Origin of the sequence: Paenibacillus sp. JJ-223, from assembly GCF_927798175.1 — a bacterium.
Classification (GTDB): Bacteria; Bacillota; Bacilli; order Paenibacillales; family Paenibacillaceae; genus Paenibacillus; species Paenibacillus hubeiensis.
In genome coordinates this window covers 230,686-288,356 of sequence record NZ_CAKMMP010000003.1, presented here as the reverse complement: position 1 = coordinate 288,356, position 57,671 = coordinate 230,686, and the positions used below count along the sequence as shown (strand labels likewise).

Here is a 57,671-nt window from a genome sequence, read left to right as displayed (position 1 = left end):
AGGCACCTAACTTCAACGCCTCTTTCACATAATGAAGCTCGTCAAAATTGCTCAAAATGACATACTTGCAGGTTTTTAAAGCGTCAGCGGCCCTTTGAATAAGCTGCAGCCCGTCCATGACAGGCATTTTGATATCCGTAATGATGAGATCGGGCGAAACGTCCAGCGCAAGTTCCAGCGCTTCCTTTCCATTCGCCGCTTCACCAACGACATAAAATCCGTGTTCCTCCCAATCAAGCATGGAACGAATGCCAACTCGCATCAGCAATTCGTCATCGACGATCATCAATTTATACATGAAAATCCTCCGATTTCCGTTTTCATAGAGTATACTGCACTATACAAAGTGGAGAATTTGGAGCTGGAACAATCAATCCATTATATGCATATTTCAAAATACTAATCCAGACATTGAGCCAAATCCGTTTTCTGCAATCGAGGCAATAGTTGCAATCCAATGGAAAAAAGCCGCTAATTTAGCGACTTTTGACCGTTACGCTGTGCGTGTCCCTCTATTTCTTTTCCATGACGGCGAAGTAGTTCTGCTCTTGATCTGCAAAGTTAAAGACTCTGCCTGCGGGAAGCTCCACGATTTCGCCAACGGTTACGTTTTTGTCTGCCAAGTCTTGGTACAACTGGTCGAATTGTTCCGTGTAAAACATGAGAGAAGGCGTTCCCAGATTCATCTCGGGGTTCATTTCGGCAACGAGTTCTTTATTATGAAGAACAATGCTGGTTGCCGCCCCCTTTGGAGCCACTTCAATCCATCTCATGGGGCCGCTAACTTCTTCGGAGATGACCTCGAACCCCAGTTTTTCGGTCCAAAATGCTTTGCATTCATCCTGATTGTTGACATATAACATCACTTGCCCAAGTTGAGTAATCATTTATTTAAGCTCTCCTTCCAACAATTCGCCCAAACGATTCCATGTTTCCGTGATTCCTTGCAGCATGCCCATGTCCATCACGTTCTGGAGTGCCTCTGGGGACACGTATTCAGAACGGTTCACCAGCTTGGTTTTGCCGCCCAAATCGATAAATTCCATCGTAATCAAGGAAGATGGCAGGTCGTCGTTAACATTGCCCTCGGCATCCGAGAAATAATCGTTGTAGATGATTCGCTCTGGTTCAACGATTTCCTTATAAACGGCTTTACCCCAGGACTCCATGCCGTAAAATTCACCTTGATTCGGATCAACGCACTTCATGCAGTAATGCCACACGCCGCCGGGACGGAAATCGACGGTGCAAACCGGTATTTCCCAGCCTTTCGGCCCCCACCAGCGTTTGAGATGTTCCGGCTCTTTGAACATTTGAAATACGAGTTCACGCGGCGCATCGAATACGCGTTCCAGCACCAGGATGCGTCCACTCTCTACGTTCGAAACCATTTTGTTGTCGGGCATGTTCAATACTCCTCCTTAGGAAAGGAAATTAGTCTTCTTTTTTCTTGTTTTGAATTTCGCGCAAATAGTTGTCCAAATTATCCAAACGTTCTTCCATAATATGCCGGAAGGATTGTACCCAAAAATCCATCGCTTGAAAAGGTTCCGATCGAAGCGCATAGATCCTTCGGTTTCCATCGGCACGCACTTCCACGATTCCGCTATCGCTTAACACTTTCAAATGTTTCGAAGCTTGTGGTTGGCGAATGCCCAGACGATCAGCGATTTCGCCAACTGGCAGCGGACCATTGCGCAACAATTGGACAATATTCAACCGATTCGCCTCAGCTAACGCAGTCAATGTTGCTATGTCCATTCCCGGGCTATTTCCGGACATGTTGCTCACCTCTGTTAGTATGGTTTCCCGTCGAATCATCTCCTTGATCCAGGATCATTTCAACTTCTGAGAAGAATATACTTCATCAAGTATATTCCTGTCAAGGAATATTGATACTTTACTTTTTCTGCAGCCTATTCTTGTGCTTCCACGATCTGTGAGAGGCGCATTTTCCCGCTTCATTCTCTTCTTCTCTTAAAGAGCAGCAAATCGTCAACTTTTTATGCCATATATTTACAAAGTTTGATGCATATGCTATGTTTACTTTGAAAGCGCATCCATGAGTGGGTTTATTGATCTTTCTTTATCTTATTTCATTTATGGAAAGGGAGATGAGAATGAAAAATCGGCTCAAAAAGGCAAGCGCAATGATGTTGGCCATTACCCTGTTGTTTGGATGGATGACCGTGCCTGTTCATGCAGATGATCCTCCACTCTTCACGATTGAAAGCGAAAACGCTCAGCTCACGTCCGATCTGCAAGTCGTCACTGAAATTTACGGACAACCCAAACCCGGATTTTCCGGGACGGGATTTGTCTGGATGCAAAATTCCGGCACGATCACCTTTACCGTGACTGTTCCGGAAACAGGCATGTACGCGATCTCCACTCGATACATGCAGGAATTGAGCCCTGACGGCAGGCTCCAATATTTGACCGTTAACGGCGTCACCAAAGGATCTTACATGCTGCCCTACACGACTGCATGGTCGAATTACGATTTTGGGTTTCACAAGCTGAATAAGGGAAGCAATACCATACAAGTCAAGGCAGGCTGGGGCTTCGCTTATTTTGACACTTTCACTGTGGATCATGCCGATCTTGATCCGCTGGATGTGCAGCCTGTCCTCACCGATCCTGCGGCCACGCCGGAAACCCAGCTTCTGATGAATTATTTGACAGAGGTGTACGGCAACCATATCATTTCAGGCCAACAAGAGATTTACGGGGGCGGAAATGACGGAAATACCGAGCTGGAGTTCGAATGGATCCACAATCTTTCCGGAAAGTATCCGGCCATTCGCGGCTTCGATTTCATGAACTACAATCCATTGTATGGCTGGGAAGACGGCACAACCGCTCGCATGATCGATTGGGTGAATACCCGCGGCGGGATCGCGACAGCTTCATGGCATATCAATGTCCCCCGCAAATTCGACACCTATCAACTCGGGGATTTCGTGGATTGGAAAGAAGCGACCTACAAACCGACCGAAACCAATTTTAATACGGCCAATGCGGTCATTCCCGGAACGAAAGAATATCAATATGTGATGCTGACCATTGAAGATTTGGCGGAACAGCTGCAGATTTTGCAGGACAACGACGTGCCCGTTATTTTCCGTCCCTACCATGAGGCCGAGGGCAATGGCGGATTGAACGGCGAAGGCGCGTGGTTCTGGTGGGCTTCGGCAGGCGCGGACGTATATAAACAGCTGTGGGACCTTCTCTATACCGAGCTTACGGAGACGTATGACTTGCACAACTTGATCTGGACCTACAACAGCTACGTGTACAGCACTTCTCCCGCATGGTATCCCGGCGATGACAAGGTGGATCTCGTCGGTTATGATAAATACAATACGATCTACAATCGTTATGACGGTTTGTCCGGCGTACCCAACGAAGATGCCATTACTTCGATTTTCTATCAGCTTGTTGATTTGACGGACGGCAAAAAAATGGTGGCCATGACGGAGAACGACACCGTACCGAGCGTACAGAATCTGACGGAGGAAAAGTCAGGATGGCTCTACTTCTGTCCATGGTACGGCGAGCATTTGATGAGCCCTGCCTTTAACGATCCGGCCACGCTGAAAACGCTTTATCAAAGTGACTATGTCATTACGCTGGATGAGCTGCCCGATTTAAAGGTTGACGCAGGAACGCCAAGCGCTTCCATCACTCCTGCACATGTTGAATTTGATAAATACGCGCCCCACCAGAGTGACCAAACCATTACCGTGAATGCCAACGGCAATACGTTGACCGCTCTCCGGTCAGGTACGAATGCATTGACGGCAGCGCAGGATTATACGTTAAATGGCAGCACGCTGCTGTTAAAAAAAGAGTTTTTGTCCCAATTGCCGGTTGGCCAGCATTCGATCATTTTGGATTTTAATCAAGGGCAAGATCCTGTATTAAAAGTCAGCATTATCGATTCAACGCCAAGCGCTTCGCTTTCGCTCACGAATGCGACATTTGATCAACGCGTGAACTTGCAGCAGGATATTCCCCTTACCCTGACGTTAAACGGGCATCAACTGACAAGCATCACAAACGGTAATTATACGCTTATACCGGGACAGGATTATACGGCATCCAACGCTTCCGTCGTTCTGAACAAAGGTTACCTTTCCTCATTGCCGCTGGGTCAGAATACGATCACCTTTCATTTTAGCGGAGGAAATGATGCCATTCTTACCGTGAATGTGGTAGACAGCAGTGTTCCTGCGGCCACAGGAGATTTAACGATTCAAGCCTTTAACGGCAACACAAGTGCCTCTACGAACGGGATCTCTCCCAAATTCAAACTCATTAACTCCGGGAATTCAGCGATTTCATTGAATGACGTGAAGCTGCGATACTATTACACGATTGACGGCGAAGAAGATCAGAACTTCTGGAGCGACTGGGCCAGTATCGGAAGCGCAAACGTGACGAGCAAATTCGTCAAACTGGCAGCTCCGGCGGCCGGGGCAGACCACTATCTGGAAGTTGGTTTCACAACTGCGGCCGGGACGCTGGCTCCTGGCCAGAGTGCCGAAATTCAAACCCGGTTCTCCAAAACCGATTGGTCCAATTACAATCAGGCTGACGACTACTCGTTCCAGGCATCCGGCAGTCAGTTCGCAAACCATGAGCAGGTTACCGGATATCTGAACGACCAGCTTGTATGGGGCATTGAGCCGTAGAAGGAAAATTGAAAACAAGGGGGAGTTGGGGATTTGCCCCTTCTCCCCTTTTTTGGTTTGGGGATACTGCGACGGCCTGTAAAAAGTCCATTGCATTTCTCTATCCCGCTCACTTGCGGCTGAGAACGGGAATGCCTACAAGTTCGAAGGCGCAAAATTTTTGGGTTAACCGGAATTTATGGCGGAAACAAAATCCAAACATTGGACTTAAAAATCGGAGAATATGGTGGTATTTTTCTGAAGACTTGATTTGTAGCGATATCTTAGTACAATGGTTTTATGACTACTCAAAAAATGATAAATGATGAACTCAGAGTCAAAATATTCAAGGCATTAGCCGATGAAACAAGATTGGACATCATACGAGCTCTATACACCAGCAGGAAGGAGATGAATTGTGGAGAAGTAGGAGACATTCGCGATACTACGAAATCGAATACTTCGTATCACTTGCGTGCTTTAAAGGAGGCGAAGTTGATCAAGGTACGAAAAGAAGCCCAAACGAAGTATATGAGCATCGATTTGGAGACATTTCAAACTTACTTACCCGGATTTCTGGATACATTGTAGAAAGAAATTCTTTTTTTAATCATTAGTTCAATAATATTTGAACTATAGAACTAACTATAAAGGGTGAATATAGAATGATCAAATTAACTGCTTTATTTTTCCTGATCATGTTTGTTATCGGTACGGATACGTTTTTGATTTCTCCGCTCATCCCCACTCTTCAGGACTTGTTTCATATCCCGACCGAATATTCGGGTTGGATGGTGGGGTCTTATGCTTTAGGTTATGCCATTTTTGCACTAATTGCTGGACCGCTTTCCGATGGTTGGGATCGTAAAAAAGTCATGCTTTCCGGCATGGTCTGCTTCTCGGTTTCAACGATATTATGCGGCTTTGCCACAGGTTTTTGGTCGATGTTCTTCTTCCGTTTTTTAGCCGGAGTCAGCGCAGCTTTTACGGCGCCTCAAGTCTGGGCCTCCATCCCCGCTCTGTTTCCAACGTCCAAAATCGCCAAAGTATCAGGAATCGTCATGGCAGGCTTGGCTGCATCCCAAGCGTTCGGCATCCCTATTGGAAGCCTGCTTGCCTCCACCCATTGGTCTTATCCCTTTTTTACGATCGGAGCATGTGCATTACTGGTTGCGGTATTTATCTTCTATGCTTTACCCGAAATGAAACCGAATCAAGGCCAAAAAACCAAGACTCCGATGTTCAGCAGATACGTCCCGCTATTGAATAGCCGCATGGCGAGAAGGGCTTTCCTCGCTCATTTCTTATTTCAATGTGGATTTTTTGCTGCCTTTTCTTTCATTGGAAAATGGGTGACGGATCGCTTTCACCTTTCCATTGATCAAGCAGGGTACGTGATGTTTTTTCTTGGTCTCGGGAATATCGTCGGGAGCTTCGGCGGTGCCTATGTGATCAAAACGTTAAACCGTTTCAATACGCTGGTTGTGGGCTTTCTTGTCTCTATCGCATGTTTTATGGTTTTGCCTCACTTGCCATCGGTTGCGGTTTTCGAAAGTGTTTACTTTTTCATATTCGTTAATATGGGGATCGCTTTTCCCCTAATATTGGGAATGCTGAATTCATTAAATCCGACCATCCGCGGCACGATCTCCAGCTTGGCCAATTCAATCATGTACGCTGCGACCACGCTCGGTTCTTGGATCGCAGGCCTGATTTACGCGACTTTTAACGGTTTTTCCGCCGTAGGCATGTTTGCGGCCATATGCTTTGCCGGTTCGTTGTTATCTTTCATATTCAGCGGTATTCTGACCAGTCATACGAAAACAAAGAAGGAGTTTGCATCATAAATGATAGAAGAAATTCATATGGATCGTCTGAATCTTTCAAAATTCAACATCCTGAGTATTAGTGAGAAGGAATTTGATTTTCTAATACAAGTGGTGACGAACTCTCCACCTTTGGCTTGCCCTCATTGTGGATGTATAGCCAACCTCTACAAACACGATAGCAGGGAACAGGTCTGCATGGACCTACCTATTCACGGCAAGCGTGTAGGCCTTCTTATAAAACGTCAAAGATATCGCTGTAGAGACTGCAATCGAACCTTTTGGGAACACTTAGACCACACCATAGACGAAAAGCGAAACTGCACCAAACGATTATTGTCTTTTATAGAGAAGCAAAGCCTTAAACGCACGTTTGTCAGCATATCCGAAGAGGTTGGATTGCATGAAAAAACGATACGTAACATCTTTCGTGATTACATCAATCGTCTTAAAGAAACGCATCGATATGAAACTCCTCATTGGCTTGGGATTGGCGAAATACACATCATTAAGCCAAGATGTGTTTTAACCAACATTGAGGAACGTACTTTGTTGGATGTTTTGCCCAATCGTAACAAGGAGACCGTTGTAGATTACCTCTTGCGTCTTCCAAATATAGGGGAAATCCGATACGTCACAATGAATATGTGGCAACCTTATAAGGATGCCGTGAGGGCTATATTGCCAAAAGCTCTTGTCATCGTAGATAAATTTCACGTTGTCCGTTTGGCAAACCAAGCGTTAGAAACCATACGTAAGCAGATCCTTGAAGGATTATCGCCAAAAGCACGCCGCAAGCTGATGCACGACCGTTTTATCCTCCTCAAACGCCATATAGAGCTTACAGAGACGAATAAAATTACGCTTGACCTTTGGACAAAAAATCACCCTCCTCTTGGCACTGCTTATGACTTAAAGGAATCATTTTTGGATATTTGGGATTGTGATAACAGACAGACGGCATTTCTTAAATACAACGAATGGAAAGTTAAAATACCAACTGAACTGCATTCCGCTTTTGAACCACTTACAATGGCTATGAAGTACTGGGAAGAGGAAATATTCGCCTGCTTCGAACATCGCATTTCAGATGCTTATACGGAATCTCTAAATAGCCTTATTCGAGTCATTAATCATTTAGGCAGAGGATACTCTTTTGAAGCCCTGCGAGCCAAAATACTCTTTACAGAGGAACTTAAAAAGCAGCGTATGCCTAAGAACCAGAGACGGTTTGACAGCTACGATCTACGGGAGGATAACTTCCCGATGTTTAATATGCCGCCTATTGAAGTTGTTCGAGAGCCAGAAGAAATAATCTTCCTGGGCGTCGATTTTTCCACCTTGATCGAGAAATTGGAGAAGGACCAGCTATAAGCCCTTCTCCCTTATGTCTCCTTGCAGGAACTATGAAGTGAAGCCTGAGTAATCTCCATGTTGATTACACCCCCCAATCATCGAGTTTCGCGCATCACGCCATTCTCATAAAAGCGTATCTTTTTTCTGGATCGTTCGGATGACGATATCTTGATTGTGGTTTCCGAAACCGGCCCCATACAATGTCAACCCGCCGACATTAGCGGCATCCTCCTCGACGGAAAAACGAAGCGTCCAGAATAACTCTTCGAGCTTGACGTCTCTGATCGTTATGTTGGACATCCACTCACCATCCATATACGTTCCCGCGTGATCGATTCGAATCGTTTTCAACAATCCGTACTGGTTCACGTTTCTATGCCACCATGGGGGCGTATATTTCCCGCGGGCAGCTCTGCCGAAATCGGCAGGACTGGTCCAGGTTCCAAGTCGCACTCCATTAAACGCAAACGTAATGTCGGATGGCCAATCATCCCTCAATCCCGGCGCCTCGGAAGCGATTTCCATCGAAATTTCAATGGCGTCGGCCGTCTCCGCGGGCAGCAAGTAATTAGGCGTTTTATATTCGACATATCCTCTGCCAAACCATAAAATGGCCGCGTGAACACGTTCGGGATCAAGGAAGTACCGTGGATCGTCCCATACTCCGATTTCCTTCTCATGAGTCCCGAGCCCGCAAGTCGGATGCACCTCAAAAGCCGTATAATGCCCTACCGAAATCGTCTGTTCCTTCACGATATCCCTGACTGATCTGGCTGACGGCAGTTCGATCTCGATCGATTTCTGCTTCAGGAAACACATTTTATGCGTTCCGCCGTTGAGCCGAATTCTTCGGCTGCCGACCAGTTCAGCTTGCTCCAGTTTCCGTACGTGCATTGTCACGATGGAAGGACTAAGCTCCAGCCTGTCGGCGATATCCTTCACATTCATTTCGCCATCGGAGATGAGGTCCATGATCCTCCACCGCACTTCGCTTGCCAAGGCTTCATATAACAGCATGTATTTCATTTCTCCGTTTGCTTTCATTATTCGAAACTCTCCTTGTTCTCGTTGTTGAAATCTTATTTATGTGAATCCAATGGATTTAAGTTGCAGATTCCATCACGGATTATTGTAAATTCACACGCTTTGTTGTTTAATTTTGATGATACCAATGGTTTGAATTCTTATCAACGTGAATTTAGTGAGGTGCATATTTAACATGAACTACAATAATCCTGTAATTAAAGGATTTTATCCGGACCCAAGCGTCTGCAAAGTAGGCGACACGTATTATCTCGTATGCAGTTCGTTTCAATTTTTCCCTGGCGTACCCCTGTTTGAAAGCAAGGACCTGATCAACTGGACGCAAATCGGGCATTGCCTGACTCGGACAAGCCAGGTGCAATTGGCAACGGTAAGCAGCTCCGGCGGCGTTTTTGCCCCGACGATCCGTCATAACAACGGGCGGTTCTACATGACAACGACCAATGACACGACCCGGCAAAATTTCTATGTGTGGACAGACGATATTTACGGTGAATGGTCGGACCCTGTTTACGTCGATCAAGGCGGGATTGATCCCGATTTGTATTTCGAAGACGGAAAAGCATTCTTCATGAGCAACGGCACGGATGAGCATGGCGTGGGCGGCATCATTCAGTGTGAAATCGATATCGAAACCGGCCGCAAGCTGACCCCAGGCCGCGTGATTTGGAGCGGAACGGGTGGTCGTTATTTGGAAAGCCCTCATTTGTATAAAATCAACGGAACGTATTATCTCATGGCTTCCGAAGGGGGTACGGAGTACGGTCATATGGTCACATATGCGAGAGGAGACTCCCCTTCTGGTCCGTTTGAAGCCTATCCGCACAACCCTGTGCTGACCAATCGCAATTTGGGTGGTTACGAGCTGCAGGGCGCCGGTCACGGGGACCTGGTTCAGGATGATCGCGGAAATTGGTGGATGCTGCATCTGGGCTTCCGCCAGATCGGACGCTGGCTGACTTATCACCATCTGGGACGGGAAGTGTTTCTTACTCCGGTTACTTTTGGTGAAGATGGGTGGTTTACGGCAGGACAGGATGGCACTACGCTGACCAGCTTCGAAACCGACCGGATTCCGGACGCCGTCGTGCAACAGGAGAAAACGGTATATACGTTTGAAAATACGGATTGGAACCTGGATTGGTGTTACCTTCGTCACCCCGATCCTGAACAATATGAACTTGCGTCCAACAAAGTTACGCTTAAAGGTACAGATATTACGTTGGATACGCCGCTATCCCCTACCTTCATCGGCTTACGTCAGAGAGATTTCAATGCGGTCATCACTTGCGACGTAACTTTGACGGACGGAGAAGCCGGCATTACGCTTTACATGGATGAAAATCACCATTATGACCTGGCCTTCCGCAAAGTCGGGAACGAGTACAAAGTGGCCAGACGGTTGAATGTCGGCGACATCAAATCCGTGGAGTCGGAGGAAAGTATAGGGACAAGCAATCACGCGACGCTGATTATCCGGGCAAGCGCTGAACGGTACGCCTTCCTGTTCAATTCGGACGGCAAAAATGTCGTTCTGGGGACGGCCCAAACCAGATACCTTTCTTCTGAGGTTGCCGGAGGATTTACAGGCGTACTTATCGGTCTATATGCAAACGGGAAAGGGTCGGCGGCAACGTTCACGAATTTTAAATGCGAGTATCATTGAATTCATATCGGTGATTTTCCGAGTTCCTACATCCAGCTAAGTTGTTAAGGTTAAAGCTAAAAAGAGGGCTGCCATGGCATTGGCAGTCCTCTTTTTGAAATCGACTTTATGGTGCAGCAATTGCATGAATTACGCTAACATTCTAAACCAACTGAGCGAGATCGGACCTTGCAGCAACAGATATACATCGTGCCGTCCGGAAGGCAGGATCAATTCGCACGAATAATCCCTCCATTCCTGATACCCTCCGGCAGAAATGTCACATCTGCCAACGAGCGGTCCGTCCAATGCGTCAAGTCTGACCTCAATCGTTGCCTTTTCCGGACTTGCGGCCCGCAGTTCCATTATGCTAATACCTTCCTCCCACGATGCGTCCGCAAACAACAACCAACCCGTGTTTTCTATAACCTCGGTCGAACTTCCTCCCTCCCGGCATTCGCCGATCAAAACGCCGTGACATGCATCATAGTTGACGGCCCTTGTCAAAGACATCAGGTCGCGCGGAGGAATGGTCTCGGCAACGACCGTGAGCTGTTCTTCCAGTCGCAGGTCAGCGGAAGAAGAACCGATGATCAAGGAATATCGACCGCTTTCGATGCAGAACCGCTCCCGGGTGACATCCCAAATACGCAGTGATTCCAACGGCAGGCGGAATGTGAGCTCTCTCGTTTCGCCAGGCAGCAACGAAATGCGCTGAAAATCGGCCAATTGCAGAAGCGGTCGTTTCACCCGCGAAGTACCTGCCCTCACATATAACTGCACAACTTCTTCGCCTGTTCGCGAGGTGGTATTAGTCAGACGGAAAGATATATCAACCGCCGTGTCTTGCCCAAGCTCGACTTGATTTACGGACATCCGCAGCGCTTCATAGTGAAAGGCGCTATAGGAAAGTCCATGCCCAAACGGGTACAGCGGCGTGCCTTCAAAGTATTGATAAGTCCGTCCACCCTGAATAATGTCATAATCCATGAACGGCGGCAATTGCTCAACAGAGGAATACCACGTCATGTTCAGGCGCCCGGCAGGATTGACGTCGCCGAACAGCACATCTGCAACGACCCGCCCAAGGTCCTGCCCCGTATGGGACGTGTATAGAATCGCGGGGACTTTGGTCTGCAATTCGTTCAACGCGAACGGATAACTGCCGACGACAACCACGATTGTATTCGGGTTGGCCTTCAGCACCTCCAGCACCAATTTTTCCTGCGAGGCAGGAAGCGTGATGTCAGGTCGGTCCATCGTTTCCTTGCCATTGATCAGCGGATGGTTCCCGACAAAAACAATGGCCGCGTCTGCTCCACTGGCAGCACGAACGGCTTCCTCTACGCCGACGCCTGCATACTCCAGCTCAAACGGTTCGGCGGTCGCTGCATTGGTTTTGGCCACTTCCGCCGCGCCGCCAACATTGATTTCGTTCGTTGTTTCGGCAGCGGTTCCGTCACCAACGACGAGTAATTCGGTTTGTTCGTCCACGTTAAGTGCGGTATCATTCCATGTGGAGATGGTAGCCAATGACTTGTTTGGATTCAACGGATGAATCAGGAACACTTCCTTGGTGAACCATTCCCAGATCCGGTCGGCTGAAGCGTAAACATGTTTGTCGTCCGTCGTTAAATACCGGCCATTTCGTTCCGCCCGTAAGGTATGGCTCCCCCATCCCCAATCGGTGGTTTCAAAGACATCGGCTTCTTCCTTGGTAACGCCGGAAGCCGCGAGCGTTTCCTTTCCGTCACTGACCTTCCGTACATATTTTCCGCTTCGCGTTGACTTGAGTCTGATGCGGTCCGAGCCGCCGGAGAAACGGACCTCTGCTTCGTTTCCTTCTGTGGCCAGGCGATCCTTGATCCCCTGCAGCGGGCTGACCTCGTATGGAATCGTACCGCTGTACCAATCGCTGTAAACGGCATCGGCAAGTGGACCGATGACGGCGATTTTGCTGATTTTGCTTGCTTGAAGCGGCAAGGTCTCTTTATCGTTTTTGAGCAGAACGATGGCTTTTTGCGCAGCTTCACGCGCCAGTTCGGCGTGCGAGGATTTCAAAATATGCGACTCCCCCACTGCGGCATACGGATTTCGTTCCTCAGGATCGAATTCTCCCAGCCTGAATCGCACGCGGAACGTGTTCTGCAATGCCGTGTCGAGATCGTTTTCGGTCAGCAGCCCATCCTCAAGCGCCAAACGGATCGCCTCTGTCACGACATTGGCCTCATCCGTTATACTGTCGATACCGCCTTCCCGAATCGACCGTGCCACGGCCTCTTTGACGGTGTCGACGTAATGATGATCCCTCATCGTTCCCGTTACATCAAATGCATCGCTCACCACGAAGCCGTTCATCCCCCACTCGCCCTTCACGACGTCGTTAACCAAAGGGCTAAGATTCGCAGGCACGCCGTTGATCGCGTTATACGCCGTCATCATCGACAGAGCTCCGCCTTCCTTAAACGGAATCTCGAATGCTTTCAAATAATATTCGCGCAAATTCCGCGGATCCAGGCTAACGGAGGCCTCTCCCCGATCAACCTCGTTATTGTTGCCGATAAAATGTTTCAACGTTGCGACCGATTTCAAATAAAAGGGATGGTCGCCCTGCATGCCTTTCACCAACGCCGCGGCTAATTTGCCGGCAAGCACGGGATCTTCCCCGTATGCCTCCTCGGTTCTGCCCCAACGCGGGTCCCGCTCCATGTCCACCGTCGGCGCCCATAACGTTAATCCGTTATGCTCCGGATTCCGCTGATAAAAACCTCTCGCTTCATCTCCGATCGCGCTTCCGATCCGTTGCAGCAAGTCCTTGTCCCAGGTGCACGCCAAACCGATCGGCTGGGGATAATTGGTCGACTCGCCAAGCCAGGCTATACCGTGAGCGGCTTCCGTGCCGTGCTTGTACGGCTTGATGCCAAGCCTTTCTACGCCTGCTTGATATTGCGGCATCAACTCAATTTTTTCTTGCAAAGTCAAACGCGAAACCAGATCGTTCACCCGCTCTTCGAGGGCAAGATCCGGATTCCAATACGGAAATGTTTTGTCCAAGTCTGTGTGCATGCCGTCACTCCTTCATTTCTGTCTGAATCACTGTTTCACCCGTTCAAAAAGTCCATTCCATTTCAACATGATTTGAACGGGTGTAAACCGATTTTTGGATAGGCTCGAATATTCATTATACTTCACATCCGAGCCGCTCTTCTGGATTTTAAGGTCGTGAATTAGCATGATCTGGACAGCATTTCGTTAGAACATGATGTAAGCCGACTTTTCGCCTTACAGGATGATATCTTTTACGAGCGTCATAGGGTTCGAAAACGTCAAAGCTGATCCCCATTTTGAAAATCCAGCTTGGTTTGCAGCAGTTGTTGCAGGTCGGCTGTGGCGGCCGAATTGTTCGGCTGAAAAGCATCGCCGCTCATGTAGGAAGCAATGCTTCGGCGCAGCTGCTTTGCCGTGGGCCTTGCGCCCAAATCGTTAACGATGTCGATTCCGCAGACCATAAGTTTGCCCGGGCCAACCCGGCATTCAAACAGATTGGTCAGCTTGCGGTTATGATAGAAGTTCGGAATCACCTGTACGATCAGCTCTGCGCTGCCGGGAAATTCATCGAGACACAACGACACGGAGCGATCCAGCAGCTCCTTCCAGTGATGTTCGGCATACGATTTCGTCGGGAACGAAGCAAAGACGGGATGGTGTTCATCGACATAAATGCCGCATGGATCTTCAGTGGCGAAATGCACAGGACTCCAAAAGACGGGAATAAATTTCCCTGGAAAGGTATGATGAGCCTCGGCATTTACGGTATATAATACCGATCCGCCGTCTGCAAGCCTTTGCTCGGTTTCTTCGTTCCAAACGTCCGTTATCCATATGTTCGTTTGATCACGGGCAGTTTCTTCTTCCGAATCGCTGAATACCCAGATCGGCCACTCGTTCCGTATCGTTCCACCTTTGGATTGAATGAGAACGGTTAATCTTACGCTTGTTTTCACTTTATGAAAAGCGTTTGAAGAGATCGAGCCGATCGGAATGCCCGATCCTTGCCCGATATCCGATGTATGGATTACACCGTGGTCCAACACTTCGCCCTGCTCGTTCGCGATGCTCCATGTCCATTCGGATGACCGCAAAACTTGCGGACCGAAATGGGCAATACACACTTGGGCGGAAAACGCTTCTCCGTGTGTGAAAATACGCTTCGGCATCTTCAGCAGCAGCACCGTTTCATTGCAAAATGTCCGGAATTGTTCCGGTTCAATCAACCCTTTGGACTCCCAAAACGCATTCAAAACACCGACCGTTGCCGTGCTCTGACCCGGAAAATCGTGCAGATCCAGCAGTTGAAACCCGCCTTGGCCCGGCGTTCGCAGCGCTGCTTCGATTTCTTCGCGATACAGTTGAAGGGCAAGCATCCCCGAGCCGTAGACGAACTTCTTAATGTCGCCCAGCATCCCTTTGCGCTCCAGATCGGCTCTAATCGCTTCCAGGTTAACCGGCCTGAGCACGCCCGTATATTTGTGGATTTCCTCCACGTCGGGATATACCGCATATTGGCCGATTTCGTGACTCAGCAGCGGCACGTTTCGCTGCGCAACGGCCTCTCTGAAATCGAGCATTGTAGCGTCCGACAGTGCATCCGGAAAATATTGCCCCCTCGCACCGATTCCGTCGACCGTTTGTGCGCAAAACAAATCATCCGCCGGGTCCAGCGGCCGGTCCCAGTTCGAGGTCAGCGTGTATACGCGCCGATCGTCATTTGCTTTCAACTCCGCAATGATGCGATGAAGAAGATGGAAATCCCCGTTTAGTTCATTGCCGTTGCTGAACAAACAAAACGATGGATGATTTCCATATTCATGAATAATGCGCCCGGCTTCCTTCGGCAAATAGTCGTAGTGTTCCGGGTGGGCACCAACGGGCGTATTCCACGTGTCCAACCATGCCGGCCCTTCGGCCTGCACATAGATGCCGAGCTGATCCGCTGCATCAAATGCGGCTTCGGGCGGGCACCATGAATGGAAACGGACATGGTTTAACCCATAGTCCTTCACGATTTGGAAAAGGCGCAGCCAGACCGAAAGGTCTGTTGGCGGATAGCCTGTCAGCGGAAAGATACAGCATTCCAGCGTTCCCCGCAGGAAGGCTGGGCGTCCATTTATTGCGAAATGGGTCCCCACGGCAGTAAACGAGCGCATGCCGAAACGCTGCTTTTGCTCTATTTTCGTGGATTCCGCTGGCGTTGTCACCGTCGACTCGACATTCATTTCATAGAGATGGGGACTGAATTCATCCCACGGCTGGACATGATCTTCCTGCATATCACAGAACCATTCGAAAGGAACCGAGCTATAAGGAGGAAGCGTTGACTCATACGGATCGCTGTTCGTTTGAAGCCATTCGGAACACTCCAGGGACCGTACAGACAGCCGTGATGATACTTCCGCATGGCTTGCTGTCGTATTCGTCCACATTCCCGTTACCTTGATCCTGCTGTTGTGCATATCCGGAAAGATCCGCATTTCTTGCAGATAGATCGGATGCATCGCTTGCATTTCGATGCGGCCGATCATGCCGTTCCAGATCGTTTGCGTTTCATCGGTGTAGGCGCTTGGATGCTGGCCTAACCGATGAATATCCCGGTTATCGATACAGATCATAATTCTGTTGGTCCCGCCTGGCAGGATGAACGGAGTTACATCGAAACGATGCGGAACCGAAAGACTGTCCTGCTCACCTGCAAGATGACCGTTGACCCATAGGGTGGATTGGACCATAACCCGTTCGATAAAAAGAACCATGTGCCGCCCCGTCCACGCTTCCGGAACAAGAACCTCTTTTGCATACCAGGCCTTGCCTACATAGCTATAGCGCGGCCTCAGGGAACGCACGGTTTCGCGATTCATCTCGTCGCCCCAAACCCTCTCGTCGCCGATGCCGTTCTCCGCCAATGTGCCCGGAAGCTGCACCGTCCCCTCTTCATAGGGAGTGAGGTCGCCGGACCACCCCTCCTGATGGCCGATATCATTCGGATCCAACGCATATGCCCATGCTCCTGCCAAATTCAAACACGTCATTTCCTGCTGAGCTTTTATCATTGTTCTACCTCCACACCAAGATGGCGAATGACTTGAACACACAAATCTTTATACTGGACATCCGGTGTTTATTGTAAGATAGAGCATATGGGAAAGGAATGATGATATGGCTGAAAATCCTAACAATCCTGCTATGGCAAAAAACGATGAACAATATACGCACCCACCGGGCATTCTCGTATCGGATTATTATCGCATGCCTTACGGTTACACGTGTTATCGACCAAACGGAACGAAAGACTGGCTGATAATGTATACGCTTTCTGGTAAAGGTGTGGTCAACCATGAAGACCATGGGTTTCTTGAGTGTGCGGAGGGGACGGTTACCATTATTCCGCCCGGGGTTAAACATCACTTTTATACAGAACAACATGAAGTCTGGGAGAAAATGTGGGCCCACTATACTCCCCGCATGGCTTGGTCGGACTGGTTGCCGGCAAGCCAAACAGACGGGGCGATTTACCACCTGCAGATCGACAGCACGCAGACTCGTGCATCCATTGAACATGCATTCCGCCGCATCCTCTCGTATCGCGTCGAGCCCGTAATCGCCTTACAAGAGGAGCTTATGTTAAACGCCCTGGAAGAGATCATTTTGATTTTGGCCAGCCAGCATGCCGATCGAAAGCTTCTCGATCCCAGAGTGAAAGAAGTGCTAAATATTCTTGCGCTCCATTTTGCAGAAAACCATCTGATCGAAGATTTGGCGAATCAAGTATTCCTTTCTCCTTCCCGGCTGTCCCACCTGTTTAAAGAGCAGGTCGGAGATTCCATCGTCGCAACGCTGAACAAATATCGGCTGAAGCAGGCGGAGAAGCTGCTGCGTTATACGCAGCGCCCAATTACGGAGATTGCGCTGAGCGTGGGCTTTCACTCGCCCGATTACTTTACTCGAATGTTCACTCAATATTACGGCGTCAAACCGTCGCAATATCGTAAACAGCGCGCGGCATCCCTATAAACGGAACGTCATCTTTTGAAAAATGCTCCAGCCGAAATAAAAAACCGCTGAAACGCGGTTTTCTGTCCAAATAAAGAGCTGCGGTTGGTTATGCGATATCCTTGGGGATGACTCCGTCTTTTTCCTGCCCAAAGGGAGTATTCGGTTCATCGCTGGGTCTGGCCCACCGGATCAATGATCCCGAGATCATAACTCCGATAAGCACTGCAATCATTGCATTTAATAATCCAAAATGCTCTCCAAGGAACCCCAAAGCGGGTGGCCCCACCAACGATGCGATATAACCCGAAGTTGCTACAGCGCCTACTCTTGCCGCTGCCCCTTCAGGTTCATCCCCTGCTGCAGACAGACCCACCGGAAAACCTAACGAGGCTCCAAGCCCCCAAAGAACGACACCCATCGCAGACAGAATATAATGTTGACCCCAGATCACGAGCACCAAACCGAGAATGGCTGAAATGGCACATCCCGCAAGTACCCGCACTCTCCCATACCGATCCAGGATCCAACCGCCTGCAAAGCGCCCAATGGTCATAGCTGCAACAAACAACCCATAGATAAATGAGCCTGTTAATGCACTAACGCCATATCCGTCGACCATAATGAGCGGTAACCAATCGTTCGCAGATCCCTCGGCAAATGCCATGCCCAGAACCATGACCCCGATCAACAACGTTCGTTTTTCCGTCCAAACCTTAAGCTGTTTTTTGAACGCGCCCCCTTTGTGACCGACCGTCTGTGCAGGTTCCTTGCCTGTCGCCTCCGGAAGATATCGAAAGCAGTACCATAACGTAACGGCAATCAACAAGGCAAGCACGGAAAAGTGTACGATAATCGGAAGTTGAATCGCTTCTGCACCTACTCCAATGGCTGCCCCCACTAATGTACCTACGCTAAAGAAGCCATGAAAAGCAGGCAGCAAAATCTTGTTCAATGCCTTTTCGACCGCCGAACCTTCCATATTCAGCCCTACTTCAGCCGCACCGAACCCGCACCCAAATATAAATAGGCCGACCATGACGATCGCCGTAACTTTTACGCTCGCGCCGATGCCAATAGCAACAAACCCGATGACGATCATCAAAGAACTTATCATAATGACCAAACGCGCACCTTTGCGGGCAATGACGGAGCCAGCCGTAAGCAATCCGGTGAGCGAACCGATGGCCAAAGCGAAAATAATGATTCCCATTCCTGCCGTAGACACGTTCAACGCATCCCGGACGGCGGGAGTTCGCGCTACCCAGGAAGCGAAAGATAACCCTGGCAAGGCAAACAACAGAAATAATATATTACGAATCATGCGCTGCTGATGTAATGCTGTCGTCATTTGTGTTACCCTCCTATTCTTCGAATGTGGTCATGCATACTCCGACATTCTTTCTTTTTATATTTTTATAATACTTTTAATAAGTATTAATTTATATGAGATTACTCTGGATGTCTACCTGTTTTTTCCGCAACTCATTGTTCGCAATCGGCGAGAATATGCCTGCCTCAAAGCAAAAAAGCCGCTAATTCATTGATCCATGGACTGACGGACGATTTCGGAACGATTGTAATTCCGATGCCGGCCGCGACGCTTCCGATGATCGTTTCAAACGTGCCGAACTGCATTACTTTTCGTGGAATGATGCCCTCGGCTTTTAACCAACCTTCCAGCCTTTCGCGATAACTGCATCCTTTATTGAATAACAATAGCGTATCGTTGCGGCATCTTCGATCACAAAGGAATCACTCTTTGCCACGATGATGAGTTCTATGGTCGTGTTCCCGGGAACGATCGCTTTGCTAAGCTGGAATGCGGGCATGAAATGGCTTTCGCCTGTCAATGGCATTCTGTTCATCAGTTTGGTGCCTGTAACAACGTTCATTGTCATGGCGTTTCAGGGATATTCCATCAGCATGAATGAATTTTACGGTGCCCTGCTCGTCATTTTTGCTTTGATCCAGAATAATGTATATCAGCGCAAACCTTTGAAAATAAGCAGGTCAATTGACGCATAGCGGAAAGTTCCGTTCATTTTTATGCAAGAAGATTGCACCAGGTTTTCCCTGTACAAAAAGCAAAAAAGAGCCGCAAACGCTTGCTGCTCTTTTTCCGCATCGTCGATAAGATTAATATTCTCCCTTGATCACAAAAAACGAACCGCGGATCGTTCCGGCCAATTTGGACTTTTGCCGCGCAAACTTAAATTTCCCTTCCAGCTCTTGTGGAATCTCCATGCCTTCCGAAAGCTTCAAACCGACGGCCCGCTTCTTGGGGTCATCCACCGTATACATCACATTAAGTCCAAGGCCGTCTTCATAGAACACGTAAGTAAATAAAATATTGTCTACTTGGAAGCGCGACGTCTCCAGCGGTTTGGCTGCAAACGTCAAATCACGCTCCTCCTTTAAAATGCGGTTCACGTAATCCAGCACGTCCTGACTTTCGCTTGCAGGCGCAACCGTAAATTCATGCTTGTACTTGTTCATGAAATACCTGGCTTCATTGGCGCGCAAGCCCGCAAGCGCGGCAGCCACTGGCGACGATTCCAAACCAACCGTGGACACCTCTTTAAAATCAACGATATATGACATCTGCGTCTCTCCTTAAAATGTTTTCTCTTATTTATTTTCTGACAACCGGAATCCACATTTCGCCAAAGACCAATCCGTCCCGCTGCCCCATCTCTACCGTCGTATTCGGTCCGCCGACATAGGCCACATGATCTGCTTCAGGCAGCGCTTGACCAAAGGCAATGCCGGTGAGCAGCTGGTTGAGCTCCTCCGCCGTCTTCGCTTCCCCTTTGACGACGAGGTATTCCCCTTTCGGAAACTGGATGACTCTCGTAATATCCGGCATGGATGCAGCGGTCATGACACCCGCATAATGCATCATCTTGTTGTTTACCGCTTCGTTCACAGCAAAAATATAGTCGTTGGCGGCAATGGATTTTAACGCTTCAAGCTTCCCATTGTCTTCGATCGCCGTCCAGAAATCGGACTTCTCTTTGTTTATGCCGACATAGTCCGTATAGTCGCTTTTCAGCTCCACGCCGATCCCCGATACCGTAAAACTTTCTTTTTGCTCCAACGTATAATTTGCCATTTTTTTAACCTGCCTTTGTTTGGGTTTGATCAGGGCTTTGTCTTATCCCTTGATAGGTTTATAATAACCTTAAATCATGTCAGAAAATGAAACTGTTTAGGAGGCTGCATGAAAAAAGTTGAACGGATTAATACGATGATGCGGTATATCAACAATCGTTCCCGCTTTACCATCTCGGAAATCATGCGGGAATTCGATATTTCCCGTTCGACGGCCATCCGGGACATCAAGGAAATTGAATCCATGGGCATGCCGCTTGTGGCTGAGGTTGGGCGGGACGGCGGATATTTTGTCATGAACAACTCGGTCCTGCCAGCAGCCCGCTTTACCGACAATGAGATCAAAGCGCTGTTCATCGCCTTTATGGCGACAAGAAATCAACAGCTGCCTTATCTTCAGAGCCGCCAGTCTTTGGCGGAAAAGCTGCTTGGCCTTATTTCGCAAAATCAGCAGGACGACCTTGTCCTGTTGAATCAACTGCTGCTTTTTGAAGGAACGAACCCCCATCATCCCGATCTGCTTGACCTTTCGGATCTTCCCCATCCGATGCTGGAGCAAATCATTCACATGCTGCTTTCGGATCGCTGTTTGACGGTTGCCGTCCAGGAAGGCCAGCAAATAAAAACGGTTCAGCTGTACCTTTTGCATCTTCATCGCGAAAACAGTCTTTGGCTGATGGAGGGCTTTGATTTAATGGAGGAACAGCGTCGGATTATCCCTGTCGATCACGTTGTAGAGGCCGAACCGTTTCAACCTAAAAAAAGGGTCAGCGCAAAAAAGATCATGGAAGCCTTACACGAGCAGAAACAAAAAAGCAACCTGACCCTTGAGCTCGGCCCCAAAGCCATTGCGCAGTTTCGCAAATACCATCCCTTGAAAGCTTCGCTTGCTTATACCAATCCGTTCCAGACCACGGCGCTGCTCAAAATGTATGTGCAAGTCGATCATCCCGAGGAGCTAACCGAAATCGCGAACTGGCTGTTATTTTTAGGCGAGGACATCCAATTCAAGGAAGTGCCTGAAGAGGTGTTGTACAGCCTAAAAAACAGGCTGGGGTCATTCTGCCCTTAAGCAGGGACCGGGCATGCGGCTGACCTTTGCGAAAGGCGCTTTTTCCGACCCATCAAACGCAGCTCCCTAGCCTTCATCTTCGCCAGTATCGATTCGTTTATTCAGCGGCATGTGTACGGTGAACGTCGCGCCTTTACCCGGTACACTGGAAACAGCGACCGTACCGTCATGCATGTCCACGATTTTATGCACGATCGACAGGCCCAGCCCGCTGCCGCCCAAGGCGCGGGTCCGGGATTCGTCCGCTTTGTAGAAACGCTCAAAAATCCGAAGCTGGTCCTGAAGGGCGATACCGGGTCCGCTATCCGTAATACGGACCGATACGTTTTCTTCGCTTTGCGTAAGTAAAACATCGATTTTTCCGCCCGGTGGCGTAAACTTGATTGCATTATGGAGAAGGTTGACCCACACCTGAATCATCAAATCCTCATCAGCGGTGATTTCAAGCTCTTCCAGCTCCACGTTCATATCGATTTTTTTGTCGTCCCATTGGGGCTCGCAGGCCAGAATCAGCGTAACCAATTGTCGGTCCAAACGGTACGTGGTTTGATGTGATGCGTGTTCCGAGGCGTCCAGGACGGCAAGCTTCATTAAGTTATCGCTGAGTCTGGACAGACGGACGCACTCCGTTTCAATGATCGTCAAATACTGGTCACGCTGCTCCTGGTCCATCTTTTTGTCCTTCAGTGCTCTTGCAAACCCGATGATAGAGGTCAGTGGCGATCCAATTTCATGGGACACGTTCGAAATGAACTCCTGACGCAAATCCTCCATCGCTTTGAGATTCGCCGCCATGTCATTGATGCTTTCCACCAATTGGGCATAAGGATGTGTATGTCCCTGTCTCCCGCCTCGACGGGCAAACGCCGCATCCAGATTCACGCGAAAATCCCCTCGGGAAATACTCTTCAGTGCCTGAATCAATTCATTAAAATGCTCATTATCCCTACCCTTAACCAGTGGACCGATGCAAGTAATGCCTATACCAAAGAGGATGAACCCGAGCATGGCATTGATCAGAAAAGCGATGAGCTCATGCGGTTCCCACGGAATCAGGGAATATACGCTTCTCGTAATATAGAAGGCCGCGGTCCAACAGGCAAACAGCGCCAGGGATACCAGAATGATGTTTCTGGCCATATGAAGAAATCCGGGTTCCCGCTTCATGTCCTGATCTCCAAGCGATACCCTAGCCCTCGCATCGTACGAATGACGAAAGCATGCTCTTCCTCGGGAAACCGTTCACGAAGCCGCTTGATATGCACATCAACCGTTCGTTCGTCCCCTTCGTAATCATACCCCCAAATTTTTTCGATTAACTGATCGCGTGTAAACGTTTTGCCTGGATAACTTGCCAGGGTAAACAGTAATTCAAATTCCTTACGCGGGAGAACCATATCCTGTTCGCCATTTTTGCATTCAAACGTATCTCCCCGCATGACCAGCCTGCCGAGAACGATCACTTGTGAAGTCATGATATGATATCGTTTCAGCAGCGCCTTCACCCGCGCGACGAGCACCAGCGGATCAAAAGGCTTCACCAGGTAATCATCCGTACCCAGCGAAAATCCTTTGACGATCTGCGAGGTTTCCCCCTTGGCCGTTAACATCAGGAGAGGCAGGTCCGTCTGCTGCCGCAGCTGGCGGCATAACTCCCATCCGTCCATGCCCGGCATCATGATGTCGAGAACGACCAAATCAACCTTGTGATCATCGAGCACACGCAGCGCATCCAGGCCATCCACGGCCTCGATGACGTGCAAACCTTCTTGCTGCAAAAAATGCTTAACGAGTTCCCTGATATGCGGGTCGTCGGCTACGACCAGTATGCTTGCCAATGTGAGCACCTCCATTTCCAACCTTGCCCTATGCCACAAATCCTGTCAAGAAAGAGACGCCATGCCGAGAAGACATCACCTCTCATTCCTGACATCAAACCGCTGCTCAAATGATATTCCCTTCCCAATTATGTTCTACGCATATATGCCCGTACGGTTAAAGGTGCAAAAATGGCTACAATAACCGCCGCTCCAGCAAGGGTGGTCATAAGATCTGTTCCCATCGTTCCTTGGTTCGCCAGTTCGCGAACGGCGGAGACCAGGTGGGAGATCGGATTGACGTTGACCACCCATTGCAGCCAATTCGGCATCGTCTCTACAGGTACGAAAGCGTTCGAGGCAAAGGTGAGCGGAAACAGGACGAGCATGGAAATCCCTTGTACGCTGGATGCCGTGCGCGCGATAACACCAAGAAAAGCAAAAATCCAACTGATGGCCCAAGAACAAATGATAACCAGCAAACCAGCCAAAGCAACATGGCCGAGTCCACCTGCCGGGCTATAACCCAATATATATCCAATGGCAAAGGTAAGCACCGTCGCGATCGTGTATCGGATCGTATCGGCCAGCAAAGCTCCCGCCAGCGGTGCAATACGCGCAATAGGCAGTGATTTGAATCGGTCGAATACCCCTTTGTCCATGTCCTCTCGCAATTGCACGCCGGTAACGACCGAACTCGTAATCACGGTCTGCACAAGGATCCCCGGAATGATGACCAATAAATACGCTTGAATATTTCCCGAAATCGCTCCGCCAAAAATATACGTAAACATCAATGTGAAAATGATCGGCTGCAGCGTAACATCGAACAATTGCTCCGGAGTTCGTTTCACCTTTAATATTCCGCGGTAAGCCATCGTTAACGAATTTCGGACGGTTTGCCCCAAACTGGTGTGTTTCCTCAACTTCCGACCTGTGCTTTGTTTCAATAGTGTACTGTTCATGCTTGCAACTCCTTCACTGCATTGGTTTCCGGAGATGGATGGGACTCATTGCCGCGAGCATCCTGGCCAGTAATGGCGAGAAACACTTCGTCCAGCGTAGGCTTCTGCACGCTCATCTCTGCCAAATCAATGCCTGCGGCACGAAAGGCAATCAACAGATCTGCCGCGATATTGGCATCCGCCATGGGCGCAGTAATCTTCCCCGCTTCCGCCGTGACGTTGGATTCGGTCCGAAGGATCTGCTCGACAATCTGACGTGCCTGTTCGAGCTGCGTCATCTCCTGAATGCGCAGCTGAAGAGATGCCGTGCCCACCGATGCTTTCAAATCGTCCACCGTGCCCTCGGCAACCACGTGTCCTTGATCGATCACGGCGACGCGATCGGCCAGTTGATCCGCTTCATCGAGGTATTGAGTGGTCAGCAGGACCGTCGAACCTGATTGGACCAGCTGCCGGATCGTGTTCCACATCTGTGCGCGGGTCCGCGGATCGAGCCCTGTCGTCGGTTCGTCCAGAAAGATCAGCGGCGGTTGTGCGATCAAGCTTGCTGCCAGATCCAGACGGCGGCGCATGCCTCCCGAGAAACCTTTAATCGGGCGTTTCGCCGCATCCGTCAACCCGAACTCTTCCAGCAGGTCTGCCGTCTTGCGCTTTGCTTCAGCACGTCCAAGACCGAGAAGGCGGGAAAAGATCATCAAATTTTCGTTCGCACTCAGCGATTCGTCAACAGAGGCATATTGGCCGGTCAGTCCGATCAGCTGGCGTACGGTATGTGACTCTTTTACCACATCATGTCCAAAGATTTGGGCTGATCCCATATCCGGACGCAGCAAGGTGCCCAGCATGCGGATCGTCGTTGTTTTGCCTGCCCCGTTGGGACCCAGCACGCCGTAGATCGTACCTGCCTTTACGTTCAGATTGACTCCGTCTACCGCCCGCTTATCTCCAAACGTTTTCACGAGCCCTTGCGCTTCAATAGCCCAATCTCCAGAGGCATGATGCGCTGCTCTTTCCAATGGTTTGATCAATTGTGGTTCCTCCCATATCGTTGATAGGGGAAGAATATCGTACTTTTATGAACTAAATGTGAATGGAAAGAAGGCAGTTGGTGAGTTCCTTATCCAGCCGCAAGGATCGATCTCATGCTGCTGGCATTTTAGGATGAGTGCCTCAATGTTTTTTTCATTTCATTGCTTCATTGTGCGACTTAATAATGGGAGCCTAAACTAATATGTACTTTAATCATTTTTGAAAATAAAAAATACATGCTCTAAAGAACATGATCACGAACGTAAACGTTTAATTTACGCTGAGAACAAACCTTACCCTTAATCTAGATAAGATTTGTCCTCAGATAATTTTACAACTGCCTATGTTGCTAAAAACAGAACGTTTTCAATACAATAACCAATAGGATATAAAGTACCAATATAGTCGCAGTGGAAGTAAACATTGAATGACATCCTTTATCGTAGCTCACAAGTAACACCTCCTTTGACGTACCACAATATACTCTAAAACCTGCTCGGTTGTATGTTCGTTCACCTATAGTGGGAACTATGCCGGAATCGGAGAACAATTGAAGGAAACATTTGACCCAATGCAATTGAATAATTATCCCATCACCCACCAAAAAATCTGTAGCCGCAAACTCTTGATTCACCAACCGGAATCCATGCATCCTTCCCGCTTTTAATCACACTTCTTCGCTTCGCCGCGAGCATTTGCCATTCTGAAACTGGCCCCCCATCCGCAGGACGCTTTTGCATTTGGATTATTCATGGTGACCCCCCCCCGATCATCCCGCCTTCTTCAATACCGACTCTTAAAGACGCATTAGGCAGGTTGGCGCTAGCGATGATGTCGGCAATTTTTCGTGATGCTGTTTCGGTGACCTGAATCATTTTCATATCCCTCCATAGAATCGTTTTGTAAATCGTAATGGTTATAAAAAGCAGCCAGGGCAGTCAAGGCGACTCCTCTTCTTTATACGCAACCCAGTCCGTCAAACCGGGAATGAATGCAGCAAGCGCAGACCCTTTGGGGGTCAGTGCATACATGATTTGATGTGGTTGCTTCAAACAGGTTCTTGTAACCAAATCCTCCGTTTGGAGTTCCCTTTACTTTGTCAACATTATTGTTTAAAATGTACACATTCCCTTAGATATCATGGTTTATAGCGGAGGTCTACATGAGTCGAAACCAAACGAAAAAAGATGCCTCCACGAGTACTCGGAGGGCCATCATCAATCAATTAAAAGAACACGCGGGAATGGATGTCGTAGCCCTTTCTGCTCATTTTTCGTTATCAGGAATGGCGATTCGCCAACATTTGAATGCCTTGCAGGAAGAAGGATTGGTTACATACGAAGAAGAGGCTCGTCCGATGGGCCGGCCAACCAAGCTATGGAGATTAACGCCTGCAGCGGATCGTTTTTTCCCAAGCGGCTATTCAGATTTATCGCTCAGTCTGATCCATTCGATGAAAGAGGCTTTCGGAAGCGAAGGCATGGATAAACTGCTGACCGTCCGGAATAAAAAAATGCAAGAAAAATATTTGGAGTACATCGGCGACACTTCTGTCATCGAAGAGAGACTGGAGAAACTGGCGGAAGTTCGAACCAATGAAGGGTATATGGCGGAGATCAAGCAAGAAGACGATGGCAGTCTATTGTTTATCGAGAAGCACTGCCCGATTTGTGAAGCAGCGGCGGCCTGCACCGGTTTATGCAAGAACGAACTGCAATTGTTTCATCACGTTCTCGGAAATGACGTTGCCGTTGAGCGGGTAGAGTATATTTTAGCGGGAGGAAGAAGCTGCGTTTATAGGATTCAACAAAAGGGTCGAGTCCGATGACTTTTGTCACGAAGCCGCTCTTCTTCAAGACTTTGAATTGCATGGTTTGGCAGACATAGACAAAAAGCCGCTAAATGGGATTAGCGGCTTTTCATTTCAATGCGAGTGAACCATTTATTATGCCATGTAAATCTTACTTTTTGACCGTTACCGTAACGGAAGATCTCGTTTTGTTCCCTGCATGATCCGCCGCCTCGTAAGTGATCGTGTAAATGCGGTCTTCTCCTTTGCCTTTCCCCGATCGTTCGGCACGAAGCTTGAATTCATAATCGGGCGTGCCATACTTGGCTCCTACAATATCAGGCGAGGAGTTTCCCTTCCCTTTCCCCTGCTTAGGCTGATTGCTTGTAATCGATACAAGGACGATGGAAGCAACGCCAGATCCTTCATCCTCGGCATTTGCAGTGACCCGGATTGTTTCCAGCTTGTTCCCCTTGGCCTTTAGGACCGGTTTGTTCACCTTCAGACGCAGGGTTGGCGGTGTTGTATCCTGCTCTTCCCCACCCGTAAAATGAATGACATATTCCGACTCGCCGCCGTCTTGCCCCGTAACCCGGATCGTCGCTTGGCCAGGCATGGAATCGGCCTGCTCAATGTGCACTTTGGCCTTCGCAGAAGCGGCTTCCGCCGTCACGACAGGCAGCTCACCTGCGTCCGCAACCACCAACGAATACTCCTTGCGAGTCGGATCGAAATCCGCTACAGGCTCGCCATCCACGAATACCTTTGACAACTCTCTGTTGGCGTCAACCCATGAAAGTTTAGAAGCAGGATTCCAGCCGTCGTCTCCGGCCAAATGCCGGACAGGAAGATATTCGGCCGCTTCTTCTGCCGTCAGCTGGCTGGACCAGTTGTAACGGCTTTTGGCCGCCGCACCCGGACCATAACTGGCGTATTCGGCGAAACGGGCCGTCCGTTCGTTATCTGTATTGCCCCAATTGTTCCAACCTGACGGACTGATATGATCATCCATGTAGTTGTTGATGTAGACGACGTTGGCATTAGGCCGCCATGGTCTTCCAAGAGCCACTTTGCCGGTTAGGCCCGGCTCGGCCGTGATTCGGCTGCCCAGGAACACATAACCGGGTTTTCCTTCAGCCGTCGAAGCTGCCGTCACATAGCCGCTGCTCAGGCTGTGAATGATGCTGTTCTCGAACATTGCCGCTGCGTTGCCGAAAATGAAATCGACGTCGCCTTCGATGTAACTATCCACATAGTATTGTCTGCCGTCGTTGACGTAGAGCGTATCCTGCCATCCCTTCAGGCTGACATCCCGGAACACGAGACGGTCGCCGCGGGCAAAGAGGGCCACGGCCTGCCCGGCATTGTCGCCGGCATCATTCTGGATCGTCAGATGTTCGGCCGTAAAATCGTTCGTTTGCACCCGGAAGCTGTAGCTGTTCGAAGTACCCAGCGGGTTGCCGGCCGCATCCAGCGTGCTGGCCGAATCGCCGTAGACCAGGACGGTTCCTTCACGGCTCTCGCCAATCATCCGCAAATTCGTCTTGCTGGAAGGCACGTTCAGCTTCTCGCGGTATGTTCCATCCTGAATCCGGATGATGGTCGGCGTCGGACTTTGATCCGGCACCGCATCGATGGCATCCTGAACCCGTTCGAATTGCGCGCTGCCATCGGAAGCCACGGTCAGTACGGGCGCAGGAATTTCCGATACCGGAACGGACGACATGCTTTCCCCTGCCTCATTGTGCGCCGTGACGACATAGTAGTACGTGCTGCCATTGTCCAGCTCTAAATCGGTATACGTTGTCCCGTTCAAATCCGAGGCAATCGGTACGAACGGTCCTTCCGGCAAATGACTGCGTTTAACGGCATAACCGTCTGCCCCCTCTGCTTCGTTCCAACGGAGAACAACGCCGCCGTCCTGCGCTTCGGCCATGAGCCCCGACGGGATTTGAGGCGTGCCGTCATTCGCGGCGGGGCGGGTTCCCGCCGTTGTTGAATCCAAGCTGTGTATATGACCGCTCACCGCAACTACTTTATAGTAGTATGGCTGGCCATTTCGAAGGCCGGTGTCTGTGTAGGAGGTTCCTGTTTCGCCTTCAGCGATGATTTCATATGGCCCCTCCGCCGAATCTGCCCGCTTAATGAGATACGCTGCCGCTCCTTCCACCGGTTCCCATACAAGACGGACCGCATTCGGCAGCGACTCTACTGCTGCTGTTGGCGTGGACAACGCTGCCGTCGGCGTCACGGCGACCGGGACGGCATCAGCTCCCTCTCCTCCGATGCCGGTCGCAGACACGACGTAATAATATGTCGTGCCATTCTCCAATCCGCCATCCCGATAGAAAGGCCGCGTCGTGCGGGAAGCCACGGTGACAAAAGGGCCTTCTTCCCGGGTACCGCGTTTAACCGTGTAGTAACTCGCCTGGTCCACCCCCAGCCATGTCAGCTCTGCTTGAGAATCTCTCGCCAAGGCTTGCAAGTTTTCGGGGGCATCCGGTCTTACGGCATCTTCCGATGGCGTCACTTGGACTTGGTTGGAAGGTCCGCTCTCGCCTAACGGGCCTGTTGCAGTGATCACATAAGAATAGGTCGTGCCATTGACGACGGTTTCGTCGATATAATGGGTTTCGGCCACGTTCGAAGCGACAAGTTCATGCTCGGAACCTTGTTGATCGCTGCGTTTGACATTGTACGTCGAAGCCCCCTCCGTTTCTTCCCAATCCAGCCGGACCATGCCGTTCCCGGGCTGGGCCACGAGTCCCTTGGGCGTGGCGACGGGTTCAACATAGAGGCGAATGTTGTCGTAATAAATGGTTCCTTTGCCCGTGCCCGGCGTTCTTGCCGAAATCCGGCCAATTCCTTCGCCGGTTACGTCGGCCTGGAAAGGAACGTTGTCCGCAACGCGTACGTTGTCGATATAAATATCGGCTTTCTGAGAGGCGGCATTGACCGTGATTTTCAGGTTGTACCATTGATTGGCGGCAGGCACATCCATCAATTTGTGATCTGCTCCGTCTTTTTTGTACACCAACGTATACTGATCTTCGGCCACGGGAGCGGACGGTTTGCGGATTTCGATGGATAGCGCCGTACGACTTCCCGAGCTGTTCTGCAGCTGCAGGAGATATGAAGTTCCCGGCCATCCCGGCGACATGATATCCGTTTCGAAAACAAAGTTTCCCTGCTGAGGCTGGAACGCGCGAATGAATTGCGTTGTGCCCGGCGCATTGTCGTAGAGCATCAACGCTTTGGCCGATGAGTTGCCGCTTGTTCCGGAAGGAACGCCTGCGATGACCACTTTGTGGTCTGCATCCTGCGGATCCGGCGACACTACATATCCCGTTGGCGTTGTATCGGTCTCCTGCTCCTCAAAGTCCTCGTCGATATAATAGATCGTTTCCAAATCCCCTTCGGGCACGGCGCTGGCTTCGCTCGAATCCAGGCTGATGCCCTTGTCATTCTCGGCTTTGACAACATAGTAATACGTTTTGCCCACCGTCAAATTTGAATCTGTGTATGAATTGGAGCCGAGGCCCTGCTGCAATTTCGTATAAGGTCCGCCGGAAATTTCGGAGCGGAATACCGAGTACGAGCTTGCGTTTTCCACCTCATCCCATGTTAATACCACGGATTTGGGACCGGGTTCTGCAGAAAGATGGCTCGGTGGCAATGGGAAATCGGCAGGTAGCTCATGGACTGCAGCATTCGAAAACACCGACGTATTCAGTTTATCCACCTCGTCGTCCGGCTTGGACGCGTCTGCAGCCAGACCGATGTATACCGGTTCATCCTTGGAGAAATAGACGGAATCCGTGACAGACCAATCATTGCCGTCTTTGGATACCGACGAGGTCACCCGATCCCCGAGCCGAACGAGCTTTACCCAGTAAGGGAGGCCGATAAAGGTTTCCGTTTCTTTGTAGATAACATTTTCTCCCGCGTTTTCACGTGTCAATCCAACCGCTTTTTGCCCGCCTTTGGCATAAGAGACCATGAGTGCGGCAAATGGAGCAGACGGTTCCAGCCCGCCACGGATCATCACGCCGGCTTCCGCTCCGTCATCCGTGGCTGTTACGCGTTCCACCTTGGCTACAATCTCGCCGTTGCCTTCCAAGGTTTGATAAGCGTAATGAAAATGATCAGCATCTCCATGAATATCGCCTGCCGATTTGACGGTGATATCGGTCACGCTTGAACCGATCTGCGTTTGTCCGGCAATGCCCGGCGTCCCGATATCCGTGGATTGCCATGGGGCAATGTCGCTTTCTTTATGGACATGAACCGTGACATTGTTGGATTGGGTCGCCGTTCCTGTGTCGTCGATGGCGCGAACCGTCAGATAGTGCGTTCCGTCCTGAACATTTTCCCATGTAAAGGTATACGGAGCCGTATCATCTTCACCTAATTTGAGGTCGTTTTGGTAAAACTCCACCTTGGACACCGTACCGTCTGAATCGGATGCCGAAGCTGTGATCTCGACAGAAGCTCCTTCCGTCGTGATGGTATGGTTGGCAGGCGAATCGATCGTCACTGCCGGGTTGGCCGAGCCGTTGCCGACAATGCCGTTCAGGTAAACTTCAAGATAGGTATAACCGGATTCGTGTATTCCGTTCCGGTCGTTCGGATCATCGGGATTCAGCCCCATGCTGATTTCCCAATCATCCGGCATGCCGTCGCGGTCACGATCAGCCAACGTGGATACGGCTTCCTCGAATTCGAGGTATCCTCCGACTTCTTTTTGCGAATTGATGTGCTGCCCGGTGCGGTTTTTGACGTCGTTCACGATTCTGGCATCGATGGCATCCCTGCGGGGTAGAACGGCTCCCGCTTCGGCAAGGACGCGTTCATATGCGGTTTCTGCATCGTCAACAGGCGAAGGATGGGCCATCTCCACTGGAGAGGACAATTTGGACTCCGGGTTTGCCAGTTCGCCGACGCCAAGCCAGTTGTCTGCCGTGACTTCAGGGAAACCGTCCACGACATTGCCTCCGACATAGAGGCGTGTATTGGGGCTCACATCGAGAAAAACCTGATCCCGAGCCGAACGATACGTGTTTGGCCCGTATTTGTAATAATTGTTCATCAAATTATAATTGCCTTCTTCACCGCCATAGGCTGAGAAAAATCCCCAGTTATAAACGACGTTGTTGTACGATTCGGTGTTGAAACCGGGGGAACCGGCGAATCTCGGGTTACGGCTTACGTTGTGGGCGATGATGTTGTGATGGAAAGAAGCGTTGTTGCCGCCCCAGATGCCCGCGTAGCCATGTCTTCCCTTCTGGTGGGTAGTCATCAGCATGCTTTCGGCAATGACGGACCATTGTACGGTCGTATTTTCGTTGACGTACATGCTGAGTACTTCATCGACAGACCAAGCGAACGAGCAATGGTCGATGATAATGTTTTTGTGGTAACGCCCACCGAACACGTCATCCTCGCTGGGATGTTTGTCTCCAAGGCGAAAACGCATATGTCTCACGATAATGTTATCGGCTTGAAACGTGGTCCAATAATCCGAAACGGTGATGCCTTCGCCGGGAGCCGTCTGGCCCGCAAGAGTAAGGTTGGAGCCCGTGATGGCCAGCGGGGATTCAAGATGAATCGTGCCGCCGACCCGGAACACCACTGTAGTGTCATTTTGACTGACCGCTTCGCGCAGGGAACCGGGGCCGGAATCCGCCAAGGTCGTTACTTCGTACACCGCGCCTCCCCTGCCGCCGGTTACATATTTTCCGCCGCCTTCAGCTCCGGGAAAGGCAGGCAATGAACCGGCCTCGTTCGCTTCTTCCGCAGCAGCCATCGCTGGAAGCAGACTGAATAGCATGGATATGACCAAAACGAGTGACACAATCCTTTTCAAAAGAATCTTCCTCCTCCGGTATCGTCTATTCGGTTCAATGCCGTGTTTGCCGAGAGGCAGCTAACCTTTCAGCAGCCAAACATCACCTCCTTAGCGAATGAAGGCACAGCCAATGAACAAGATATGAACTCGCTGCATCTTTAAAAAAGCCCGTTTCGTCAATCCTCCTTTGAACGTACGATCCGGGCCGTTGACTCTCCTTATTGTTCTGCTTTACTTGCTCCCCTGCACGGCTTGGTATGCCGCCTCGTATTCCGCAATGATTTTGTCGCCGCCTGATGATCTCCAGGTGTTCACCGCGTCACGGAAGCCGTTCAGGTCAGTCTTGCCCAGAATGTATTTATAGGTGGCATCCGTAATAATCTTTTGCAATTCGGAGCCTTGCTCCGAAAACGTCGGCGATTCCAGTGAGTACATCGGATTGAGCACGGCATACTTGGTGTTTTCCTCGATCAATCGCGTGGATTCGATGCGCAGCGGGTCTGCGTCCTGAATGCTGTACCCGTTCTCGTTCGGCCGGGATGACGAAAAGGGTTGAACCTCTTGCTCCCAAAGCTTGGTGTCAATGATGGTCGCCCCGTTGTTGGCATCCAGGCTGTAATGCACGTCTTTGATGCCATACGTCATTAACGTGTAGATTTCTTCGCTCATGAGATCATCCATAAATTTCAGCACCCGCTTTAATTCGGCTTCGTCCTTCACTTCTGATTTTGGGAACGCAAGCAGTCCGCCTACGCCGTTGGATGTGGACCAAATGGCCCGATCGCTTTCGTTGCCCGTGGACGTGATATCGTTCACCATAACGAGTTCCATGTCATCTTGAACGCCTTTGGCCAGATTAAGCAGACCTTTGCTATCAAATAAAGCGCCTACGTAAATGCCGGCTTTGCCTTGCGCGAAGCCCTCTTGTTGATCCTTTTTCGCCGTGACCGCGAAATCCTGATTGATGTAGCCGTTGTCATACAGCTCCTTCATGAAATCCATCGCCTGGATGTACCCCTCCGATTCGAATTCGGGCGTCACTTTGCCATCCTCGCTGACGGCCCAGCTGCTAGGCGTTCCGAAGTAGGAACCCAGCGTTTTGAATGCTCCAAACACGAGATCGCTGCGGTCCATGAACCCTGTCGTGTCTTTGACCCCATTGCCGTCAGGATCTTGTTCGGTAAACGCTTTGGCTACCTGCATCAGTTCTGCCGTCGTTTTGGGCACAGGCAATCCGAGTCGGTCCAGCCAATCTTTGCGAATGATGACGCCGTTGCGCGCAACCTGTTTTTGCATCGGGATCCCGTACAGCTTTCCTTCAATGGAAGCGGAATTCCGCATGTCTTGGGAGATTCCTTTCAAGTTCGGGAATTCATCCAGATAGGGTCCAACTTCCCAGAAAACTCCGGCTTTTAGCGCGTTTCGAACCGACGAGTTTTCCAGAATCGTCAGCGAAACGATATCAGCCAGGGAACCCGAAGCCAGCGAGGTATTCAGGCGCTCTTCCTTTGAAGCATCCGGTATCCAGGAAAACTGGATATCCGCATTCGTCAGCTCTTCGATTTTGTCAAGCACCGTGTCCGTTGGCGGCGAAGCCGTATGCATGATGTTCAGCCAAGTAATGGTCGTTTTGCCATCGGCATTGGTTCCTGTTTCACTTTTCCCTCCGGAGCACGCGGAGAGCATCAGACTGCCGCAAATCGTAAGCGCTATCAACTTTGCATAGCCAAATTTCATGGTTCATTCCCCTTTTCGTGATTGTAGTTAGATGGGCGAGATCCCCCCAATTAGTAGACACCGTCTTCGCCGAATTTTTTGGCGAGCCGGTTTGCAAACATGACAAGAACGAGCCCTACCAACCCTTTGAACAGCCCTACCGTTGTGCTGAAGCTTAGTTGTCCGTTTTTTAAACCTGCCGTGAAGATGTACGTATCGAAAATCTCTCCCACTTCCCGGTTCAGCGAATTCAACAGCAAATACATGTGCTCAAAGCCGAGTTCAAGCGTATTTCCGATTTTGAGAATGAGCAGCGTGATAATGACCGGACGAATGGCCGGCAAGGTCACATGCCACATTTTGCGCAAGCGTGATGCACCATCCATCTCTGCCGCCTCATAAAGCTGCGTATCCACGACGGTAATCGCCGCCAAGTAAATGATCGTGGACCATCCGGCTTCCTTCCATATAATCTGCAAAATGTACATGGGGCGGAGCCATTCGGGCGATGTCAGGAAACTGATTTTGGTTCCACCGAAGGCAGCAATCAGTTCATTGACAACGCCGCCATCCACGCTCAAGAACACGTACGTAATCGAAACGATGATGACCCAAGACATGAAATGCGGAATGTAGACGATGGTTTGCACGGAATTTCTGAACAGCTTATGTCTTACTTCATTCATCATCAAAGCCAGAATGATCGGAATCGGAAAGAAAATGATCAGTTCCAGCGCAAACAAAATCAACGTATTGCTAAGCAGCAGGGCAAAGGTGGGCTCCGTGAACAGGCGGATAAAATGTTTGAAGCCTACCCACGGGCTGTCCTTGATCCCGAGAAACGGCTGATAATCCTGGAACGAAATGATGAGGCCGCCCATCGGAAAATACTTGAAGATGACGAAGTACACAAAGCCGGGAAGAATCATTAAGTAGAGAAGTTTGTTGGATGCCGCGTTTCTTAAATAATGGTTTAGGCCGGACTTTCCGTATACCTTGCGTTGCAATGGAACGACTGTGGAATCTGGCTCTTTCACTGCTTGCTGACCTCCTTGATCTGGATTCGTGGTTGATTGCTTCCCAAGCATATGTCATGGAGGCTATTCCGTACATAATCATTAGCTACTGGGGTTGCAGGATTCCTCATAACACGGGCTTTTTTTCGATTTTTATCGAAGTCGATCGTAGCTCATGATTATTATTCAACTCCCGGATTATCGTCGATGTTTTCTGTCCGGATTCGGTATTAAGGCCTGTTTCAATGTCCGTAGGTGATGATTATATACGGAATCTTTCACCGTTGTTATGGTGGGCATACACCACTATCCATCAAGGAGGAACAACCATGTTGTCCAAATCCGCACTCCGAAAAGAAAGCATCGGCAGCATCGTATTCAATGTTATGAATTATACGCTGCTGCTCCTTTTTTCCCTGGCATGCCTGCTGCCCTTCGTCAATGTCGTTGCCAGCTCCTTCGCATCTACGCAAGAAATCGTGCAAAAGAAATTCATTTTATTCCCGACGACCTTCTCGCTGGATGCCTATCGCTACATCTTCTCTACACCTACCATCTTCAAAGGGCTTGGCGTATCGGTTTTCATTACGGTTGCGGGGACCATCGTGAGCATGACGCTGACGGCACTCATGGCATACGGACTTTCCCGCCGCTATCTTCTGGGCAGAAACTTCATTAACTTTCTGATCGTCTTCTCCATGTTGTTCAGTGGGGGCATGATCCCGACGTTTCTGGTCGTTAAAGCCGTTGGATTGATCGATTCCTACTGGTCGATGATCATTCCGACTGCGATCAATGCGTTCAATCTGATCATCATGCGCAATTTCTTTCAGGCTCTCCCCGACAGTCTGGAAGAATCGGCGAAGATGGACGGGGCCAATGATTTTCGCGTACTGCTGCAGATCATGCTTCCGCTTGCCCTGCCGTCGATCGCCACGCTTTCCTTGTTCTACGGCGTGTCCTATTGGAACACGTATATGAATGCCATTCTGTATCTGAACGAATCCAAAATGTGGCCGCTGCAGGTGCTGCTTCGTCAGATCGTCATCGTCTCCAGCGGCATGGAAGGCAACAGCTCGGCCGTGGACATCGTGCCGCCGTCCCAAACGATCAAGATGAGCGTCATCGTTGTGGCTACCATACCGATGCTCATCGCCTATCCTTTCGTGCAAAAGCATTTCACGAAGGGTGCCCTCCTTGGTTCGGTGAAAGGATGAGCCGTTCATATGTTTCGTTTCATGTCGCTCCGTTTCGAGCCGGCAGACAACAATCCCCTCGGGTACGCTACCTGAGGGGATTTCGATTGGGTCTCAACCGTGATGAGTATGAAGCCTATATAAATCTGGTCAGCTTTCCATCTTCATCCGCCGGTATGCACCGGGGGTCAGATTCTCTTTTTTGCGAAAAGAGCGAATGAAATTTTGGGAATTCTGATAGCCCAGGCGTTCCGCGATGTCTTTCACGGGCATGTTGGTATCCACCAGCCATTTTCGGGCAACTTCCAGTCTGAAGTTCATGAGATATTCGCTAAAGGTTGTGCCGTATTCCTTGCGAAAGATGCTGCTTAGATAGTTGGGCGTGTAATGCAAACGTTCGCTGATGGATTCAAGCGACAAGTCCTGGTCATATTCCGTACGAACGATGGATGCCATGCGGTCCGCGATGGAACGGAATTGCTGGTTGGCTCTCTCCTGCATGCTCGCGACCATCGGATAGATGACTTCATGAACGAGAATATGTTCGATCTCTTCCGGATTCAGCGTATTCAGCAGCCTGTGATACAACGTGGAATTGGTTTGCGTAAGCAATATCTCGGCCCCGATCAGCTGCTCCAGCTGAATCAAATTGTTCACAAAGCGGATCAGCGTGATCTCCAGATTCATCGGGTTCGGACTATGTTTCATCATGTCGGCCAAGAACGGATATAACGTGCGCGACACTTCTTCTTTGTCCCCTAACCGAATGGCGTCGAACAGACGGGTTTCCAGCTCCGTAGGGTAATGCAGCAATGTCGGCCCACCGCTGCGGGAAATGTCCTCGTAGAAAATAACGGACTCTTTGCCCAGCTTCAGGCGCTGATAAAGCGCTTCAAGGCTCATATCCGATGCCTCGCGGCTGTTCATCAGATCTCCGTAAGGAGCACTGATGCCTACACTCACGGAAGCCGACCAGTATTCGCGGGCCAGCATGATCACTTGTTTGGCGTACGCCATCATGACATCGCGCATCTCTTGGGCTCGTTCGGCATCGAAGTAGAGCAGCGTTGCCTGCGTTCGTTCATTAAGCACTACCGGCAGCATTCGTTCGGATTCCGGCACGATCTCCTGTACAAGTTGATTTACTGCGAGAAGCAGCGTATCTTTGTCAGCCAAGGGACCTTTCCCGCGGCGATCGATCTGAATCAGCATGGTGACGAACAGAACATCGGTGGTGATGCGGTAACCGAACCGCTCCAGATTATCCGCCACTTCTTCGCGGGTCAGCCGATTTTGCAGCATATTAAGCACAAACTGCGTTTCCAGCTTCGGCTTCTCCAGATGCATCAGCTGTTCCAAACTTTGGTTTTCAGACACGATGGAATCGATCGATTGAATAATCCAGTCGACTTCGTCCTTGATCGTTCTCTCGGAACGGTTCCCGAGACTGTGCCGGATTTTGCGGAAAGGCTTGGCAAGATACAGCGAGATGATGTAGGCAAGAACGACCATCAAGCCCAAAATCACGATGCCCATGACAATAAGGCCGACACGAGTCGTCGTCAATGCCTGGCTGACTTCCTTCTGATCCAGAAGCGTGACATAGGTCCAACCATTATAGGCTGAGCGGGCATACAATCCGATCAAGGTTCCACCGGACGGGTCGGGAATTTCCATTTGCCCTGCACGCGGTTCGCTCACTGTCTGACTGCTTATCCACCCCATCTGCTCGCTCGACAGCGCCTTTTGCTCCGTCTGGCTTGCGTATAACAGCTCTCCTTGTTTGTCTAATATGTAGATGGCGGCATCAGGTTGGGTCTGCAGCGAAAGATTCAACGTACGGAGCGAAATATCCGACATGGCGATCGCTTCTTTTTCCTTGGAATACACGGGTAAGGCATGTAATAACCGAATCCCGTCTTCGGTTTTGGTCCAATACAGCCCTTTGCCGTCGGCATCGGCGAATAGGTGCTGCAATCCTTCTTTTTCGGTGTCCGTCATCCGGGTTAAGGATCCGTTGGACAGACTCCAGTTTTGCTTTAGGCTTACCAGCGTATATTGGATACCATCCAGGCCCATCGTTGCGATATAACCCAATTGGGAGTTCAATTCCCGATAGGCTTCGTAATCCTGTCCGGTCAGCGGACTGTCGATCACCGTGCGGAACGATGGCGTTGTGCTGTATGTGGCAAAAGCATACTCGATCGTCTGAATTTTCTGCTCCAATGTATTGCGGACCTGCATGATGAGACTTTGGCGTCCCTCTCCGAGCCGTTCGATCACGGACTTCGTGGTAGAAATATAAATATAACTTCCGAAACAAACAACGATGCCCACGCTGAGGAGCAGAATTGGAACAAAGATATTGTAAAAAGTTTTACTTTTTCGCACGGAACGCCCCTCCACTCTTGAGTTCGTTAAATGCAAGTTATCGCTTTCGCTGCTCCAGATGGGTTCTGCCTCTCTTTTGTAATCGCTTGCATGCGTCATACACTTGAATTTTACCATGGCGGAGGATGGCAGTGTAGACATAACACAGTGAACTACCCTCCACCTACGCAAACTCTTTGAGGTGGGGGCTTCTAAGGTAATCGCACCTATCGGTACGAAATTGACTTAGCTTCCCGAGCCTGTTCCATGCTCTATATCATTTTATGCTAACATTCGCAGTCCTTCGTTTTTGATGTTGATCGAAGCATTCCAGTCTCGATCTGCCACAAAACCACAATCACAGTGGAATATACGGTCAGAAAGAGATAAGGACTCCTTGATGTGACCGCAACTTGAACACGTTTTGGAGGATGGAAACCATTTGTCGATTTCGATCAGCTTCTTTCCTTGATCCTCTAACTTGTATTGGAGAAACCTCGTGAACATGCCCCATGCTTGATCAGAAACGCTTTTGCCAAAATGGAGGGCTTGTGACATTCCCTTCATATTGAGGTCTTCAATGACCACGCAATCATACCGTTTCGCTAATTTGTGCGATTCTTTATGTAGAAAGTCTCGTCGCTGATTGGCAATTTTTTCGTGTAGCTTCGCTACCTTCAAACGCTGTTTGTGCCAACGCTGAGAACCTTGCTTTCTGCGTGACAAAATACGCTGTTCCTTTGCCAATTTCTCCAATGCTTGGCGGTAGAAACGAGAGGAATTGGCTGTCTTCCCTTCTTCACTATCCACATATAAGGCACTCATGGAAAAATCTAAGCCAACAACAGCTTGTATTTCTTTTTGTACAGGGCGATGTTCGTATTCCGTGAGAATAGAAACGTAGTATTTTCCCGTTTTTGTTCGAGAAACCGTACAAGACTTGATGATATGATGCGAAGGGATTTCCCGATGCTGCTTGATTTTCACGAGTTTCAGCTTCGGTAATTTGAGATAGCCATCCAAGAGCATGATGTTTCCGTTGACCACATTTGTTGTATAGGACTGTCTTGCTTTACGACTTTTGAATTTCGGAAACTTGGCTCGACCCGAAAAGAAGCTTTGATATGCCTTCTGCAAATGAAGTTGAGCATTTGCCAAAGCAAGACTGTCCACTTCTTTGAGCCACACAAACTCCTTTTTATACTTGGCAGGGGTAGGGAATTTTTGCTTCTTTAGCGTTTCTTGATCAGCCTTGAATTGTTCATACGTATCCTTTCGTTCAGCTAACATTTGGTTGTAGACGAAGCGAACACAACCGAAGGTTTTTGCAAGAAGCTGTTCTTGTCGTGGTGTGGGGTATAGACGGAATTGATAGGCCTTGTTTGCCATCTCGAATCACCTCACTTCATCCCTTGATGTTCAATATATTTCTTGATCTCTTCAATAGGGGAACCACCCGTTGTAAGTAGGCAAAAGCTCCTTGACCAAAAATATTCTTTCCACAGTTTCTTTCTGACTTGTGGAAACTCTTTCTTGATCAGCCTTGAGCTTGCACTTTTATAGGCGTTGATGAATTTTGACAATTCGGTATTCGGATGTGCTTTGAACAAAATATGCACATGGTCCATATTATGATTCCATTCGACCAAAGAGATATTGTAATTTTCGCCCAATCGAACGAACATCTCTTTCGCATAGTCAGATACGGTATCATCAATCACTTCTCTACGATGTTTCACGACCAGAACGAGATGATAATACAACAAGAACACTGAATGATTATTATTATCCAATTTCATTGATTTACCAGCCTTTCGATGTTCTAATACTGATTATATCATAGTATAGAAAAATGTATCAACATAAAGACTCTAGGCTTCGCCTACTGAAAGTTAAAAATCAGCCAAAAATTGCACAGGGAGGAAATAAAGATGAATCCCTTTTACGAAATTCGCACCGAGGAATTGTCCGTGATCCGGAATGCCAGGCAGTTGGCCTTTAATGTCTACCGGTATTTGAAGTAAAGGTATGACTTGTACTTCGTTAAGCGATGACTGTTTACAGTCGGAAGATTATCAATTATAGTTATTAAAGAGTTTATATATCTATAATAATGAGACTCTCTCATAACTTACGAATGAAACGAAAGGAGATCAACGCATCATGGAATTTTGGGAATCCAGCTTTATTGAGAAACAAACGATGTGGGGATTTGAACCTGCAGATTCGGCCATGTTGACCAGAGATTTTTTCCTTGCGGAACATGTGAAGCATGTGCTGATTCCGGGTATTGGGTATGGTAGAAACGCAAAGGTTTTTATGGATGCAGGCATCGCTGTCACCGGCATTGAAATTTCACAAACAGCCATCGATTTGGCGAGGCAAAACGGGATTGACATCGATATCGTACATGGTTCGGTAACCGGCATGCCGTTTGATGACAAACGTTACGACGGCATATTCAGCCACGCCCTGATCCACTTATTGAACCAAGGTGAAAGAGAAAAATTCATTCAAGATTGCTATGCTCAGCTAAAGCCAGGCGGTTATATGGTCTTTACCACGATTTCCAAAAAAGCTCCGATGTTCGGTACAGGCAAGCTTTTGGATCAAAACTATTTCGAGACAAAGGATGGCGTCAAACTGTTCTTCTATGACACGGATTCCATTACGGATCAATTCGGTAAATTCGGGCTGGTCGAGATTTCGGAAATAAACGAACCGAACAAAAGCATGGCCAATAAACCTTCGATGCCATTTTTAATGATTACATGCAAGAAAGCATCATAAACGTTTGTCAGATCAAAAAACCGTTAATCCGAAACGATCAACGGTTTTTTGGGGTCTGTTTTGAACCGACTCTGGATGTTACAGCACCTCGATATATCCTTCCGTACCATGCAAGCGAATCCGCTGCCCATCTTTGATTCGCTCGGTAGCTTTCTCTACGCCGACGATGGCCGGCAAGCCATATTCACGGGCAATAACGGCTCCATGGGTCATCAGGCCGCCAACTTCGGTAACCAGTCCTGCGATGGAAACAAAGCATGGCGTCCAGCTTGGATCCGTGAAAGGCGTGACCAGAATATCCCCTGGCTCCAAATGGGCATCTTCCATGTTAAAAACGACGCGAGCCCTCCCTTCAATGACTCCGGAAGAAACGGGCAAACCAACGATCGCTCCGCCAGGCAGGTTTTCACGCTTATACTCGCCTGCAATAATTTCGCCATCCGACGTGATCACGCGCGGCGGCTTTAGTTTTTCATACGTTTTGTATTCCGCTTTTCGCTGGCTAATGATCCGTTCATCCAACGTATTTGTGCGAACGACTTCATGAAGCTCCTGAAAAGTGAGATAGAAGATATCTTCTTTTTCGCGGATCACTTCTGCCTGTACAAGCTGCTCGGCTACTTTCAACAATGTTTGTTTATAAATGAAATAGCGATGAATCATGCCGTATTTCGGATATTCCCGATAACCGCTGAGATTTCGGATCAGGTCGATCTTGCGTTTGGTTTCTTCGGCTTTTTGCTCCCCGTCCGGTAGTTCTTTCAGTCGTTCCAATAACTCTTGTTCTTTGTTCAAAGCTTCCTGCCGTCCGAGCTCAAACTTGCGCTTCCCCGCATGCGGTTCGAAGTTTTTGATATTGTTGAGGATTAGCGGAACCAGTGTGATCGGTTTCTCGCTCCAGCGTGTTCGCGTAATATCGATTTCTCCGGCACACCGCATGCCGTATTGATCGAGGTACGCCTGGATTGCACGTTGAGCCCCTCGTCCACCTTCCACGTGGGCCAATCCGTCCAAAAAGTGGTCCTCTTTGACCTGTTCCAAATATTCGATCACTTCCGGATAAGGACGAATGACGTCCGCAACGTCCAGCAGGGCGAGGCCCATTTCCGAAGTAATATTACCTGTTACGGATTGTGATAACGTGTCTGCTGCGTTTTTCTCCCCCAGCCACTCGTTCATTTTTTCATTGATCCAAGTAGAAGCATTCATCGCCGTCATAATGACGGCCGAGCTTTGCGGGTCAAATAGAAGTTTCTTTAATTGCTGGATATCTTCCAGAATGAAATCCATGGCATCTAAACCCGATTTCGATTGGATGTCATGTTTTAACTGTTCTATGGAGGCTTGATTTTTCTTGATCAAACGGGAAACGATGTCCGGGTCGTTCGCCAACTGGGCTTCATGACCTGCATGCGGCACTTTTGGTCTGCCCTTACCCGAACCTTGTTCGTTCGCTTCTTGGGGTAACGTTGGAATGAAATCCCTTCGCTCCACAATCGTCATAAGAGCGTCCTTGACCAGCGGATCGTATTGGCCCAGGCCGTTCAGGAGGGTGTCCCTGCCGGCGGCAGAAGCGAGCATGGGAGTAGCGTCAACGAACAGTCTTCCTCCTGCTGTACGCATGGGTGCCGGCGTGGTTAACAGATAAAAGGACAAGCCTAACGGTTTCATGGGATCCGTCATCATTTGTTGGTGACCGACGGATATATAAACATGATTTTCTTGATCGTTCACTTCAGGGATCGGGTATAACGTTGTGATCGGCCGACTCTGGACCACATAAAACGTTTGATCAGCCAAACACCATTCAATATCTTGCGGACAGCCGAAATATGCTTCGATCTGCTTTCCGATCCGTGCCAATTGCACAATTTGCTGATCCGTAAGCGTTTGGGTCTTCTGCTGCTCAGGACCGAGCTGCCGCGTTTCTGTGCCTCCGCCTTGACGTGCATAGATCGCCAGTTTTTTATCCGAAATTCTCTTCTCGACGATTTCTCCTTCACGTACTTTATAACCGTCAGCGGATACCAGCCCGGAAACCAGTGCTTCTCCAAGGCCATAACCCGCATCGATCGATACCATTTTCCGATTGGAAGTCATCGGATCGGCGGTAAATAAAATACCTGAAGCCTCGGGAAAAACCACCCTTTGTATGATGACGGATAAATAAACGTGTCTATGGTCGAATCCGTTCTGTATCCGGTAAATGACGGCGCGATCCGTAAACAAGGACGCCCAGCATTTCCGGATATGCTGCAAAATGTCTTCTGTGCCGATGATGTTCAAATATGTGTCTTGTTGGCCGGCAAAAGAGGCATGCGGCAAATCTTCGGCAGTTGCACTGGAACGTACCGCATAAGCCTGTTCTTCGCCAAACTGTGATACGTAGTCCGTGACTGCTTTCGCAACGTCTGTAGGGATCTCACTTGTCATGATGGATTGCCGAACTTTGTGGCTGATTTCCCCGATTTGGTCCCGATCCTCTGCTTGGATCAGAGCGAGCCGATCCAGTAATGCATCATAAATTGGATTGTGTTCAACCGCTTTTTGGTAGCTCAATGTTGTCACGCAAAATCCATCGGGCACATGAATGCCTGGAATTTTCGATAATTCCCCGAGATTCAGCCCTTTTCCGCCAACAAGCAAAAGCTGGTCATTGTTCATTTCGTGAAAACCGAGTACCAGAGGGTTCATTCCATGTCACTCCTTATTCATGAATTCAGAAAAAATCATTTGACAAGAGTTCATCAGCGTACTATAATTAAATTATAAGATGAACTACTTATGCAAAATTCACAATATAGAATCGCATTCCGATTGTAACATTGTAGTTCTGTATATGCAATACTAAAGGACCCGATAAATGTTATCAGGTTCTTTTTTTTTGATGCCGCAATACCGATAATGATGCAAAAAAAAGAATGGTACCCGCGAAACCTGGCACCACCAGCAGAACAGAATTTATGCTTTCTTTAGCTTCTTACGCGCTTTTTATACACTTGCATCGCCAATCCATACGCTACGAGCATAATTCCGACACACCATACAAGAGCCACCCACAGATTACTACCCACCGGCTGACCTGACAGTAGCGCCCGAATGGATTCAACGATTGCGGTCACCGGCTGGTTTTCGGCAAAGGCACGCACAATCGATGGCATTGAATCAGTCGGGACAAACGCCGAGCTGATAAACGGCAGGAATATCATCGGATAAGAAAAAGCGGTTGCACCATCCACAGATTTCGCGGACAGCCCGGCAATCGTCGCAACCCAGGTTAACGCGAGTGTAAACAATATGAGTATACCTGCTACGGCAAGCCATGACAGGATTCCCGCTGACGAACGAAACCCCATAATAAGCGCTGCGAGAATAATGATGACAACCGATATGGCGTTGGATACCAGTGATGTCAGCACATGCCCCCACAACAAGGTGGAACGTGAAATGGGCATGGTGTGAAACCGCTCAAATATACCTCGTTGTACATCAATAAACAGGCGATAAGCCGTGTAAGATACGCCGCTGGCGATGGCTATAAGCAGAATGCCTGGCAGCAGATAGTTCACATAGTTATCCGTTCCGGATTCAATTGCACCTCCGAATACATAGACGAACAGCAGCATGAATGCGATCGGCATGACGGTGACTGTAATGATGGTGTCCATACTGCGAGAAATGTGGAGCATTGAGCGTCCGAGCATGACACCCAGATCGTTAAAAAAATGTTTTTTTGTCGTCTCCATTTACGCTCCCTCCTTTTTGCCAACGATGGCGAGAAAAATCTCTTCCAACGTCGGCTGTTTTTCAACATACTCCACCTTTGTGGATGGAAGCCGTTTTTTCAGCTCCGCGAGCGAGCCGTTTGCGATAATTTTGCCTTCATGCAAGATGGCTATTTTGTCGGCAAGCTGCTCTGCTTCCTCCAAATACTGCGTCGTAAGAAGAATCGTCGTACCACCGTCGGCAAGCTCTTTGATAATTTTCCAAACCTCAATGCGCGATTCCGGGTCCAGCCCGGTCGTTGGCTCATCAAGGAAAATGACCCGAGGACTTCCCACAAGGCTTAAGGCGATATCGAGCCTGCGGCGCATCCCTCCGGAATAGGTGGAAGCTCTGCGATCGGCGGCATCTGTCAAGCTGAAGCGTTTAAGCATGTGATCCGCCACTTGACGCGGATTTTTGAGGTATCGCAGTTTGGCAATCATGATCAGATTTTCCCTTCCGGTCAAAATCTCGTCTACAGCGGAGAATTGTCCGGTCAGGCTGATCGCCTGTCGCACATTGTCGGGGCTTGATGCAACATCGAATCCGTTTACGGAAGCTGTTCCCCCGTCCTGTTTCAACAACGTGGTGAGTATTTTGACAATCGTCGTCTTGCCCGCGCCGTTAGAACCAAGCAGGGCAAAAATACTCCCTTGATCCACTTCGAAATCTACGCCTTTGAGGATGTGAAGCTGTTTGTAGGACTTTTGCAGTCCTTTCACTTGAATTGCAGCGTTTTGCATATTCCTTCCTCCTCGAACTGTTTTTAAATAACAGTAACTTTCGACAAGTCCGCCTCCATGCCTTTAAGAGCTGCGTATGTCAACTTATCCATCATAGCGTCATCAAAGCAGACGGTTTTGATGGCACGATAGTATTTCTTGGACAAAGTAAAGCCGGAAACAAACGAAACATTTTTGAGTATCGCGCCTTTAAACGAAGCTTCGTTAAGTGCCGACTTGTCAAACTTGACCCCGATGAAAGTCTGCCCGTCAAATCGCTGCCCCCGCAGATCCGAATATCTGAAATCTACACCGGTAAAGCTACAGCGATCAAAGACCGTTTTTCTAAGATCAGCCATATTTAACATCACATCCGTTAACTTCACATCCGTGAATTTTGCCCGATCCAGACCCGACTTGCTGATGTTGGTACGTACAAGGATGGATTTATAGAAACTTGAATTCGTAAGGTCGATGGCAGATAGGTTGCAATCCGTCAGATTCGCATGGTCAAAAATGGAATCTCTCACATCACTGCTTGCGAATGTGCTGCCGGTTAAGTCAGCACCGGTAAAATCGGAGCCTCGCAGCGCGCTTCCCGAAAATTTCCCTTGATGCGCGGTGACGCCGGCAAAATCGCTTTTGGCCAGATTACTTGCACTAAAGTTTGTCACTACTTGTCGTTCCAATGAACGGGAAAGATTAGCCACTTCTCGTACCGTTTGCTCAATGTCACCGATGCTGTCAATGGTCATCGCAAAGGCCGTTTCATCGTCCTTGCCTTCGGCTTTGAGTTCACGGAATCGCTCCTGCAAGTCGGAAAGCAGATCGGTTTTTAATTCAGCAACGCTTTTCACCCCATCATACGGTGCGAACACGCCATTTAAATAATGGTTCAATCTTTCAGTCATCACATCAAGCCCCCTATAACAGGTTTTCGAGCACGCGTTTTGCATACTCCCAATTGCTTTTGTTGTTGGCGTAAGTCTCCTTGCCCTTTTCGGTAATTCGGAAATATTTACGCCGTCCGCCCTGAGACTCATCGCCCCAATACCACTCGATATCACCGTCTGCCTCGAGCCGGCGGACGCTGGAGTACATCGTGGCTTCTTTTAGTTCATACTTGCCACCCGAGCGCTCGGCAATCAGCTTCACAATTTCATAGCCATAGCGGTCAGCTTCGAACAAGAGCCGTAAGATCATCGTATCCGTATGTCCGCGCAGCAGGTCGGATGTGATTTTGTTTTCGCTCATACAATCACCTCCACAATTGCATAATACGATACATTACTATGACTGTCAAGGTACTGTTTTTGTAGTATTACTTTGCCTGAACAATCTTATGCTCTTGCGTTGACAAAAAAAAGAACCCCCATTACTTCATGGAAGTTCTTCTTAGGCGGCTTTGAACTCGGCCCTACGTTATGCAGTTAGAAGAAGGATCATTCAAAAGATCATCTATGGCTTGCACCGCGAGATCCAGCGATTTCATTCTTCGTTCCAGCAGCGTTCTTTGAGGGCTGCCTTCTTTCGACTTGGCATATGCGCGCTCTAGGGACGGAAACAAACCAGTAAGAATATGGCGAGCTTCCGTCAAATCTTCCCGGGCAAACGAATGCGTTCTCTGATCCCAAGTGTGATTCAGGATCGCCAAGCCTATGTACAGCGCATGCAGCCTTTTCTTGATTAAGGTGGTATTTGCGCCTTTCTCCGTCATTTGCGCCAATGCATTTTCGCACTTGTTTATGGTCGATTGAAAAGATGTTATGGATTCCTGCTTTACTGCATCGGATACACGTTCCATGATCGTCCCCCCTCTTATCATATATTTTGCTTGTCATGCTGATGTCGTCAATCCCCGATATAGAAAATGCTTTGGAACAGTGCCACGAAAAATCCCGGCTCTTGTATGGGACAATCGGCTTCAATCTCCAATCTTACCTTAAACCATTCGCTTGGTTTCATTTGCCATTTTGCCAATACTTCGCCCGACTGCATGAACTTGGCCCAATCAAACAGATCTTTTTTTACCACATACTCTTGATCTCGATGGGTGACCTTAAACTCTGGAGCAACCTTTTGCCATGTGGTGTAGGTTACACGGAAAGTATCTTGAGTACGATTGTTTTTGACGAAGTATTCCGGTTTACCGATCCACGGCGTCTTTTTTGAGCATTGAAATATCGGTTGACCTTCTGAAGAATACACTTCAACACTCGCAGACCAATCGATATCAAAAATGACATTGCCCCACTTTACTAGAGCATTCGGATAAATTCGTCGGAATGTACAGGATACATTTCCCTGTTCATCCTTTACCTCAATCCGTTGGGTCGAAGCTTTCAGCTTTGGTGGAGTATAATAAAACGTCTTCATCGATACCTCCCTTTCATGATAAATTTTATCACATCCCCTTTTGTTTATAATCCTTTTGTACGCAAAAAAAAGCCGCTAGCAGCGGCCTCCTGGCTTTCATGGGTAAAAATCTGGTTTTTCCCTTCAGATATGATTCTAGTGGTTGATCTTCACGTTTATTTTATTTGTTCAAATGTTTGGTAATGGTCGGTCGTTTTATAGATCAGTCCGTCATTGGAGTATAAAATCCGGTCGCTTCCCCGCGTGCCGCCTGAATAATTTATGTCAGCCTCGTACCAGGTCCGCCCTTTCTTTTTGGGCAGCAACCCTTCCCGGTTCTGAAATACGTCACCGCCAATGCTTTTGCCGGGAGCAACTTTGTCCAAATTACCCTCGCTTGGCTTCCATCCAAGCTCCCTGGCCTCTTTCTTGGTAATATAATAATCCGGAAGTTCATGATGTTCGCTGATGTACTCGGCAACTTCATCAAATTGCGTCTGCGCCGCCCCTGCTTGCGATGAACCGATATCGGGCAATGATTGGAGGGAACAGCCTGCGAACAATAATGTAGATAGAATAATAAGTAAGGTGGATATCCATTTTTTTAAAGCCACTGCGGTTTGCTCCTTTTACTTTCGTATGATTAGCAATCAATAACAATTTATTATACTTATGAACCAAACTGGCGTCAAAAGGTTTAGAAGTCTTCAGGCCAATCTGATTATATAAAATGGTTGTCCAATGTAAGCAATCTTTCCGAAAACACTTCATTTGCTCTGGAAGGAACTTGACCCGTGCGGCGAACGAATGAAAAGTTCCGTTCGAGACGGATTCCAGGAATGGATATTTCCTTCAACAATCCGGCGGTGAGTTCCCTTTTTACGACCCAGCGAGACAACATGGCCATGCCTAATCCGGAGAACACGGCTTCTTTGACGCCCTGGCTGCTGTTAAAAACATATGAACGCTCAATCCTTAAACCCGTCTGAGCCAAGAACCGATCGCTGGCAGCCCTTGTTCCAGAACCGCTCTCGCGAAGAACCCATACCTGATCCTGTAATCGCTCTACGTCAACCACATCCGACAGCGTCAGTGGGTGTCCTTCAGCCGCCACGATAATCAACTCGTCCTTCATGAAAGGTGTCACCGCCAGATCATGGGCCTCGATATCCTCTTCGATCAAGCCCATATCCATATTGTTATCCCGAATAGCCTCAACAACTTGAGCGGAATTTCCGATAAACACCCCCATTTCGACTTCGGGGTATTGCTTCGCAAACGATGCAAACAGACGAGGCAGCACGTATTCACCGATCGTAAAACTGGCTCCGATTTGTAACGTTCCGCTTACGTCATCATGCAATCGAGCAATATCCAATTTTACCGACTCGTACACATTCAGCATTTCCTTGGCACGAACATAGAGCAGCTCGCCCGCTTCGGTCAACTTTACCCACTTCGGTGAACGATGCAGCAACTTTGCATTAAATTCCTTTTCCAGATTGCGAATGTGCAAACTGACGCCAGGCTGCGATAAATGCAATATTTCCGCGGCCCGAGAGAAATTGCGCTGCTCCACCACGGTTACGTATACTTTCAACGTTTCGACAATCATGATTTCCCTCCAACTTAATATCCATATACATTTCGATCAATCATTATGTTTTGTTATGATAAGCATTTCAACCTCGTATTTCTCTTTGTAATCATAACTCATTATAGTTATACATGAAAATGAACAATTAAAAATGGATGTGATAACAATGATTCAACCCTCTGCCTTGCAACAAGTAAAAACGAATAAATGGGGGTTTACGCTGGGGATTGGTCTTACTTTGAGTCTTGCGCTTGCCGCCAAATATGCAGCCGGCTTTCCTTTTCTTAGCATTATGGGACAACTCGTGCTTGCCATCCTGTTCGGCATGCTCTGGAGAATGGTTATGGGAGTACCGCAACGTATCGCAAACGGAATTTCATTTTCAGCAAAAAAACTGCTGCGTTACGGAATCATCTTGCTTGGCATGCGGCTGAATATGCGGGATATTGTTCACGCCGGACCGAAGGTCGCCCTGATCTCCATCCTGAACATAACGATAACGATATGTGCCGTGTACGGCATTGCAAAACTGTTCAAAGTAGAGAAACGATTGGGACTGTTAACGGCATGCGGAACAGCCATTTGCGGAGCCGCGGCGGTGGTTGCCATTTCCCCGCAAATGAAAGCCAAAGACGAAGAAACAGCTATCGCTGCTGCCGCCGTTGCGATTCTGGGCACTATTTTTACACTCGGCTATACGCTGCTATATCCTATGCTCCATTTATCCCCTTCGGGGTACGGCATTTTCGCCGGAGCTACTTTACATGAAATCGCACATGTCATCGCAGCCGCCGAACCTGTTGGCAAAGAGGCTGTCGATCTGGCCGTCATCGTTAAACTAACCCGTGTAGCGATGCTGGTGCCCGTTGCGCTCCTGATCGGATTTTGGACTCATCGCAAGGAAGGCTGCAAACATGCAGAAACGGGCGTTCCGGATAAGAAAGGTTGGAAATCTATTCCCATCCCTTGGTTCATTTTTGGTTTCCTTGCGATGAGTGCGGTGAATACATTGCAGATCATCCCTGCAGCGGCAGCAAACCAGATCGTTTTCGCGGCTTATTTGCTCATTGCGATGGCGATGGCTGGCCTGGGACTCAATGTAGATACAGGTACATTTCGACGAATGGGTTTAAACGCTTTGGCCGCCGGTTTTATCGGTTCGGTGCTGCTTGCATTTATGGGATATATATTGGTGAACATGTTAGGCCTAGGTCGATCCTGAGCCATTTGGCAAGCTTCTAAAATGCAAAAGACTGCCGGTAAAATACCGACAGTCTTCCACCTATAACGTAGTATGCTTCTCGTCATATTCGCTTGATAATTCTTTGAGCGATTTGATTTTGCCATGAGGATGCTGTTCTTGCTTTCGTGACTTCCAAGCAGCTTCCTGCCTTCTTTTCTGGCGTGCCATAAAAGGAGACCTCCTCTGGAAAATAGAAGTATACCACTTTTTTATGTTGCCATTCGTAGGCTGCTTTTATTCATGTTTCAAAAGCACGAATCCAGGCTTTCATTTAAAATGTGACCAAACCCATCGCCTGTTTGGCGCGTTTTAGGGTGTCATATGCTTTCTCGGATGCTTTTTGCGCACCTCGCTTCAGAATATCGTCCAACTCCCGGGAATCTACGATTTCCTTGAATTTTTCCTGAATGGGTACTAATTTGTCAACCACGACCTCTGCCAAATCCTTTTTGAATGTACCATAACCCTCACCGGCGTATCTCTTCTCGATGATTTCCACAGGTTCGTTGGCAAATACCGAATAGATTTCGATCAGATTGCTGACGGCAGGCTTGGTGTCCCAGTCACAGCGCACGCTGCTTTCGGAATCGGTGACTGCACGGGCAAATTTCTTCCGGATCGTGTCAGGAGGATCGAGCATCAACACATAACTGCTGAGGTTCGGATTGCTCTTGCTCATTTTCTTGGTGGGATCATCTAATCCCATGATTCGACTGCCAATGTCCTGGATCAGCGGTTCAGGTACAACGAACGTCTCCCCGAAACGATGATTGAAGCGTTCCGCCAGATTGCGCGTTAATTCCAGATGCTGTTTCTGGTCTTCGCCGACAGGTACATGGGTCGCTTGATAGAGCAGGATATCGGCTGCCATAAGGACCGGATACGTGAACAAGGCCGAGCTTACCGATTCTTTCCCGTTCGATTTGTCTTTGAACTGGGTCATTCTGCCCAATTCGCCAAAGCTTGCTTGGGTTTCAAGCAACCAGGCAAGCTCCGTGTGAGCGGGCACCTGCGATTGCAGGAAAATGGCGGATTTCGTCGGGTCAATGCCGGCCGCAATATAGAACGCCGCGATTTCTCTGGTCCGCCGTGCCAATTGTTGCGGATCCTGCGGCACAGTGATGGCATGCAAATCAGGAACGAAGAAAAAACACTCAAAATCATGTTGATACTGGACGAATTGACTGAGTGCTCCGCCATAACCTCCAATATTCAAGTCGCCGCTAGGCTTAATGCCTGACAAAATTTGTTTGTTCATTGTTATTCCTCCTCTTTTACGCGTCCTTCATCTCCGAGGCTTCCAAAACAAAAAAACACTTCATCCCGTAAAGGGACGAAGTGTTTGGCTCCGCGATACCACCCGAATTCGGCCAAAGGCCGCACTCTAACCTGTCAAAACGACTAACAGGGCTCCCTGGAATAACGGTGGGATGCCGTCAACGCCTACTGTTCGCAGTACGAAGTTCGGATTGAAGCGAATGGACCCATTCATTGCGCTGCCTCGTGCCGGACCTCTCACCAATCGCCGGCTCGCTTGGACGAATTCGCACAACTACTCTTTCCATTCATCGCCTAAATATCATTGTTGGTTAATTGTTAAAGAGTTTACATGAACAAACGAAGGAATGTCAACCTTTAAATGTTGATGGCCAGGCCATCGCCCCGTTGAACGTTTTCCTGGTGGATGAACCGGAACCTCAAACTCTGCCTATGTCGGACAAAGAACATGATTTTATCATTTTTGATTACAAGCGGTGGCCATTTGTGATATGGTCAGAAGGATGTGTTATTCGAACATATACATATACAATGTGCGAGGAGAAGATTGAACGTGCACGGAGAATCGGCAATCGAAAAAAAACACCCATTTAGTAAACCTTTATTTGTAACCGTAGTTGCCAGCCTATGCTGCCTGCTGTGGGGAAGTGCTTTCCCGTCCATTAAACTAGGGTATATCGCTTTTGAAATCGCCCCGGAAGACATTGCGTCCAAATTCGTTTTTGCCGGGTATCGGTTCATATTGGCAGGGCTGCTGCTCCTGATTCTATTTCGTGTCTTTCGAAAACGGAAATTCGAATTGTCCGGGCGTCAATGGACAAGCCTCGCCATGCTTGGCGTATTGCAAACAGGCTTGCAATATATGTTTTTCTATATAGGCGTTTCAAACACGACCGGTGTCAAAGGCTCGATCATGAATGCAACCGCGACCTTTTTCAGCGTTGTTCTGGCCCATTTCCTATATCAAAACGATAAGCTCAGCAAAAATAAAGTCATCGGTTGTTTACTCGGATTTATCGGCGTAATCATCGTCAATTTTCACTCAGACCTGCTGACGTTCTCCGTCTCATTTACAGGGGAAGGGTTCATTATTATCGCAGCACTCATTTTTTCCATTACGGCCATTTATGCCAAACATTTGACAGGCTCCATCGATGTGTTGATTGTAACGGGGTTCAGCCTGTTCGTCGGCGGATTGGCACTTGCCCTGCTAGGTTTTTTGCTTGGGGGCAGCGTGACGCACTTTACGCCGGGGTCTACTGGCAACCTGCTGTATTTGGTTGTGCTGTCCTCAGCTGCGTTTGGTTTGTGGAATTTGCTTCTGAAATACAACAAGGTGGGCAGAATCTCCGTTTTTAACTTTCTTATTCCTGTTTTCGGCGCATTGTTATCGGCGTTATTTCTGGGGGAAACCATTTTCGAACTGAAAAACCTGATTGCCCTGCTGTTCGTGTCGGTCGGAATTTATATGGTCAATCGTGTACAACGCGTAACCTCAACTTAGAATTGCGCCCGCCCAAAAATGACCCACCAAAAAAAGCCGCTATACCGCATGAATCAATCACACAAGGCATTGCGAGTGCAGTACCATCTTTCGATCGCTCTTATCCCCGGATTTTTTTGATTCCCCTTTCTAAGGGAAAATCCGGGGATAAGCCTATGCTTCCGATGCAGTTTTCTTTCAGAAAACTTTTAGGCGAACGCTTTGCTTCCCCAGATTGGTACTACCTCTCCGTTAACGTGTGTTTATTTTTTGCGGTTTATATGTTTAGCGGCTTTTTTTCAATACACTCTATTTTTGTCTACACTGAAACTAATAAATATTCGTGAAATCAATCAGATCATGTTCTTCTTCATAATTGAAAACGATCGTATGCTTCCCTACGTTGTATACCATCTCATAGCCTCCAGCGGCTTCATTGTAATATTCAGACGAAGGTTTTCCCATCCATTGCTTGACATTCAGCGGGGAGAGGTATCGTTTTTCGTTGCTCAACTCGAACATGGCAATGCGGGATTTATTGTTAAGCTCATGCATATAACCATCCAAACCCAGGCCGAATTGGGTGTAATAGTAGATTGCTCCCCATTCCCCATTTGATTTGGACTTCGGTTTGCCCAGCTTTTTTTGAGCGGATTGGATGGACATTCCAAGCTTGATATCGGCGCGGCCAGGCAATACGCCTTTTACGGCCGCATCCTTAAGACTTTTCAAATAAGCACGATCTCCAGTGCCTGAATTCGGCCAAGCTTTCGTACGGGTATTCCGCGTATCTTCCAGTCGCAGCTCCAATTTGCTTGCATTTAATTTGAACGTATCCACGCCGTAAACGAATTGCAGGTTGTTATAATTTTTGAACTGCACTCTGGCCCCAGACAGAGTACGTATACCATCGCCTCGGATGGCCGAATAGCGATCACCGATTTTTTTGCCATTGTTGTCTACGAAGTTCACGCGGCGCAGTTCGCCTGAGCGAACAATATACGTTTTTACTTCATTGAAGTTGGACGTTCCCCAATCTGAAATGATCAGCATATCGGGAGTTCCGGACTCTTTGCTTTTCACGACGAAATTCCAGGTTTGCGGTAAAATGATTGTACTCAAATCCAGTTTGGCTGCTTGAACGACTCCGTACTTTGCTCCCTTTTTCAACAGTGCTGCGCGATATGTACCTGAATAACTAGCATCGCCCTTCTTATTGTTGGTCCAATTGTTCGGTTCGGTCAATGTGCTCTTCTGCTCATCGTCAGCGAAGATATACACCGTATAAGGGGTCTGATTGGCGTCGCGGACCGTGAACGACAGGCGACTCATGCTCTTGAGCTGTTCCGCAGAAATTTGCTCTCCTTTTGCAGCTGCTTTAACTGGATGCAGCAACAATGCGCTGAAAACAAAACATACCAGGGTCAGTATTACCAGGTAAGCCGTTCTGGCATTGTACTTGGGGTGAATCATCTCCAACTCTCCTTTACTAATTTATTTTCAATCTAAAGCTATGACATTATATCACCGAAGGTATGGTACGAACAGTAGATCGTTTCCAATATTTATTGGAGTCATAAATGCAGGGGTCCGATCATTCGGAACAGGAACATGTTGCTTAAAGTTGACGTAGACTTTCCGTAAAAGAGAAAAACCCTTGGGATTGCTCCCAAGGGTTTAACAAACGATAAATATGCGCGTGGAGGGACTTGAACCCCCACGTCAAAGACGCTAGATCCTAAGTCTAGTGCGTCTGCCAATTCCGCCACACGCGCATCATGGTGCCGGCGAGAGGACTTGAACCCCCAACCTACTGATTACAAGTCAGTTGCTCTACCAATTGAGCTACACCGGCAAATATGGTAGCGGCGAAGGGGATCGAACCCCCGACCTCACGGGTATGAACCGTACGCTCTAGCCAGCTGAGCTACACCGCCATATTAGTGAATCATAAAGTACTGCGATGACCCGTAGGGGATACTCTCACTTCGTTCGAGACTGCGAAGCCTTCACTTGCGAAGCTGATCCTCCGACGAACCTTTGGGGTTCTCACCCCGTATGCTGCAATAAAATTGCGATGACCCGTAGGGGATTCGAACCCCTGTTACCTCCGTGAAAGGGAGGTGTCTTAACCCCTTGACCAACGGGCCTTATGGCTCCCCGAACAGGACTCGAACCTGTGACAACTCGATTAACAGTCGAGTGCTCTACCAACTGAGCTATCAGGGAAAATTAGAAAATATTCATCTCACATCAATCAACAACTGTCTTCTATGTATGATGCAGAGTTTGCTTACCGGAGTTCTATCAATTTTTCTCCCGGAATTAGAATATATCATAGACATCATTTCTTGTAAAGATAGAATTCAAAATATTTCTGTTATTTCGTTTTTACATCTCCCTAAGGCAAAGAAAAAAAGTCGATATATAAACCGCAAAAAACATACTCACGTTAGCGGAGAGGCAGAACCAATCTGGAGAAGCGAAGTGTTCGCATTTATCACCGGATTTTCCCCTTAGAAAGGGGAATCACAAAAATCTGGGGATAACAGCGATCGGAAGATGGTCTGCACTCGCAGTGGCCTTGTGTGATTGACTCGTGCGGTTTATATACATTAGCGACCTTTTGAAAGAATCCAACCATCTTGTCCAGATCACAGATTGTTACTTGTCATTCATCCCTTTGCCATTCAAGATATGCACCATATATTTTTCAATTCTGGCTTCGCGGGTTTTAGACTGCTTGGGTGAAGAAAAATGCAGGAGATACGCCCTTTGCCGCCCCGGCGTCAGAGCCTCGAATGCTGCCTTCAAGTCGGGAATTTCCACGAATTTGTTTTCCAATTCTTCGGGTACGGCATACTCTTCCTTCTTTTTGAACTCCACCTGCAAACCGGACTTCTCAGCCTCGA

At 48.6% G+C, this 57,671-nt stretch carries 46 protein-coding genes, 5 tRNA genes, 3 pseudogenes and 1 other annotated feature (2 of these 55 only partly in view); of the genes and pseudogenes, 13 read left to right on the top strand and 41 right to left on the bottom strand.

All coding sequences use genetic code 11. From position 1 onward, the window contains the following. The 4 genes from L6H98_RS07615 to L6H98_RS07600 all read right to left on the bottom strand — a co-directional run. On the bottom strand, positions 1–298 hold the 5' end (the start) of the coding sequence (locus tag L6H98_RS07615; RefSeq protein ID WP_236414058.1) for a response regulator. The gene continues 1,337 nt to the left of window position 1, outside the view; only the first 298 of its 1,635 coding nucleotides appear in the window; its start codon is at positions 296–298; its stop codon lies beyond the left edge, outside the window. 214 nt (positions 299–512) lie between these two features. Then, positions 513–887, bottom strand: coding sequence for a VOC family protein (locus tag L6H98_RS07610; RefSeq protein ID WP_236414056.1), 375 nt, complete (start codon positions 885–887; stop codon positions 513–515). Further along, entirely contained in the window at positions 888–1,406 is a 519-nt protein-coding gene (locus L6H98_RS07605; RefSeq protein ID WP_236414054.1) for an SRPBCC domain-containing protein, read from the bottom strand. A gap of 28 nt (positions 1,407–1,434) precedes the next feature. Continuing rightward, complete coding sequence (locus tag L6H98_RS07600; protein ID WP_236414053.1) at positions 1,435–1,782, bottom strand: metalloregulator ArsR/SmtB family transcription factor; 348 nt, start codon at positions 1,780–1,782, stop codon at positions 1,435–1,437. Positions 1,783–2,120: 338 nt separating this feature from the next. On the opposite strand from L6H98_RS07600, the gene L6H98_RS07595 reads away from it, so the two are divergent. From L6H98_RS07595 to L6H98_RS07580, 4 genes are all read left to right on the top strand, one after another. Then, positions 2,121–4,697 (top strand): glycosyl hydrolase, encoded by a 2,577-nt coding sequence (locus L6H98_RS07595; protein WP_236414052.1) that lies wholly within the window; start codon positions 2,121–2,123, stop codon positions 4,695–4,697. Positions 4,698–4,976: 279 nt separating this feature from the next. After that, positions 4,977–5,267: a metalloregulator ArsR/SmtB family transcription factor gene (locus L6H98_RS07590; protein ID WP_236414051.1), complete on the top strand. Its 291-nt coding sequence runs from the start codon at positions 4,977–4,979 to the stop codon at positions 5,265–5,267. 74 nt (positions 5,268–5,341) lie between these two features. After that, the gene (locus tag L6H98_RS07585; RefSeq protein ID WP_236414050.1) at positions 5,342–6,523 is read left to right on the top strand and encodes an MFS transporter; all 1,182 of its coding nucleotides are present in this window, start codon (positions 5,342–5,344) and stop codon (positions 6,521–6,523) included. Then, positions 6,524–7,876 carry an ISL3 family transposase gene (locus L6H98_RS07580; protein WP_236414049.1) on the top strand — a complete coding sequence of 451 codons (1,353 nt, stop codon included), beginning with the start codon at positions 6,524–6,526 and terminating at the stop codon, positions 7,874–7,876. Positions 7,877–7,981: 105 nt separating this feature from the next. Here the strand turns inward: L6H98_RS07580 and L6H98_RS07575 are convergent, their stop codons facing one another. Next, the gene (locus L6H98_RS07575) at positions 7,982–8,905 is read right to left on the bottom strand and encodes an ArsR family transcriptional regulator (RefSeq protein ID WP_236414357.1); all 924 of its coding nucleotides are present in this window, start codon (positions 8,903–8,905) and stop codon (positions 7,982–7,984) included. 172 nt (positions 8,906–9,077) lie between these two features. Between L6H98_RS07575 and L6H98_RS07570 the strand changes: the two genes are divergently transcribed. Next, complete coding sequence (locus tag L6H98_RS07570; protein WP_236414048.1) at positions 9,078–10,568, top strand: glycoside hydrolase family 43 protein; 1,491 nt, start codon at positions 9,078–9,080, stop codon at positions 10,566–10,568. A 129-nt stretch (positions 10,569–10,697) separates the two neighbouring features. Here L6H98_RS07570 and L6H98_RS07565 read toward each other — a convergent pair whose 3' ends face one another. Together L6H98_RS07565 and L6H98_RS07560 are read right to left on the bottom strand one after the other, a co-directional pair. Beyond that, positions 10,698–13,613 carry a glycoside hydrolase family 3 C-terminal domain-containing protein gene (locus L6H98_RS07565; RefSeq protein WP_236414046.1) on the bottom strand — a complete coding sequence of 972 codons (2,916 nt, stop codon included), beginning with the start codon at positions 13,611–13,613 and terminating at the stop codon, positions 10,698–10,700. A 260-nt stretch (positions 13,614–13,873) separates the two neighbouring features. Further along, positions 13,874–16,654: a sugar-binding domain-containing protein gene (locus tag L6H98_RS07560; protein ID WP_236414044.1), complete on the bottom strand. Its 2,781-nt coding sequence runs from the start codon at positions 16,652–16,654 to the stop codon at positions 13,874–13,876. Between the two features lie 106 nt (positions 16,655–16,760). Here L6H98_RS07560 and L6H98_RS07555 point away from each other — a divergent pair, with 106 nt between their 5' ends. Then, positions 16,761–17,615 (top strand): helix-turn-helix domain-containing protein, encoded by an 855-nt coding sequence (locus L6H98_RS07555; RefSeq protein ID WP_236414042.1) that lies wholly within the window; start codon positions 16,761–16,763, stop codon positions 17,613–17,615. 88 nt (positions 17,616–17,703) lie between these two features. Here the strand turns inward: L6H98_RS07555 and L6H98_RS07550 are convergent, their stop codons facing one another. Together L6H98_RS07550 and L6H98_RS07545 are read right to left on the bottom strand one after the other, a co-directional pair. Then, positions 17,704–18,945 carry an MFS transporter gene (locus L6H98_RS07550; protein WP_236414041.1) on the bottom strand — a complete coding sequence of 414 codons (1,242 nt, stop codon included), beginning with the start codon at positions 18,943–18,945 and terminating at the stop codon, positions 17,704–17,706. Between the two features lie 203 nt (positions 18,946–19,148). Next, a pseudogene (locus L6H98_RS07545) lies at positions 19,149–19,372 on the bottom strand (LysR substrate-binding domain-containing protein); the annotation flags it as partial. Between L6H98_RS07545 and L6H98_RS07540 the strand changes: the two are divergent. Then, positions 19,368–19,622 (top strand): annotated as a pseudogene (locus L6H98_RS07540) (transporter); the annotation flags it as partial. The pseudogenes L6H98_RS07545 and L6H98_RS07540 sit on opposite strands and share 5 nt — an antisense overlap. Before the next feature lie 111 nt (positions 19,623–19,733). Here L6H98_RS07540 and L6H98_RS07535 read toward each other — a convergent pair. Beyond that, positions 19,734–20,198 (bottom strand): phage tail protein, encoded by a 465-nt coding sequence (locus L6H98_RS07535; RefSeq protein ID WP_236414040.1) that lies wholly within the window; start codon positions 20,196–20,198, stop codon positions 19,734–19,736. Between the two features lie 31 nt (positions 20,199–20,229). Continuing rightward, the gene (locus tag L6H98_RS07530; protein ID WP_236414039.1) at positions 20,230–20,709 is read right to left on the bottom strand and encodes a GyrI-like domain-containing protein; all 480 of its coding nucleotides are present in this window, start codon (positions 20,707–20,709) and stop codon (positions 20,230–20,232) included. Positions 20,710–20,817: 108 nt separating this feature from the next. Between L6H98_RS07530 and L6H98_RS07525 the strand changes: the two genes are divergently transcribed. After that, on the top strand, positions 20,818–21,780 hold the full coding sequence (locus L6H98_RS07525) for an HTH domain-containing protein (protein WP_236414038.1): 963 nt from the start codon (positions 20,818–20,820) through the stop codon (positions 21,778–21,780). A gap of 66 nt (positions 21,781–21,846) precedes the next feature. Here the strand turns inward: L6H98_RS07525 and L6H98_RS07520 are convergent, their stop codons facing one another. The 6 genes and pseudogenes from L6H98_RS07520 to L6H98_RS31365 form a co-directional block, all read right to left on the bottom strand. Beyond that, complete coding sequence (locus tag L6H98_RS07520; RefSeq protein ID WP_236414036.1) at positions 21,847–22,947, bottom strand: HAMP domain-containing sensor histidine kinase; 1,101 nt, start codon at positions 22,945–22,947, stop codon at positions 21,847–21,849. Continuing rightward, positions 22,944–23,618, bottom strand: a complete 675-nt coding sequence (locus tag L6H98_RS07515; protein WP_290371427.1) for a response regulator transcription factor — start codon at positions 23,616–23,618, stop codon at positions 22,944–22,946. The genes L6H98_RS07520 and L6H98_RS07515 overlap by 4 nt, the downstream gene beginning before the upstream one ends. 128 nt (positions 23,619–23,746) lie before the next feature. Continuing rightward, positions 23,747–24,562, bottom strand: a complete 816-nt coding sequence (locus L6H98_RS07510) for an ABC transporter permease (protein WP_236414033.1) — start codon at positions 24,560–24,562, stop codon at positions 23,747–23,749. Then, positions 24,559–25,587, bottom strand: coding sequence for an ATP-binding cassette domain-containing protein (locus tag L6H98_RS07505; protein WP_236414355.1), 1,029 nt, complete (start codon positions 25,585–25,587; stop codon positions 24,559–24,561). The genes L6H98_RS07510 and L6H98_RS07505 overlap by 4 nt, the downstream gene beginning before the upstream one ends. A gap of 753 nt (positions 25,588–26,340) precedes the next feature. Further along, positions 26,341–26,472: a hypothetical protein gene (locus L6H98_RS31260; protein ID WP_290371426.1), complete on the bottom strand. Its 132-nt coding sequence runs from the start codon at positions 26,470–26,472 to the stop codon at positions 26,341–26,343. Between the two features lie 57 nt (positions 26,473–26,529). Continuing rightward, positions 26,530–26,670, bottom strand: a pseudogene (locus tag L6H98_RS31365) (winged helix-turn-helix transcriptional regulator); the annotation flags it as partial. An 83-nt stretch (positions 26,671–26,753) separates the two neighbouring features. Between L6H98_RS31365 and L6H98_RS07500 the strand changes: the two are divergent. After that, positions 26,754–27,419, top strand: a complete 666-nt coding sequence (locus L6H98_RS07500) for a metalloregulator ArsR/SmtB family transcription factor (RefSeq protein ID WP_236414032.1) — start codon at positions 26,754–26,756, stop codon at positions 27,417–27,419. 133 nt (positions 27,420–27,552) lie between these two features. Here the strand turns inward: L6H98_RS07500 and L6H98_RS07495 are convergent, their stop codons facing one another. The 3 genes from L6H98_RS07495 to L6H98_RS07485 form a co-directional block, all read right to left on the bottom strand. Continuing rightward, positions 27,553–33,246, bottom strand: a complete 5,694-nt coding sequence (locus L6H98_RS07495; protein WP_236414031.1) for a pectinesterase family protein — start codon at positions 33,244–33,246, stop codon at positions 27,553–27,555. Between the two features lie 213 nt (positions 33,247–33,459). Then, the gene (locus tag L6H98_RS07490; protein WP_236414030.1) at positions 33,460–34,965 is read right to left on the bottom strand and encodes an extracellular solute-binding protein; all 1,506 of its coding nucleotides are present in this window, start codon (positions 34,963–34,965) and stop codon (positions 33,460–33,462) included. Between the two features lie 50 nt (positions 34,966–35,015). Next, a complete protein-coding gene (locus L6H98_RS07485) occupies positions 35,016–35,873 on the bottom strand; it encodes an ABC transporter permease subunit (protein ID WP_236414353.1) in 858 nt (285 codons plus the stop codon). 416 nt (positions 35,874–36,289) lie between these two features. On the opposite strand from L6H98_RS07485, the gene L6H98_RS07480 reads away from it, so the two are divergent. Continuing rightward, entirely contained in the window at positions 36,290–37,177 is an 888-nt protein-coding gene (locus tag L6H98_RS07480) for a carbohydrate ABC transporter permease (RefSeq protein ID WP_236414029.1), read from the top strand. 129 nt (positions 37,178–37,306) lie between these two features. Here L6H98_RS07480 and L6H98_RS07475 read toward each other — a convergent pair whose 3' ends face one another. From L6H98_RS07475 to tnpA, 3 genes are all read right to left on the bottom strand, one after another. Beyond that, on the bottom strand, positions 37,307–39,547 hold the full coding sequence (locus L6H98_RS07475) for an AraC family transcriptional regulator (RefSeq protein WP_236414028.1): 2,241 nt from the start codon (positions 39,545–39,547) through the stop codon (positions 37,307–37,309). A gap of 261 nt (positions 39,548–39,808) precedes the next feature. After that, positions 39,809–40,915 carry a transposase gene (locus L6H98_RS07470; RefSeq protein ID WP_236414025.1) on the bottom strand — a complete coding sequence of 369 codons (1,107 nt, stop codon included), beginning with the start codon at positions 40,913–40,915 and terminating at the stop codon, positions 39,809–39,811. A gap of 11 nt (positions 40,916–40,926) precedes the next feature. Then, on the bottom strand, positions 40,927–41,325 hold the full coding sequence (gene tnpA, locus L6H98_RS07465) for an IS200/IS605 family transposase (RefSeq protein ID WP_236414023.1): 399 nt from the start codon (positions 41,323–41,325) through the stop codon (positions 40,927–40,929). 364 nt (positions 41,326–41,689) lie between these two features. On the opposite strand from tnpA, the gene L6H98_RS07460 reads away from it, so the two are divergent. Further along, entirely contained in the window at positions 41,690–42,316 is a 627-nt protein-coding gene (locus L6H98_RS07460) for a class I SAM-dependent methyltransferase (protein ID WP_236414021.1), read from the top strand. 78 nt (positions 42,317–42,394) lie between these two features. Here L6H98_RS07460 and ppsA read toward each other — a convergent pair whose 3' ends face one another. From ppsA to L6H98_RS07415, 9 genes are all read right to left on the bottom strand, one after another. Further along, on the bottom strand, positions 42,395–45,010 hold the full coding sequence (gene ppsA / locus L6H98_RS07455; protein ID WP_236414019.1) for a phosphoenolpyruvate synthase: 2,616 nt from the start codon (positions 45,008–45,010) through the stop codon (positions 42,395–42,397). Positions 45,011–45,288: 278 nt separating this feature from the next. Continuing rightward, positions 45,289–46,062 (bottom strand): ABC transporter permease, encoded by a 774-nt coding sequence (locus L6H98_RS07450; protein WP_236414018.1) that lies wholly within the window; start codon positions 46,060–46,062, stop codon positions 45,289–45,291. Continuing rightward, positions 46,063–46,824 (bottom strand): ATP-binding cassette domain-containing protein, encoded by a 762-nt coding sequence (locus L6H98_RS07445; protein ID WP_236414017.1) that lies wholly within the window; start codon positions 46,822–46,824, stop codon positions 46,063–46,065. It lies immediately after the preceding gene. Between the two features lie 23 nt (positions 46,825–46,847). After that, positions 46,848–47,714, bottom strand: a complete 867-nt coding sequence (locus tag L6H98_RS07440; protein ID WP_236414016.1) for a pentapeptide repeat-containing protein — start codon at positions 47,712–47,714, stop codon at positions 46,848–46,850. Positions 47,715–47,727: 13 nt separating this feature from the next. Further along, entirely contained in the window at positions 47,728–48,057 is a 330-nt protein-coding gene (locus tag L6H98_RS07435) for a PadR family transcriptional regulator (protein ID WP_236414015.1), read from the bottom strand. A gap of 163 nt (positions 48,058–48,220) precedes the next feature. Beyond that, the gene (locus tag L6H98_RS07430; RefSeq protein ID WP_236414014.1) at positions 48,221–48,607 is read right to left on the bottom strand and encodes a hypothetical protein; all 387 of its coding nucleotides are present in this window, start codon (positions 48,605–48,607) and stop codon (positions 48,221–48,223) included. A 47-nt stretch (positions 48,608–48,654) separates the two neighbouring features. Beyond that, a complete protein-coding gene (locus L6H98_RS07425) occupies positions 48,655–49,179 on the bottom strand; it encodes a hypothetical protein (RefSeq protein WP_236414013.1) in 525 nt (174 codons plus the stop codon). Between the two features lie 155 nt (positions 49,180–49,334). Next, entirely contained in the window at positions 49,335–49,772 is a 438-nt protein-coding gene (locus tag L6H98_RS07420; protein WP_236414011.1) for a ribonuclease domain-containing protein, read from the bottom strand. Positions 49,773–49,879: 107 nt separating this feature from the next. Beyond that, positions 49,880–50,773: a LysR family transcriptional regulator gene (locus L6H98_RS07415; RefSeq protein ID WP_236414009.1), complete on the bottom strand. Its 894-nt coding sequence runs from the start codon at positions 50,771–50,773 to the stop codon at positions 49,880–49,882. A gap of 148 nt (positions 50,774–50,921) precedes the next feature. Between L6H98_RS07415 and L6H98_RS07410 the strand changes: the two genes are divergently transcribed. Then, positions 50,922–51,977, top strand: a complete 1,056-nt coding sequence (locus L6H98_RS07410; protein WP_236414008.1) for a YeiH family protein — start codon at positions 50,922–50,924, stop codon at positions 51,975–51,977. Between the two features lie 60 nt (positions 51,978–52,037). Here L6H98_RS07410 and L6H98_RS07405 read toward each other — a convergent pair whose 3' ends face one another. Next, positions 52,038–52,166, bottom strand: coding sequence for a DUF6254 family protein (locus tag L6H98_RS07405; protein ID WP_236414007.1), 129 nt, complete (start codon positions 52,164–52,166; stop codon positions 52,038–52,040). A 103-nt stretch (positions 52,167–52,269) separates the two neighbouring features. Next, entirely contained in the window at positions 52,270–53,256 is a 987-nt protein-coding gene (gene trpS / locus L6H98_RS07400) for a tryptophan--tRNA ligase (protein ID WP_236414006.1), read from the bottom strand. Between the two features lie 68 nt (positions 53,257–53,324). Beyond that, positions 53,325–53,576 (bottom strand) — a binding site (T-box leader). Positions 53,577–53,829: 253 nt separating this feature from the next. Between trpS and L6H98_RS07395 the strand changes: the two genes are divergently transcribed. Beyond that, positions 53,830–54,780 carry a DMT family transporter gene (locus tag L6H98_RS07395; RefSeq protein ID WP_236414005.1) on the top strand — a complete coding sequence of 317 codons (951 nt, stop codon included), beginning with the start codon at positions 53,830–53,832 and terminating at the stop codon, positions 54,778–54,780. A gap of 309 nt (positions 54,781–55,089) precedes the next feature. On the opposite strand, the gene L6H98_RS07390 is transcribed toward L6H98_RS07395, so the two are convergent. From L6H98_RS07390 to L6H98_RS07360, 7 genes are all read right to left on the bottom strand, one after another. After that, the gene (locus L6H98_RS07390; RefSeq protein ID WP_236414004.1) at positions 55,090–56,232 is read right to left on the bottom strand and encodes a DUF4309 domain-containing protein; all 1,143 of its coding nucleotides are present in this window, start codon (positions 56,230–56,232) and stop codon (positions 55,090–55,092) included. A gap of 221 nt (positions 56,233–56,453) precedes the next feature. After that, positions 56,454–56,534, bottom strand: a tRNA-Leu gene (locus L6H98_RS07385). A 4-nt stretch (positions 56,535–56,538) separates the two neighbouring features. Beyond that, positions 56,539–56,614, bottom strand: a tRNA-Thr gene (locus tag L6H98_RS07380). 5 nt (positions 56,615–56,619) lie between these two features. Next, positions 56,620–56,696 (bottom strand) — tRNA-Met (locus L6H98_RS07375). 141 nt (positions 56,697–56,837) lie between these two features. Beyond that, a tRNA-Glu gene (locus L6H98_RS07370) sits at positions 56,838–56,909 on the bottom strand. Positions 56,910–56,912: 3 nt separating this feature from the next. Beyond that, positions 56,913–56,988: transfer RNA gene (locus L6H98_RS07365), tRNA-Asn, on the bottom strand. Between the two features lie 435 nt (positions 56,989–57,423). Beyond that, positions 57,424–57,671 carry the 3' end of a YdeI family protein gene (locus L6H98_RS07360; RefSeq protein ID WP_236414002.1) on the bottom strand. 346 nt of this gene lie beyond the right edge of the window, so only the last 248 of its 594 coding nucleotides appear in the window; the start codon falls outside the window, past its right edge; the stop codon is at positions 57,424–57,426.

What these genes read in the sequence shown, in the direction of transcription:
- L6H98_RS07525 (WP_236414038.1), top strand. Translation starts at nt 20,818, where the DNA reads ATGAAAAAAGTTGAACGGATTAATACGATGATGCGGTATATCAACAAT.
- L6H98_RS07500 (WP_236414032.1), top strand. Translation starts at nt 26,754, where the DNA reads ATGAGTCGAAACCAAACGAAAAAAGATGCCTCCACGAGTACTCGGAGG.
- L6H98_RS07600 (WP_236414053.1), bottom strand. Translation starts at nt 1,782, where the DNA reads ATGTCCGGAAATAGCCCGGGAATGGACATAGCAACATTGACTGCGTTA.
- L6H98_RS07520 (WP_236414036.1), bottom strand. Translation starts at nt 22,947, where the DNA reads ATGAAGCGGGAACCCGGATTTCTTCATATGGCCAGAAACATCATTCTG.
- L6H98_RS07585 (WP_236414050.1), top strand. Translation starts at nt 5,342, where the DNA reads ATGATCAAATTAACTGCTTTATTTTTCCTGATCATGTTTGTTATCGGT.
- L6H98_RS07480 (WP_236414029.1), top strand. Translation starts at nt 36,290, where the DNA reads ATGTTGTCCAAATCCGCACTCCGAAAAGAAAGCATCGGCAGCATCGTA.
- L6H98_RS07415 (WP_236414009.1), bottom strand. Translation starts at nt 50,773, where the DNA reads ATGATTGTCGAAACGTTGAAAGTATACGTAACCGTGGTGGAGCAGCGC.
- L6H98_RS07425 (WP_236414013.1), bottom strand. Translation starts at nt 49,179, where the DNA reads ATGAAGACGTTTTATTATACTCCACCAAAGCTGAAAGCTTCGACCCAA.
- ppsA (WP_236414019.1), bottom strand. Translation starts at nt 45,010, where the DNA reads ATGAACCCTCTGGTACTCGGTTTTCACGAAATGAACAATGACCAGCTT.
- L6H98_RS07485 (WP_236414353.1), bottom strand. Translation starts at nt 35,873, where the DNA reads ATGATTCTTCCCGGCTTTGTGTACTTCGTCATCTTCAAGTATTTTCCG.
- L6H98_RS07510 (WP_236414033.1), bottom strand. Translation starts at nt 24,562, where the DNA reads ATGAACAGTACACTATTGAAACAAAGCACAGGTCGGAAGTTGAGGAAA.
- L6H98_RS07430 (WP_236414014.1), bottom strand. Translation starts at nt 48,607, where the DNA reads ATGGAACGTGTATCCGATGCAGTAAAGCAGGAATCCATAACATCTTTT.
- L6H98_RS07530 (WP_236414039.1), bottom strand. Translation starts at nt 20,709, where the DNA reads ATGGCAAATTATACGTTGGAGCAAAAAGAAAGTTTTACGGTATCGGGG.
- L6H98_RS07435 (WP_236414015.1), bottom strand. Translation starts at nt 48,057, where the DNA reads ATGAGCGAAAACAAAATCACATCCGACCTGCTGCGCGGACATACGGAT.
- trpS (WP_236414006.1), bottom strand. Translation starts at nt 53,256, where the DNA reads ATGAACAAACAAATTTTGTCAGGCATTAAGCCTAGCGGCGACTTGAAT.
- L6H98_RS07405 (WP_236414007.1), bottom strand. Translation starts at nt 52,166, where the DNA reads ATGGCACGCCAGAAAAGAAGGCAGGAAGCTGCTTGGAAGTCACGAAAG.
- tnpA (WP_236414023.1), bottom strand. Translation starts at nt 41,325, where the DNA reads ATGAAATTGGATAATAATAATCATTCAGTGTTCTTGTTGTATTATCAT.
- L6H98_RS07590 (WP_236414051.1), top strand. Translation starts at nt 4,977, where the DNA reads ATGACTACTCAAAAAATGATAAATGATGAACTCAGAGTCAAAATATTC.
- L6H98_RS07410 (WP_236414008.1), top strand. Translation starts at nt 50,922, where the DNA reads ATGATTCAACCCTCTGCCTTGCAACAAGTAAAAACGAATAAATGGGGG.
- L6H98_RS07605 (WP_236414054.1), bottom strand. Translation starts at nt 1,406, where the DNA reads ATGCCCGACAACAAAATGGTTTCGAACGTAGAGAGTGGACGCATCCTG.
- L6H98_RS07580 (WP_236414049.1), top strand. Translation starts at nt 6,524, where the DNA reads ATGATAGAAGAAATTCATATGGATCGTCTGAATCTTTCAAAATTCAAC.
- L6H98_RS31260 (WP_290371426.1), bottom strand. Translation starts at nt 26,472, where the DNA reads ATGAAAATGATTCAGGTCACCGAAACAGCATCACGAAAAATTGCCGAC.
- L6H98_RS07535 (WP_236414040.1), bottom strand. Translation starts at nt 20,198, where the DNA reads ATGTCATATATCGTTGATTTTAAAGAGGTGTCCACGGTTGGTTTGGAA.
- L6H98_RS07450 (WP_236414018.1), bottom strand. Translation starts at nt 46,062, where the DNA reads ATGGAGACGACAAAAAAACATTTTTTTAACGATCTGGGTGTCATGCTC.
- L6H98_RS07555 (WP_236414042.1), top strand. Translation starts at nt 16,761, where the DNA reads ATGGCTGAAAATCCTAACAATCCTGCTATGGCAAAAAACGATGAACAA.
- L6H98_RS07595 (WP_236414052.1), top strand. Translation starts at nt 2,121, where the DNA reads ATGAAAAATCGGCTCAAAAAGGCAAGCGCAATGATGTTGGCCATTACC.
- L6H98_RS07490 (WP_236414030.1), bottom strand. Translation starts at nt 34,965, where the DNA reads ATGAAATTTGGCTATGCAAAGTTGATAGCGCTTACGATTTGCGGCAGT.
- L6H98_RS07610 (WP_236414056.1), bottom strand. Translation starts at nt 887, where the DNA reads ATGATTACTCAACTTGGGCAAGTGATGTTATATGTCAACAATCAGGAT.
- L6H98_RS07440 (WP_236414016.1), bottom strand. Translation starts at nt 47,714, where the DNA reads ATGACTGAAAGATTGAACCATTATTTAAATGGCGTGTTCGCACCGTAT.
- L6H98_RS07390 (WP_236414004.1), bottom strand. Translation starts at nt 56,232, where the DNA reads ATGATTCACCCCAAGTACAATGCCAGAACGGCTTACCTGGTAATACTG.
- L6H98_RS07460 (WP_236414021.1), top strand. Translation starts at nt 41,690, where the DNA reads ATGGAATTTTGGGAATCCAGCTTTATTGAGAAACAAACGATGTGGGGA.
- L6H98_RS07565 (WP_236414046.1), bottom strand. Translation starts at nt 13,613, where the DNA reads ATGCACACAGACTTGGACAAAACATTTCCGTATTGGAATCCGGATCTT.
- L6H98_RS07445 (WP_236414017.1), bottom strand. Translation starts at nt 46,824, where the DNA reads ATGCAAAACGCTGCAATTCAAGTGAAAGGACTGCAAAAGTCCTACAAA.
- L6H98_RS07550 (WP_236414041.1), bottom strand. Translation starts at nt 18,945, where the DNA reads ATGACGACAGCATTACATCAGCAGCGCATGATTCGTAATATATTATTT.
- L6H98_RS07570 (WP_236414048.1), top strand. Translation starts at nt 9,078, where the DNA reads ATGAACTACAATAATCCTGTAATTAAAGGATTTTATCCGGACCCAAGC.
- L6H98_RS07560 (WP_236414044.1), bottom strand. Translation starts at nt 16,654, where the DNA reads ATGATAAAAGCTCAGCAGGAAATGACGTGTTTGAATTTGGCAGGAGCA.
- L6H98_RS07470 (WP_236414025.1), bottom strand. Translation starts at nt 40,915, where the DNA reads ATGGCAAACAAGGCCTATCAATTCCGTCTATACCCCACACCACGACAA.